We start from the raw sequence: 46,973 nt of genomic DNA, 5'->3' as shown, positions 1-46,973 counted from the left end.
CCCCTGCGGGGACCGGGCCATCGGCGTCGAAGCGTCAGCTCTCGGGCTGGGCGACCGCCGCGCGCGTACGGCGGCGGCGCGGCTTGGCCTCGGCGGCGGGGGCCTCGGCCTCCACCACGTCGGCGGCCTTGGCCGCCTCCGCCTCGACCGGGGCCTTGGCGGCGCGCGTACGACGACGGGGCTTGGTCTCGGTCTTCGTCCCCGCGTCCCCGTCGGTGACCGCGCCGTCGGCGACCACGGCCGGAGCCGCGCTCTCGACGGTGTCCACGGTCTCGACCGCGGGCTTGGCGGTGCGCGTACGACGACGGCGCGGCTTGGTGGCCGGTTCGGCGTCGGCCGCGTCCTCGGGCTGGGCCATCGGCTCGACGAACACGTCACGCGCCGGCTCGGCCACGGTCGTGGCGACCGCCACGGCCGCGTCGGCGGGCACGCTCACGCGCGTACGCCGGCGACGACGCGGGATGCGCGGCTCGTCGGCGCCCTCGGCGGTGTCGACCACGTCGGCCGCCGTCGGCACCGTCTGCTCCTCGCCGGCCTCCAGGGGAGTCCCGCCGCGCGTACGGCGGCGCTGCCGCGGCGTACGCGTACGCGCCGGGCGCTCCTCCTGCACGGTCGTGGCCGTCCGCGCGGGCGGACCGGCGGACTTGCGGCCGCGGCCGCCCGTCTCGCCCAGGTCCTCGACCTGCTCCGCGGACAGACCGGCACGCGTCCGGTCCGTACGCGGCAGGATGCCCTTCGTCCCCGCGGGGATGTCGAGCTCCTCGAAGAGGTGCGGCGAGGTCGAGTACGTCTCCGGCGGGTCCGGGAAGCCCAGGTCCAGCGCCTTGTTGATCAGCTGCCAGCGCGGGATGTCGTCCCAGTCGACCAGCGTCACGGCGATGCCGGACGCGCCCGCGCGGCCGGTGCGGCCGATGCGGTGGAGGTAGGTTTTCTCCTCCTCGGGCGACTGGTAGTTGATGACGTGCGTCACGCCTTCGACGTCGATACCGCGGGCGGCGACGTCGGTGCAGACGAGAACGTCCACCTTGCCGTTGCGGAACGCGCGCAGCGCCTGCTCACGCGCGCCCTGGCCCAGGTCGCCGTGGACGGCGCCCGAGGCGAAGCCGCGCTGGGCCAGCTGGTCGGCGATGTCGGCGGCCGTACGCTTCGTACGGCAGAAGATCATCGCGAGCCCGCGGCCCTCGGCCTGCAGGATGCGCGCGACCAGCTCCGGCTTGTCCATGGAGTGGGCGCGGTAGACCCGCTGGGTGGTGTTGGCGACCGTCGCGCCCGCGTCGTCCGGCGACGTGGCGCTGATGTGCGTCGGCTGCGACATGTAGCGGCGGGCGAGACCGATGACCGCGCCCGGCATGGTCGCCGAGAACAGCATCGTCTGGCGCTTCGCCGGCAGCAGCTGGATGATCCGCTCGACGTCGGGCAGGAAGCCCAGGTCCAGCATCTCGTCGGCCTCGTCCAGGACGAGTCCGCGCACGTGCGACAGGTCGAGCTTGCGCTGGCCCGCCAGGTCCAGGAGCCGGCCCGGTGTGCCGACGATCACGTCGACACCCTTCTTGAGGGCCTCGACCTGCGGCTCGTAGGCACGGCCGCCGTAGATCGCCAGCACGCGCACGTTGCGCACCTTGCCGGCGGTCTGGAGGTCGTTGGTGACCTGCTGGCACAGCTCGCGGGTGGGGACGACCACGAGGGCCTGCGGGGCGTTGGTGAGCTGCTCGGGAACGGCACGGCCCGCCTCGACGTCGGCGGGGACGGTGACGCGCTCCAGGAGCGGCAGGCCGAAGCCGAGCGTCTTGCCGGTGCCGGTCTTGGCCTGGCCGATGACATCCTTGCCGGACAGCGCGACCGGCAGGGTCATCTCTTGGATGGGGAACGGAGACATGATGCCGACGGCTTCAAGCGCTTCGGCTGTCTCGGGCAGGATTCCGAGGTCTCGGAAAGTCGTAGTCAGGGTGCTGCCTCTTCTGTGAGACGCGACGCGAGGCGAACGCTGGGGGTCGTACCGCACCTGGGTACTCGGCCGGCCGTGGATTGGCCGGATGGCGCGGGACCACTGCCGTCGCTCGAGCGCTCGTGCCGCTGAGGGGGCCCCTCATCTGCAGGTCGTACGCAGCTGTGCGCACGGTCCGCGCGGAGGGCGGTCGGGGTCGGAGCCGATCGGGCCACCGACCGGGCATCCTCATGGGGCCTGTCCGGGACAGATCTCCCGGTCAAACACTGCGATGGCCCACCGAATACTCGGCAGGCGCATTACCACTGTACCTCGGAATCGCGCATGTGTGTTGGACGAATTCGTCGGAACAGTGTGAGCGCGCTTACCGGCCGGGCCCTTACGCGGTGTGCGGAGCGGGCTCTGCGCCGTGCGCCGAGCGGGCTATTGTGCGCTCCATGGAGACGTCTGACAACGCCACTGCGCCCGAGTCCACACCGGGGTCCGCGCCCGGAGCCGCAGCCGCGGAACACACGGGGATCGCCGCCCAGGACTGGGCGACCGCGTCCGCCGATCCGAAGTACCGGGCCGCGGTCGTGGATCTGCTGGGAGCACTCGCCTACGGCGAACTGGCGGCCTTCGAGCGGCTCGCCGAGGACGCCAAACTCGCGCCGACGGTGGACGACAAGGCGGAACTCGCGAAGATGGCCTCCGCGGAATTCCACCATTTCGAGAGGCTGCGCGACCGGCTCGGCGAAATCGACGCCGATCCGACCGGCGCGATGGATCCTTTCGCCGCCGCGCTGGACGAGTTCCACCGCCAGACCGCGCCGTCGGACTGGCTGGAGGGCCTGGTCAAGGCGTATGTGGGCGACTCGATCGCCAGTGACTTCTACCGTGAGGTGGCCGCGCGGCTGGACTCCGACACCCGCGGACTGGTGCTCGCTGTGCTCGATGACACAGGGCACGGGAATTTCGCGGTCGAGAAGGTCCGGGCCGCGATCGAGGCGGAACCGCGGGTCGGCGGACGGCTCGCGCTCTGGGCGCGGCGGCTGATGGGTGAGGCGCTGTCGCAGGCGCAGCGCGTGGTGGCCGACCGGGACGCGCTCTCGACGATGCTGGTGGGCGGGGTCGCCGACGGCTTCGACCTGGCCGAGGTGGGCCGGATGTTCTCGCGGATCACCGAGGCGCACACGAAGCGGATGGCGGCGCTGGGACTGGCCGCCTGAACCCGACTGTGCACGAGACCGGCCGCCTGGCCTCGGCTGTCCGAGACCGGCCGGCCGACGGTGGACGGGTCAGGAAGGCATCGGCCGGCGCAGACCGTGGCCCGCGGGGCGGAGCAGCAGCGAGAGCAGGACCGCCCCGACGACCGTCGCGCCGATCAGCGTCGCCACGAAGTGACCGGGGCCGAGCGCCGCGTGCGTGAGCATCGCGCCGAAGAGGGAGCCCAAGGACCCCGCGGCGAGCACGAGGTGACGGGAGGGGAGCCGGTGGGGCAGCCGCTGGAGCGCGGCCCACGAGGCACCCAGTCCGAGCAGGACCGCACCGAGAGCTTCCAAGATCACCGCTGATCACCTCACCGAGCGCGCTGGCCAATTGGGTCGTAGCCCGGTCTACCCGGAGTGCGCGCGGGGCAACCCTCCGCGATCCGAAGACCCAACAAAGGAGTGGCCCGGCGGGATCTTCCGCCCGGCCACTCCTCTGACGCTGTGGTGCTGTTCAGCCGTTTCGAACTAGAGAGCGCCGAAGCCCACCCGTCGAGTCGTCGGCTCGCCGATCTCCACGTACGCGATCCGTTCGGCCGGTACGAGCACCTTCCGCCCCTTTTCGTCCGTGAGGCTGAGCAGCTTCGCCTTGCCGGCGAGTGCGTCGGCCACGGCGCTCTCGACCTCCTCGGCGGACTGCCCGCTCTCCAGAACGATCTCGCGGGGCGTGTGCTGCACGCCGATCTTGACCTCCACCGCTATGTCCCTCCGAACGGTCAGTGCGTTGCGCGGTCAACCGCGCGGTACCCAGCACACATTAGCCCGGAGAGACGGCGCTCAGGACGACGGCGGGGCATGCCCGCAGCGAACACGGACCGCGCCGGGAGCCTGTCAGGCGCCGGGGTGCTGCTCGCTGCCGTGCAGCGGGAATCCGGCGATGCCGCGCCAGGCGAGCGAGGTGAGAAGTTCCACGGCCTTGTCCCGCGGGATGACCGACTCGCTGGAGAGCCAGTAGCGCGCCACCACCTGGGAGACGCCGCCGAGTCCGACGGCGAGCATCATGGACTCCTCCTTGGAGAGGCCCGTGTCCGACGCGATCACGTCGGAGATCGCCTCCGCGCACTGGAGCGCCACCCGGTCGACGCGCTCGCGCACGGCGGGCTCGTTGGTCAGGTCGGACTCGAAGACCAGCCGGAACGCGCCGCCCTCGTCCTCGACGTAGGCGAAGTACGCGTCCATCGTGGCCGCGACCCGGAGCTTGTTGTCGGTCGTCGACGCCAGGGCCGTCCGCACGGCCTGCAGCAGCGCCTCGCAGTGCTGGTCGAGAAGGGCCAGGTAGAGGTCCAGCTTTCCCGGGAAGTGCTGGTAGAGGACGGGCTTGCTGACGCCGGCCCGCTCCGCGATGTCGTCCATCGCCGCGGCGTGGTAACCCTGCGCGACGAAGACTTCCTGAGCCGCACCCAGAAGCTGATTGCGTCGAGCGCGGCGGGGCAGGCGCGTGCCTCGCGGGCGCGCCGCCTCGGTCTGCTCTATGGCTGTCACGCCGCCTCCCAGAATTGTTCCGTGCGCGCTGTGCGCCGCCTTGCCATCGTACTTTTGGGTAACCCGGCTGTGCGTGGTCAGGCCGCAGAATTTCACGGACCGGACAGCCGGGGGAGCCTGATATCCGTCCGGCCGCGAGGGCGGCGGTGGAAAAAAGTATCCAATGCCGACAAAAGGCGAACCCGGTCCTGAGCGGCCGCTCAGCGGTAGTCGTCCTCGTCGAGGGAGACGATACGCGCCTGTTCGGCGGCGTCGGCCTCGTCGGCCTCGGCCGTATCGACAGGGGCCGGCGGATCATCTTCCGACGGCTGCACATCCCTGTGCTGCTCGGCGGCGTCGGCCTCCGGGGTCTCCTCGCCGAGTTCCCCGAGTTCGCCGGAATCCGCCTCCGCGCTCCGGTCTTCCTCGTCGATGCCGTTCGGGAATGTGTCCGGGTCGCTCGGGTCCGCCGACATGGGGCGCCCTTTCTTCTCCGGTCGTCTTCCGTCTACTTCCGCCGTCCATTCGCGAAATGAGGCGAATACGTACGCGTACTTACGAGGGTAGGAGCTCCGCACCCTCGACGCTATGCGTCCTGTGACGGCGAACACGCGAAACGGCGCGTGATCGTCTCGTAACATTGCCCGCATGTCTTCGACCGAGCTGCCGGAAACCCTCGCCGCCGCCGTCCCGCGCGTGAGCACCGTCCGGGTCGCCGACGGTGAGCGGCTGCGTTCGGTGGCCCTGCCGGGGCTGACCCTGAACGTGCGCTCACGGCCCCCGACGCGCCCCGGACTGCCGCGCGCGCTGTATGTGCACGGCCTCGGCGGCTCCTCGCAGAACTGGTCCGACCTGATGCCCCTGCTGGCCGACGCGGTCGACGGCGAGGCGGTCGACCTGCCCGGCTTCGGCGACTCCCCGCCGCCGGCCGACCGGAACTACTCGATCACCGCCCACGCGCGGGCCGTGATCCGGCTGCTCGACGCGGGCGGGCACGGCGCGGTGCATCTCTTCGGCAACTCCCTCGGGGGCGCCGTCGCGACCCGGGTCGCCGCCGCCCGTCCCGACCTGGTGCGCACCCTCACCCTCGTCTCGCCCGCGCTGCCCGAGATCCGCGTGCAGCACAACGCCCTGCCGACCGCGCTGCTGGCCGTGCCCGGTGTCGCCGCGCTGTTCGGACGGATGACCCGCGAGTGGACGGCCGAGCAGCGCACGCGCGGCGTGATGGCCCTCTGTTACGGAGACCCCGGCCGGGTCTCCGAGGAGGGGCTGCGGAACGCGGTGGAGGAGATGGAGCGGCGGCAGCGTCTGCCGTACTTCTGGGAGGCGATGACCCGCTCCGCGCGCGGCATCGTCGACGCGTACACCCTCGGCGGCCAGCAGGGTCTTTGGCGCCAGGCCGAGCGGGTCCTCGCGCCGACACTGCTGGTGTACGGAGGGCGGGATCAGTTGGTTTCGTACCGAATGGCCCGAAAGGCGTCCGCCGCTTTCCGGGATTCCCGACTCCTGACGCTTCCTGACGCCGGGCATGTTGCCATGATGGAGTACCCCAAGGTGGTCGCGGAGGCCGCGCGGAGTCTCATCCAGGAGTCCGACAGGACGACGGATGAGACGAACGGGCGCGCCGGCCGTAATGACGGTGGAGACGCCGGCACCTTCGGCAGCAGTGGCGATGACGGTGACAACGACAGTGGCGGGAGCTGATCCGGGGCGTGGGACGACACAGCCGTAAAGGCCCCGCACCCCAGGGATCCGACAGCAAGAAGCGCGCGCCCGCCGGTGGCCCACCGCCCGACGGGCGGGAGGCGCGGCCCACCCCGCCTCCCGGCGGCGAGCGGGGACGCGCGGCGCCGCCGTACGGCACCCCCGCGCACGGCGTGCCGCAGGTGCGCGGCGGGCACCCCGAACACCGTGAGCCCGGCGGCGGCTGGGGTGACCAGCAGCGGTACGGGGACCGGCAGGACGGGTCGCAGGGGCGCGGCGGGCCGCAGGGGCCTCCACATCCACAGGGGCCGCGCGGACAGACGCGTTCGACGACCGGACAGCGCCGGGTGCCCGGACCGCGCCGCGAGTTCATCGACGCCTTCGACGCGCCGCCCCCTCCGTACGGATCAGGCGTCGGCCCCGGCTTCGGTGCCGACTCCGCGCAGTGGCGGCCCGATCCGTACGCCCCCGTGACCGACTGGGACGACGAGGGCAGCCGCCCCCGCGCCGCCTTCGGCGCCGACTCCGGCCGTGGCTCGGACCGGGACGACCCCGAGGCCGCCCCGGACGCCGAGGGCGGGCGGGAGCGGCCCGCCAAGGGCGGTCTGGGGCGCACCTTCACCGGGATCGCCGCGGCGGCCGTGACCACGGTGCTCGCCGTCGTGGTGGCCGGTCAGGTCACCGACGGCCGTCCCTCCCGGGCCGACGCGCTGCCCTCCGGCGGGCTCGCCCGCGCCGGGGAGGACGCCGCCTCGCGATCGAGCGGCCGGCCGACGCCGAAGGAGCCCGCGGTCGAGGCCCCGGCGAAGCCGCCCACCTACGGTCAGTTGATGGCCAAGCAGTTCCCGCTGGCCGCCGATCTGAAGGGCTCGGGCGAGTTCGAGGCGGTCCCCGGGGTGGCCAAGGCGCCCGGCAGGGGCGAGAAGGTCCGCTACCGGATCGACATCGAGAAGGGCCTCGGTCTCGACCAGAAGCTGTTCGCCGACGCCGTACAGAAAACCCTGAACGACAACCGGAGTTGGGCCCACAACGGGGCCATGACCTTCGAGCGGATCGCCGGTGGCTCGCCCAACTTCGTGATCACCCTGGCGAGTCCCGGGACCACGGCCGAGTGGTGCGCGAAGTCGGGCCTGGACACCACCGTCGACAACGTGTCCTGCGACTCCGCGGCGACCGACCGCGTCATGATCAACGCGTTCCGCTGGGCGCGGGGGGCCGAGACCTACGGCTCCAAGGCGATGCTCACCTACCGGCAGATGCTGATCAACCACGAGATCGGGCACCGGCTCGGCTACGGGCACGTGAGCTGCCAGACCCCTGGCTCGCTCGCCCCCGTGATGCAGCAGCAGACCAAGACGCTCGATCTCGACGGCGTCAAGTGCAAGCCCAACCCCTGGGCATTCCCCGGCAGTTGAGGCATCGGCCGCAGCTTGACGCAGCGTGACCGGATAATCCCTTACCGCGACGGAACGCTACCGCGGTGGGAAAGTTACGTGCATTCACCCCTTCTGGTGGTGCGACGGACAACCGTCCGCCGTTCCACCGTCATGTCCGCTTACGGTCGTCCCGCTGCGAGTCGCCGATCCAACGGCGGCTTCCCACAAGGGAGATCAGGGGTGTGCTCGTGCGGATCGGACTACTCACGGACGGTGGCTACCCGTATGCGACGGGTGAGTCCAGGCTGTGGTGCGACCGGCTCGTACGCGGGCTCGCACAGCACGAGTTCGACATCTACGCGCTCAGCCGCAGCGCCCACCAGGAGGGCAACGGCTGGATCCAGCTGCCGCCCTCCGTACAGCGGGTGCGCACCGCGTCCCTCTGGTCGGCGGAGGGCGACGGGAGGGCGTACGGACGGCGCGAACGACGGCGCTTCGTGGGGCACTTCGGAGATCTGATCGCCGCCGTCTGCGCCCCGGACGAGAGTGCCGCCGAGGGGACGGGCGGCGACGGCGCGCGCGGCGTGAGCGGCCTGAGCGCCTTCGCCGAAGGGCTGTACGGGCTCGCCGAACTGGCGCGCGACCACGGCGGTCTGTCCACGGCCCTCCGGTCGGAGACCGCCGTACGGATCCTCGAATCCGCCTGCCACGTCCCCGGCGCACGCCGGAGCGTGCGCGGTGCCACCGTCTCCGACTACCTCGTCTTCGCCGACCAGTTGGAGCGCGCGCTGCGCCCGCTCTCCCTCGACTGGTACGACGAAGACGGTCTCGGCGCCGTCGATCTGTGCCACGCGACGACCGGCGGATCCGCCGCACTGCCCGGACTGCTGGCCAAACGCTTCTTCGGCGCGCCGTTGCTGGTCACCGAGTACGGCGTCCAGCTCCGCGCCCACTACCTGGCCGCCGGACCCGACGGTGACGCGCCCCTGCGCGCGCCGGTGCGCGCCCTGCTCGCGGCCTTCCAGGGCCGGCTCGCCGCCGAGGTCTACCGGCAGGCCACCGTCATCACCCCCGGCAACACCCACGCCAGACGCTGGCAGGAGCGCTGCGGCGCGGACCGCGCGAAACTGCGCACCGTCTACCCGGGAATGGAGACGGAGCGCTTCTCGGCGCTGGGCGAGCGCAACGAAGGCCGTACCGGGGCCCGTATCGGGAGCCGTGACGAGGGTGACGGCGGCGATCCGAACACCCTTGTCTGGGTCGGCCGGATCGAGCCCGCCAAGGACCTCATCTCCCTGCTGCACGCCTTCGCCGACATCCGTAAGGAGGAGCCCGGGGCGCGGCTGCGGATCATCGGCGCCGCCGCGCAGGGCGCGGAGGCGACGGCGTATCTCGCCCACTGCCGGGCGCTGGCCGCGCAGTTGTTCCCCGACGAGGCGGCCGACGCGCACGCCGTGGGCGACAACTGCGTCTCCTTCGAGGAGGTCGGCGGGCCCGGCGCGCCGGAGCTGGTGGACGCGTACGCGGCGGGCGGCGTGATCGTCCTGTCCAGCATCGTCGAGGGCTTCCCGGTCAGTCTGGTCGAGGCGATGTTCTGCGGGCGCGCGACGGTCTCCACCGATGTCGGCGCGGTCGTCGAAGTCATCGGTGGTACGGGGCTCGTGGTGCCCCCGCGCAATCCGCGGGCGCTCGCCGACGCCTGTGTCGCGCTGTTGCGCGACCCGGAGCGGCGCGAACGGCTGGGCGCCGCCGCGCGGGCCCGCGCCCTCGAACTCTTCACCGTCGAGCAGAACCTGGCGGCGTTCCGCGACATCTATCTGGAGCTGATCTCGCACGCCCCGGTCCGGCGCCCGGCCGAGACCGTGGACGCGCACGGCGAGCCGCTGCCCTTCGCCAACCCGGCGGAGGCGTACGTACCGGGTCACTGGACCGCCGGACAGGCGAGAACCGTACCGATGCCGGCGCCGGTACCGATGGTGCCTCCCGTGTCCATGCCCCGTCCCGTACCCGTACCCCTGGCCATGTCCTTACCGGCGGTGCCACGGGCGCCGCGTCCTACGGAGGCGGTCGGCGTGGGCGCCGGGCAGACCCTGGGGGAGAGAGATGTCTGACGCGGACACCACCCCCATGGGGACGACGAGACTCGCGCGGCGCGCGGGCCCGGCCGACCCCGTCAAGACGCTGATGCACAGCCATCGCGAACTGTGCGAACGCGCCGTCGACCCGCTGGAGATCGCCGCAGGTCTGGAGGCGCACGGCGTCACCGACCGCGCCGCCGCGCGCTTCCGGCACCGCAACGTCTTCTCGCTCGCGGAGGAGCTGTACGCCCGCGTGCCGCGCGCCGCCGACAGCGGCACGGACACCACCGGCGCGACCACGCCGCATCCGGCGCGTGCCAACGGTCCGCGTGCCGGATGGGCGCTCCGCACCCTGCTCCCGGGCGCCGTGTGCGCCGTCGCCCTCGTCGCTCTGGAGTACGCCGGCGGGGCCGACGGCGCCGGTGCGGTCATCCGGCTCGCGGCAGGCGCGGCGGGGGCCGTCGCGCTCACCGTCGCCCTCCGGCGCGGCCCGCTGCGCGTCGAGGGCCACACGGCGCGCGTCTCACGACTGTGGGTGTGCTGGCTGCTGGCCTATGTGCTGTACGGCGACGGGCTGCTGCACGCCGGGACCGGCGGCGGGCCGCACGGGACGGCGGCCCCGGCCGAGGCCGCGCTCGTGGCCCTGGCGTTCGCCGTGGCTCCCGCCGCCTGGTGCGCCCATCTGCTGTCCGTCCAGGCCCGGCGCAGGCTCACCGACAGCCGTGGACTGGCCGAATTCGCCTCCCGGACCCGGCCGGTGCTCCTCGGCCTGGTCGTCCTGTACGCCGTCGCGCTGACGACCCTGGCCGTCGGCGCCGAACTCCTCCTCGGCGGCGGAGGAGGCACGGGCGCCGGTCACCCCGTCGCGACCGTGGCCCTCGGCTGTCTGCTGTTCCTCGCCCGACTGCTCACCGTCCACGGCTTCCCGAGGGCGGCGGCGACCGGCCTCGTCACCGCCTGCGCCGTCGAGGCGTCGGCCCTCGTCCTCGCCACGGTGGGCCGTGTCCCCGGCTTCGAGACCGTCTCCGCCCCCGTCCGGGCCCTGGTCGACGCGGGGGGAGCCGGCGCCGTACCGGCCGTCGCCTGCGGCGCCGCCGCGCTCGGGCTCCTGATCCACGCCGCGGTCTCCCTGTCCCGGGCCTCGGCCCACACCTGACCGGTGGACCGGCGGCCTCCGGCGCACGCCCCCGTCCGGGCCGCCCGTCCGGACCCACAGACCTCCCGCGGAGCCGACGCCGCGGGCGTAACCCGAAGCACACCGCAACACCCTCTAAGGAGACGACAGAACATGACCCCTCAACCCCCAGCACCGGCGCGTCGGAACCAAGGGGCAGCGCGATGAGGGTCCTGCTGCTCGGTGCCAACGGTTTCCTCGGGCGCTTCGTCGCCGACCGGCTGCTCGCCGACCCGGCCGTGCATCTGACCGCACTCGGCCGCGGCGACGACGCCGACGTACGGTTCGACCTCGCCGGCGGCAGTCCCGGAGCACTCACCCGCTTCCTGGACGCCGTCCACCCCGGGGTCGTCATCAACTGCGCCGGCGCCACCCGGGGCGGCGCCCGCGACCTGACCCGGCACAACACCGTCGCCGTCGCGACCGTCTGCGAGGCCCTGCGCCGCAGCGGCTGCGGCGCCCGCCTCGTCCAGCTCGGCTGCTCGTCCGAGTACGGGCCCTCCCAGCCCGGCTCGTCCACCGCCGAGGACGCGGTGCCCCGGCCCGGCGGGCCGTACGGCGTGAGCAAGCTGGCCGCCAGCGAACTGGTGCTCGGCGCGGGGCTCGACGCCGTCGTGCTGCGGGTCTTCTCGCCCGTCGGACCCGGCACGCCCGCGGGCTCCCCGCTCGGCCGGCTCGCCGAGGCGATGCGCCGCGCCATGCAGTCCGGCGACGGCGAGCTGAAGCTCAGCGGCCTCGGCGTACAGCGCGACTTCGTCGACGTACGCGACGTGGCCCGCGCCGTGCACGCCGCCTCGCTCTCCGCCGCCCAGGGCGTCGTCAACATCGGTACGGGGCGCGCGGTCCGGCTCAGGGACGCCGCGGCCATCCTCGCGAGGGTCGCCGGCTACGGCGGCGCCCTGCACGAGCTGGACGCGCCCACCGGCCCCCAGCGCCCCGTCCACGGGCACAGCCACGCCACCCTCGGCCCGCAGCGCGGCGAGCATCCGTCGGAGCAGCTGGGCAGCGGCCCGTTCCCGTACCCCGACGGCTGCGGCGGCTGGCAGCAGGCCGACGTCCGCACCGCGCGCGACCGGCTCGGCTGGCGGCCCCGGATCAACCTGGAGGAGTCGCTCGCCGACATCTGGATGGAGGCGGCATGTCGCATCTGACGAGGACCGGGGACAGCCTGCCGGCCACCGGCGCCACCGGGCTCGGCTTCGGCATCCCCGGATACGCGCATCCGCTGCTCGCCCCGGTCGAGTGGGCCGAACTGACGCGCCCCGGAACGCCGTTGCACTGGGCGGTGCTCAACGTCGCCGACGGGCCGGGCAGCAGGCCCGACCCGCACTGTCTGGAGGCGGCCGGCCGGCTCAGGAACGCGGGCGTACGGGTGCTCGGGCATCTCGATCTCGCGTACGGCGCCCGGAGCTTCGGCGAGATCGTCTCCGAGGCGCACGACTTCCACGACTGGTACCGCGTCGACGGCTTCTATCTGGACCGGTGTCCGGCGGAGGCCGCGTACCTCCCCGACGTCAGGCTCACGGCGGCGACGCTCGACACGATCTCCCCCGGCGGGCATCTGGTCCTCGGCCACGGGACGCATCCGTACCCCGGATACGCCGAGATCGCCGACCAGTTGGTCACCTTCCGCGGCCCGTGGACCGACTACCGCTGGTCACAGGTGGCCGAGTGGACGGCCGACCATCCTCCCGAACGCTTCGTGCATCTCGTCCACGGGGTGCCCCGCAGCCATCTGGACGAGGCGATGCGGATCGCGCGCTGGCAGGGCGCGGGCACGATCTTCTTCACCGACCGGAGCGATCACGACGACCGGATCGGGCAGAACAGCCCATTCGCGGCGCTGCCCGGCTACTGGGACGAAATCGTCTCGCAGATCGGACCGGGTGTCTCGGAATGAGAAGGCGCGTGGCAGTGTTACCGGAGGAACAAACGTACTGACCAATCGACCAATCCCCTGTTGAGGTCCCTGTGTCGCTGCCACCCCTGGTAGAGCCCGCTGCCGAGCTCACCGTCGACGAGGTCCGCAGGTACTCCCGTCACCTGATCATCCCGGACGTCGGGATGGACGGGCAGAAGCGGCTGAAGAACGCGAAGGTGCTCGTCGTCGGCGCCGGCGGGCTCGGCTCGCCCGCGCTGATGTATCTGGCCGCAGCCGGTGTCGGCACGCTCGGCATCGTGGAGTTCGACGAGGTCGACGAGTCGAACCTCCAGCGGCAGATCATCCACAGCCAGGCGGACATCGGCCGCTCGAAGGCCGCTTCCGCACGTGATTCCGTCCTCGGCATCAACCCGCTCGTGGAGGTCGTCCTTCACGAGGAGCGGCTCGAGTCCGAGAACGTGATGGAGATCTTCGCCCAGTACGACCTGATCGTGGACGGCACGGACAACTTCGCCACCCGCTATCTGGTCAACGACGCGTGTGTGCTGCTGGGCAAGCCGTACGTATGGGGCTCGATCTACCGCTTCGACGGTCAGGCGAGCGTCTTCTGGTCCGAGCACGGACCCTGCTACCGCTGCCTCTACCCGGAGCCGCCGCCCCCCGGCATGGTGCCGAGCTGCGCCGAGGGCGGTGTCCTCGGCGTGCTGTGCGCGTCGATCGGATCCATCCAGGTCAACGAGGCGATCAAGCTCCTCGCGGGCATCGGTGAGCCGCTGCTCGGCCGCCTGATGATCTACGACGCGCTGGAGATGCAGTACCGCCAGGTCAAGGTCCGCAAGGACCCCGACTGCGCGGTCTGCGGCGAGAACCCGACCGTCACCGAACTCATCGACTACGAAGCCTTCTGCGGCGTCGTGTCCGAGGAGGCGCAGGTGGCGGCCGCCGGTTCGACGATCACTCCGAAGCAGCTCAAGGAGTGGCTCGACGACGGCGAGAACATCGAGCTCATCGATGTGCGGGAGCCGAACGAGTTCGAGATCGTCTCCATCCCGGGTGCCAAGCTGATCCCGAAGAACGAGTTCCTGATGGGGAACGCGCTCCAGGATCTGCCGCAGGACAAGAAGATCGTCTTGAACTGCAAGACGGGTGTCCGCAGTGCGGAAGTGCTCGCGGTGCTGAAGTCGGCCGGTTTCGCCGACGCCGTGCACGTCGGCGGCGGAGTGGTCGGCTGGGTCAACCAGATCGAGCCGGAGAAGCCGATCTACTGAGCGATCAGTGACACACATACGTAGGAGGCCGGTCCACGAGCTGCGTGGGCCGGCCTCCTACGTAGGTCGCGTAGGTCGCTCAGTGCGTCACTTGCAGACCGTCCCGGCCTTCGGCACCTTGCCGTCGAGCAGATAACCGTCCACGGCCTTCTGCACGCACGCGCTGCCGGCGTTGTACGCGCCGTGCCCCTGGCCCTCGTACGTGAGCTGGACGCCGACGCCCTTGCCGAGCGCCTTCGCCATCGCCTGCGCGCCCTCGAACGGCGTGGCCGGGTCGCCGGTGTTGCCGATGACCAGGATCGGGGCCGCGCCCGGCGCGCTGACGTCGGGCTTGTCCCACTCGCCCGGCACCGGCCACTCGGAGCAGCCCAGCAGGCCCCAGCCGAGGAAGTCGCCGAAGACCGGCGACACCTCGCGGAATTCGGGGAGTTTCGCCTTCGTCTGCGCGAGCGTGTAGCGCTGCTTGGAGTCCACGCAGTTGACCGCCGCGTTGGCCGCCTGGATGTTGCTGTACTGGCCCTTCTCGTTGCGGCCGTTCATCGCGTCCGACAGGACGAGCAGCAGCGCGCCGCTGCCGCCGTCGGCCTCGTCCAGCCCCTGTTCCAGCAGCGGCCAGTACTCCTTCGAATAGAGCGCCTGGGCAATGCCGTTGGTGGCCTGGGTCTCGGTGAGCTTCCGGTCGCCGAGACCGGCGATCGGCTTCTTGTCGAGCCGGTCGAGCAGACCGACGACGAAGTCCTCGATCTCCTGGGGTGTGCTGCCCGGCAGTTGGCACGCGTCGCCGCGGCTCACACAGTCCTTCGCGAAGTTGGTGAGGGCGAGCTGGAAGCCCTCGGCCTGGCCGAGCGAGCCCTGTTCGGAGCTCTCGCTCGGGTCCACGACGGCGTCGAAGACGGTGCGGCCGACGGACTTCGGATACAGATGGGCGTAGACGCCGCCCAGCTCGGTGCCGTACGAGATGCCGAAGTAGTTGAGCTTGTCGTCGCCGAGGACCTGGCGCATCAGCTCCATGTCACGTGCGGCGTTGACGGTGCCGACGTGCGGGAGTGCCTTGCCGGACTTCTGCTCGCAGCCGCCCGCGTACCACTTGAGGCCGTCGACGTACGACTTCTCCTCGGCGCTGTCGTCCGGGGTCATGTCCTTCGCGTAGTACGCGTCGAGCTGCTTGTCGTCCTTGCACTCGACGGGGTCGCTGCGGCCGACGCCGCGCGGGTCGAAGCTGACGAGGTCGTAGCGGGTACGCAGCTTCTCGTAGTCCTTGCCGAAGGAGGGCAGCCCGGTCACACCGGAGCCGCCGGGCCCGCCGAAGTTGAAGACGAGCGAGCCGATGCGCTTGCCCGGGTCGCTCGTCTTCGCCCGGATGAGGGCCAGCTCGATGGTGTCGCCCTTGGGCTTGGCGTAGTCGAGCGGGGCGGCCATGGAGGCGCACTCCCACTTGGTGCCGCCGGGCAGCGGCGACGGAGCCGTACCGCCGCCCTCGGCCGCCGACGGGGTCGGGCACGCCTTCCAGTCCAGCTTCTGGGACGTCAGATTCTGGGGCGCGGCGGTCGTGTCGGTCTTGTTCTGGCCGTCCTGGCCGTCCTGATCGTGCTGGCTGGTCCGCCCGCCCTGGCCGGCGCTGTCCGAGTCGGAGCCGGAGCATCCGGCGGCCAGCAGGGTGACGGCGGTGACGGCGGTGACGGCGACCAGCGCCGGGCGGCGCCGCCCGGCGGGTGCGGTGGACGCGGAGAAGGAGGGCATCGGCATCTCCCCATGGTGCGTCGTGCCGGGGAGCGACGCGCGGCCCGGGGGCCAGCCGGGTGGTGACAGGGCTCGGGGAGACCCGTCAAAGGGCTCCCTTGCGGGTGAGGTGGTTGAAGCAGATCCACCCGGGCAGCACCGGCAGCCACAGGGTCATCATCCGGTACAACAACACCGCCGGGGCCGCGACCTCCTTCGGAACCCCCGTCGCGATCAGACCGATCGTCAGCGCGCCCTCGACGGCGCCCACACCGCCAGGCGTCGGCGCGGCCGACCCCAGCGCGTTGCCCGCGAGGAACACGACGGCGATGCTCGCGTAGCTGAGCTGCTGATGCCCATCGTCGAAGGCCCGGATCGACGCGTCCAGACACATCACGAACAGACCGGTCAGCAGCAGCATCCCGCCGATACCGGTGAGGAGCTTCATGGGCCGCTGGAGCACGTCGAGCATGCGCGGCACCACACCCGCGAACAGCGAACGCAGCCGTGTCACCACGAACTTCCGGAGGAACGGGATCGCGGTGACGACCAGCACCAGCACGGCGACGGTCAGCAGCCCCGCGATCACCGTCCTCGACGGGGTGAGGGAGGTCGTCTTCTCCGTACCGGTGAGATAGCCGAAGGCGAGCAGCAGCAGGATGTGCGCGCCGAGCCCGAACAGCTGCGAGGCGCCGACGCTGGCCACGGCGAGCCCCGGGCGCACGCCCGCGCGTTGCAGGAAGCGGGTGTTGAGCGCCACCCCGCCGACCGCCGCCGGGGCGACGAGCTTGACGAACGACCCGGCGACCTGCGCGACGACCGTACGCAGGAAGCCCACCCGCTCCGGGACGAAGCCGAGCAGGCTCATCGCGGCGGCCACGTAGCTGAGCGCCGAGAACAGGACGGCGGCGGCCACCCAGCCCCAGTGCGTGTTGGCGAAGACGTTGCCGAAGTCGATCCCGGCGAGCTGCGTGAGCAGGAAGTACGCGGCGATCGCGCCGGCGATGAAGCTGACGAGTGTGCGGGGTCTGATGCGCTCCAGACGGACCGGTTCGACCGGCGCCTGCGGTCTGATCAGCAGCACCTGCCCGCGGATCTGGGAGAGCAGATCCTCCTCGCGCACCTCGTCGAGCGCGTCGTCCATGGCCTTCTTCTCGGCCTGCTTCACCGCGCGCAGGGACTTGCGGGCCTCCTTGCGGTCCGCGTCGGTGGTCGCTGCCGCCACCTCCGCCGTACGGGCGTGCTTGGCCGCCTCGGACGCCTGGAGCACCGCGTCGCGCTCACGCTGGGACCGCTCACGGGCGAGCCTGCGCAGTGTCGTGCGGGTGGAACGGCTGAGCGCGATCGGCTGCAGCAGCGGCAGGCAGTCGGCGACGGCGTCGGGGCCGAGGACGTCCACGGCCGCGGCCACCGCCCGTTCGGCGCCGATCCGCAGCCCGACCGTGGTGAGGAGCTGCGCGGTGTCCATCCGCAGCACCACGTCGCCCGCCGCGATCTCACCGCCGCGCAGATCCGTGACGATCACATTGCCGTCCGAGTCGACCAGCAGCGCGTCGCCGGTGAGTCTGCGATGGGCGATCCGGCGCGACTGGAGCGCCTTGACCTGTCGCCAGGCGCCACGCACCAGCTCGTCGGTGATCTCGTCGTCCGGCAGCGAGTCCAGGGAGCGGCCGCCCATGTGCTCGTACACCAGGATGACGGCGTCGGGGCCGAGTTCGGAGGTGGCGATCAGCTTGGGGGCGTTGGCGCCGGCGGCGATGGCGGCGTACGCGAGGAGCGCTTCCTGCTCCAGCGCCTGGCGCAGGGAGGGGATCGAGCGGCGGGTGCTGATCGAGCGCAGGGTGAGGCGGCGCCAGACCCGGTAGAAGAAGCCCTGCGCCTGCTGTTCCCGGTCGACGACGGTGACGTCGAGCGGTGGGCCGTCGTCGAGGGTCACCAGATAGCGGCGGCCCCGTTCGCCCTGCTCGGCCGAGTCGCTGCTCTCGTCGGGCTCGGCGCGCATCGCGCTGACGGGGCGGAAACCCACATGGCGAAGACCCGCCATCAGGGTCTGGCCGGTGGGCCGTACGTTCGGCGAGCCGACCGTGTAGAGCGTGCCGTACGCGACGGTCCAGCCGATCAGCACGGTGAGAATGATCGAGAACGGTGTGGTGTAGCCGGCGACCAGCATCGCGAACGCGTCGAGCAGCAGCACCACCCACAGCACGACGCGCCAGCGGGGTCTGCGGGCCATGCCCACGGCGGTCATATAGGCGATGACGGGCGCGAGATAGCCGTGGACGGGGTCGGTGAGCCCTTCGCCCGGCTGTGCGCGGGTGAGCGCGTCCTGGATGGATCCGGGCGCCGCGCGGGCGACCCACAGATCGGTGGCGAGCGTGACGCCGTGCGCGAGGACGGCGGCGAGTACGCCGTCCGCGATGCGCAGGCCGTCGCGTTTGATCAGCCGCTCGATCGCGAAGGCGACCGGGACGAGCAGCACGGCGATGCTGGAGATCAGACCGGCGACCTTGACGAGCAGGTCGGGGGCCTGGCCGGTGCCCTTGCTGATGTCCTGTTCGAGACCGGACGTGGTGCCGTGGGCGAAGGCGGAGAGACCGATGACGACGGCGATGGCGAGGACGCCGATGAGCAGCCGCAGCAGGTCGGACGGGCGGTGCACGCGGGCGGCGAGCAGCGGCTCGTCCCCGGAGAGCGGGTCGGCGTGGCTGCCGGGAGGGGCGTCGCGGCGGATCACCTCGGCGGGGTCGGGGGCGGCGCCGCTCTCCTGGCCGGTCTCGGCCCCTGCCTCGGCCTTCTTCTTGCCTTCCGTGGTGCCGTCGGTGCCGCTCTCCGCACCGGCGTCGGGGCCTGATTCCGGGCGCGGCTCGGCGTCAGGGGTGCCCGCCACCGTCGGAGGCTGCACGCCCTGCTCCTTCGTCGAATCCGTGTCTTCTTGATCTCGTATCACCAGTCACCGCCCGCATGATGGTGGCACGCCAGGGTGACAGAGGGGGGTATCAGGGTGCATTGAGGAACACCGCGTCGGCTGTGCCGGGACGTGCGGGCAGCTCGTCGGACAGGCTGTCCGGCAGGTCGTCGGACACCTCGTCGGGGTCGTCGGGCCGGGACCGGTGGGCGGGCGGACTGTCGGTGGTGTGCGGCAGGATGGGACGGATGAGGAGCGACGAGCCCGACGAGGTGTCCGGAGATCTGCCCGAGTACGCGGAGCGGGTGCTCGACGTGGCCGATCTGATCCCGCCCGGCCGGGTCATGGCCTACGGCGATGTGGCCGAATGGCTGGGCGAGGGCGGTCCGCGTCAGGTCGGCCGGGCGATGGCGCTGTACGGCGGGGCCGTGCCCTGGTGGCGTGTGGTCCGCTCGGACGGTGTGCTGCTGGCCGGTCATGAGCTGGAGGCCCTGGCCCGCTACCGGGAGGAGGCGACCCCGCTGCGGGAGGCGTCGCGCGGCGCCGAAGGCCATCTGCCGCGCCTCGATATGAAACGGGCGCGATGGGACGGCCGGCCACCGGAAACCGGCACCGGATCGTCGGAACCTGACACCGGGTCGTCGGAGACCGGCATCGGGTCGTCGGAAACCGACACTGATATGGGCGATGCTGCTCACATCTGACAGTTTCTGACATTCCACTGCGCCGCGGGAGGTCCGGCGGGTCTGCTGAGGACCGTACGGATGACCGGACCCCGCGATCAACGGGTCAACCGGGTCCGCCGCACCGTCCGCCCCGCCCGCGAAGGCCGTCGGATCAACAGGCGGACTCCACGCTTCCGAGCCGCACCTCGGCGTAGCCTCGTCAGCTCGCGACCCACACACCTCAGAAACCCCCGTCACCACCAGCATCCCCTCCAGGACCGGCGATCCACGTGAGCTCCTCCTCTTTCACCGGGCGTACCCCGCACCGTCGGGTACGGCAGCGGACCTCCGGTGCGTACCGACTGCTGCGCACGGCGCCGGTCGCGGTGGAGCCCCCTGTGCTGGACGCAGCGCAGCGCCCGGTGGTTGACCATGACCGCGGGCCACTGCTCGTCCTCGCGGGTCCGGGCACGGGGAAGACGACCACGCTGGTCGAGAGCGTCGCCGCGCGGGTCGCGCGGGGCGCCGATCCGGAACGGATGCTCGTCCTCACCTTCAGCCGCAAGGCGGCGGTCGAACTGCGCGACCGGACGGCGGTCAGGCTGGGCGGCGCGCAGGGGCCGCAGGCGACCACATTCCACTCATTCTGTTACGCGCTGATCCGTGCCCACCAGGAGGCCGACCTCTTCACCGAACCGCTGAGGCTGCTCTCGGGACCGGAACAGGACGTCGCCGTACGGGAACTGCTCGCCGGCCAGCTCGACCTGGAGCGCGAGGGGCTGGCGCACATCCGCTGGCCCGACGAGCTGCGGGCCTGCCTCACCACGCGCGGCTTCGCCGACGAGGTACGCGCGGTGCTCGCCCGCAGCCGCGAACTGGGGCTCGGTCCGCACTCCCTGGCCGTCTTCGCACGGCGTACGGGCCGACCCGACTGGACGGCCGCAGCGTCCTTCCTCGCCGAATATCTCGACGTCCTGGACATGCAGGGCGTCCTCGACTACGCCGAGCTGGTCCATCGGGCCGTGCTGCTCGCCGAACGGCCCGAGGTCGCGAAGTGGCTGGCCGACCGGTACGACGCGGTGTTCGTCGACGAGTACCAGGACACCGACCCCGCGCAGGTCAGACTGCTCAGGGCGCTCGCCGGGAACGGCCGCACACTGGTGGCGTTCGGCGACCCGGACCAGTCGATCTACGCGTTCCGGGGCGCCGACGTGAACGGCATCCTCGACTTCCCGGACGCCTTCCCACGCGCGGACGGGCGCCCCGCCCCGGTGGAGGTGCTGACGACCTCCCGGCGCTCCGGCGCGGGGCTGCTCGCCGCGACCCGGCTGCTCACCCGCCGGATGCCGCTCAACCGGCTGCCGGCCGAGAAGGTACGGGCCCACCGCGAGCTGGCGGCGGTCCGCGAGGGCGGCCGGATCGAGACGTACACCTACCCGACCCCCTCGACCGAGCTGGAGAACGTCGCCGACATCCTGCGGCGCGCGCATCTTGAAGAGGGCGTGCCCTGGAGCGAGATGGCGGTGCTGGTACGGGCCGGCGGCCGGACCATCCCGGCCGTGCGGCGGGCCCTCACCTCGGCGGGCGTCCCTCTGGAGATCGACGGCGACGATGTGCCGCTGCGTCATGAACCGGCGGTGTCGCCGCTGCTGACGGCGCTGCGCGCGGTCGCGACGGCGGCGGTCCGGTCGGTGCGGGGGGAGGGGGAGGAGGCAGGAGGGGAGGCGACGGGGACGGACGGTGTGGAGGCCGAGGTGGGCTCGGATGACGCCGACGCCGATGCCGACGCCGACACCACCACCGGCCCCGGCCCCGGCGGTGTGGTCGAGGGCGACTGGCTCGACGTCGAGACCGCGATCACGCTGCTCACCTCGCCCCTCGGCGGCATGGACGCCGCCGACCTCCGCCGCCTCGGCCGGGCGCTGCGCGACGAGGAGCGGGCCGCCGGGAACCGCGTACCGCCGCCCTCCGACGTACTCCTGGCCCGCGCCCTCGCCGAACCGCAGCGGCTCGTCACGCACGACCCCGCCCACGCGCGCGGCGCGCAGCGGCTGGGCGCGCTGCTCGCCAAGGCGCGTGACCTGCTGGCGGGCGGCGGCACCGCCGACGAGGCGCTGTGGGAGCTGTGGGACGGCACTCCCTGGCCGGCCCGGCTGGAGCGGTCGGCCCTGCGCGGCGGCGCCGCGGGCCGTAACGCCGACCGGGACCTGGACGCCGTGTGCGCCCTGTTCGACGCCGCGGCACGGGCCGAGGAACGCACCGGCGGGCGCGGCGCCCTCAACTTCCTTGAGGAGATCGACGCGCAGGACATCGCCGCCGACACGCTCAGCGGCAGATCCGTACGGCCCGACGCCGTCCGTCTGATGACCGCGCACCGCTCCAAGGGCCTGGAGTGGCGACTCGTCGTCGTCGCGGGCGTCCAAGAGGGGCTCTGGCCCGACCTGCGGCGTCGTGGCTCTCTTCTGGAGGCGGACAGGATCGGCCGTGACGGTCTGGCGGAGCCCCTCACTCCCGGCGCCCTCCTTACAGAGGAGCGACGCCTCTTCTACGTGGCGGCCACCCGCGCCCGCGAACGGCTCGTCGTCACGGCGGTCAAGGCCCCCGCCGACGACGGCGACCAGCCGTCCCGCTTCCTCACCGAACTGGGCGTCGACCCCAAGGACGTCACCGGCCGGCCGCGCCGCCCGCTCGCCGTCGCCGCGCTCGTGGCCGAGCTGCGCGCCACGACCGTGGACCCGCAGGCGACACCCGTGCTGCGCGACGCGGCGGCCCGACGGCTCGCCCGGCTCGCCGCGCTCAGCGACGAGGAGGGCCAGCCGCTCGTCCCCGCCGCCCACCCGCACCGCTGGTGGGGCCTGTACGAGCCGACGCACAGCGCCGTCCCCCTGCGCGACAGGGACCAGCCTGTCGCCCTGTCCGGCAGCGCGCTGGACCAGCTCGCCAACACCTGCGCGCTCCAGTGGTTCCTCGGGCGCGAGGTCAAGGCGGACGAACTGTCCACCGCCGCGCAGGGTTTCGGCAACGTCGTCCATGTCCTGGCCGACGAGGTGGCCTCCGGCCGTACCCCCGCCGACCTCGCCGTCCTCATGGAGCGCCTCGACTCGGTCTGGGACGCGCTCGCCTTCGACGCGCCCTGGAAGTCCCAGCAGGAGAAGAGCCACGCGCGCGTGGCGCTGGAGCGCTTCCTGCGCTGGCATGTGATGGACCGCGCCGGCCGCACACCGGCGGCCACTGAGCACGCCTTCGACGTCACCCTGGAGGCGGGCGCCTACGAGGTACGGATCCGCGGCTCCATGGACCGGGTGGAACAGGACGCCCAAGGACGCGCCTACGTCGTCGACTTCAAGACCGGCAAAGCGGCTCCTACCAAAGAGGAGGTCGCCCACCACCCGCAGCTCGCCGTCTACCAGCTCGCGGTGGGGGAGGGCGCGGTGGACGAGGTCTTCGACGGGCGGCGGCCGGAGGCCGGGGGCGCCGAACTCGTACAGCTCAGGCAGGCGGCGGCCAAGAAGGAGGGCGGCGAGGACCTGCCCAAGATCCAGGCGCAGGAGCCGCTCGCGGGGGAGTGGGTCGGCGATCTGCTCGCGACGGCGGCCGGGCGCGTACTGGACGAACGCTTCACGCCGAGCGCCGGCCAGCACTGCGCGCACTGTTCCTTCCGCGCGTCGTGCAGCGCGCGGCCGGAGGGGCAGCAGATCGTGGAGTGAGTGCCTCTCCCGGATGAATCCCCTCGTGCACATGCACCCTTCGCGACTCCTCGCACCGTCGGAAAGGGAACGGCACGGAGGCACGGAGTACGAGACGTGCCAGATGTGCGAGGAGACAGCAGATGACCGCGATCAAGCGGAAGTTCCTGATGCCGGCGCTGGTGGGCGCGATCACGGTGGCCGGTGTGGCGAGTTGTTCCACCGGTGGCGCGGCCCGGGTGGCGGAGAGCACGGCCGAGAAGAAGGCGGCGGCCGCCGCGGAGCAGGTGGCCGCGGCGTCGACCGCGGCCACGTCGGCCGATCCGTTCGCGGGCCTGAGCGGCCCGCAGATCGCCCGCAAGGCCGTGACGGCGACCAAGGGCGCCAAGTCCCTGCGGCTGACGGCGGAGGGCACCGACGACGGCCGGCGCCTCAAGGTCGACTTCTCGCTGGACAAGCGGGGCACCTGCTCGGGAGGGCTGCGCCGGGACGACAGCGAGGCGGAGTTCGCCGTGGTGAAGAAGGTCACCTACATCAAGGGCGACGAACAGTTCTGGAGCTCCGTCGGCCTCACGGAGAACGAGAGGGACGAGAGCGCCGACCCCGACCGCCCCGACGACCTGACCGAGGCGCTCAGAGACAAGTGGCTCAAGATCCCCGCGGGCGCCGGCGCCACCGCACTGGCACTGGGCGGCGCGTGCGACCTGGACGCGATGCTCGAAAACCTCGACACCGCCGGCGGCAAGGGCCTGGCCAGGGGCAGCGCCTCCGAGGTCGACGGCCGCAAGGCGGTGACGCTGGTGAAGCGGGACGCCGGCAAGACGCAGACGACCTATGTGGCGGCCGAGGGAGCGCCCTATCTGCTGAAGGCGGTCAGCGAGGGCGGCCAGACGCCGGGCACGGTCCTCTTCAGGGACTTCGGCGTGCCGGTCGAGGCCACCGTCCCGCCGGCCGACCAGGTCGTCGACCTGCGGGAGATCCAGCGGTCGGAGAGCAGCCCGCCGGCCGACTTCTGAGGCCCTGGGGGCCACCGACAACCCGCCGTGCGGCGACGGCGATGTCTCACGCTGGACAGCCGTGACGTCGGACACCGGGCAATGGTGACGTCTCATACCGGGCGGTCGTGTCGCCGGACACCGGGCAATGGTGACGTCTCATACCGGGCGGTCGTGTCGCCGGACACCGGGCGACGGTGACGTCTCACACCGGAAGGTCGTGACGTCCGGATCTGTCTGAACTGTCCGGCGTCCTCCTGTCAGTGGTCCCCGATAGCCTCTCTGAAGTGTCCGCACGTATCACCGACCCCGCGCAGCTCAACGAACTCCTCGGCATCCCGTTCACCCCGGAGCAGACGGCGTGCATCACCGCACCGCCCGCACCGCAGGTGATCGTCGCCGGGGCGGGCTCGGGCAAGACGACGGTGATGGCGGCCCGCGTGGTGTGGCTGGTGGGCACCGGCCAGGTCGCGCCCGAGCAGGTGCTCGGACTCACCTTCACCAACAAGGCGGCGGGCGAGCTGGCCGAGCGGGTCCGCAAGGCGCTCGTACGGGCCGGGGTGACCGACCCCGATCTGCTCGACCAGGACAACCCGCCGGGCGAGCCCCGCATCTCCACCTACCACGCGTTCGCCGGCCAGCTCCTCACCGACCACGGCCTGCGGATAGGGCTTGAGCCGACGGCCCGGCTGCTGGCCGACGCCACCCGCTACCAGCTCGCCGCGCGGGTGCTGAAGGAGGCCCCCGGCCCGTATCCCTCCCTGACCAGATCGTTCCCCGCGCTGGTGGGCGATCTGCTGGCACTCGACGCCGAGTTGGCCGAGCACCTCGTCCCGACCGGCGAACTCGCCGCGTACGACACCGAACTGCTGCACACCCTCGAAGGCGCCCGGCTCACCAACGCCGACCTGCGGAAGGTGCCCGAGACCGCCACCGCCCGCCGCGAACTGCTCGATCTGGTGGGGCGGTACCGCAAGGCCAAGAGCGCCCGCGATCTGCTCGACTTCGGCGACCAGATCGCCCTCTCGGCGCAGCTGGCCCTCACCAGGCCCGAGGTCGGCCGCATCCTGCGCGACGAGTTCCGCGTGGTGCTGCTGGACGAGTACCAGGACACGTCGGTCGCCCAACGCCTCCTCCTGTCCGGGCTCTTCGGCGCCGGTACCGGCCACGCGGTGACGGCCGTCGGCGACCCCTGCCAGGCGATCTACGGCTGGCGCGGCGCCTCCGTCGCCAACCTGGACGACTTCCCCTCCCACTTCCCCTACGGCGACGGCACCCCGGCCGCCCGCTTCTCACTCAGCGAGAACCGCCGCAGCGGTGGCCGCCTGCTTGACCTCGCCAACGGACTCGCCGGGCCGCTGCGTGCCATGCACGAGGGCGTGGAGGCGCTGCGGCCCGCGCCCGGCGCCGAACGTGACGGCATCGTGCGGTGCGCCCTCCTCCGTACCCATGCCGAGGAGCTGGACTGGCTCGCCGACTCCATCGCGCATCTGGTGCGCACGGGCAAGGAGCCCGGCGAGATCGCCGTACTGTGCCGCACCGCCGGTGACTTCCCCGAGATCCAGAGCGCGCTCGTCGCCCGTGACGTGCCCGTCGAGGTCGTCGGCCTCTCCGGGCTGCTTCACCTTCCGGAGGTCGCCGACCTCGTGGCGATGTGCGAGGTCCTCCAGGACCCGGGCGCCAACGCCTCCTTGGTACGGCTGCTCACCGGCCCGCGCTGGCGTATCGGCCCCCGCGATCTGGCCCTCCTCGGCCGCCGCGCCCGCCTGCTCGTCCACCGCGCGAGCGGCGCCGACGCCGACGATCCCGACGAACGACTGGCCGCGGCGGTCGAGGGCACCGACCCCGCCGAGGTGATATCGCTCGCCGACGCGCTCGACACATTCCTGGAGTCGGCCGGCGGCAAGGACGACGGTCTGCCGTTCTCCGCCGCCGCGCGCGTCCGTTTCGCCCGGCTCGCGGCCGAACTGCGCGATCTGCGCCGCTCGCTGGCCGACCCGCTGATGGACGTCCTGCACCGGGTCCTCGCCACCACCGGCCTGGAGGTCGAACTCTCGGCGTCGCCCCACGCCCTGGCCGCGCGCCGGCGCGAGACCCTGGGCAACTTCCTCGACACGGCCGCCTCCTTCGCCGCCCTCGACGGGGACGCCACGCTCCTCGCCTTCCTCGCCTTCCTCAGGACGGCGGCGCAGTACGAGAAGGGGCTCGACAACGCGCTGCCCGGCGGCGAGAACACGGTCAAGGTCCTCACCGCGCACAAGTCCAAGGGACTGGAGTGGGACGTCGTGGCCGTCCCCGGCCTGGTCACCGGGCAGTTCCCCAACAGCAAGGCGCGCGAAGCCTGGACGTCCCAGTCGAAGGTCCTGCCGCACGCCCTGCGCGGCGACGCCCCGACGCTCCCGGAGGTGCCGGGGTGGGACGCCAAGGGCCTCAAGGCGTTCAAGGACGAGATGCGTACGCACCAGCACACGGAGGAACTGCGCCTCGGCTACGTGACGTTCACCCGCCCGCGCTCGCTGCTGCTTGGCTCGGGCCACTGGTGGGGCCCGACCCAGAAGCGCGCCCGCGGCCCTTCCGACTTCCTGCACGCCCTGCACGACCACTGCGCGGCGGGCTTCGGCGAGATCGAGGTGTGGGCCGACGAGCCGCCGGAGACCGAGGAGAACCCCGCGCTGCTCGCGGCGGCCGAGACGCGGGCGTGGCCGCTCCCGCTGGACCCGGAGTCCCTGGCCCGCCGCCGCACGGCGGCGGACACGGTCCTGGCGCACCTCGACGCGCTGACGGCCTCGCCCTGGACGGGGGAGACGCCGTACGACGAGCCGGCGGTCCAGGAGGGTGCCCCGGCGCCGTACGACGCCTACGACGACCCGCCGGACGAGCCGGAGGAGCCGGACGGCCCCGACGCTCCTGACGAACTCGGCGCCCCCGACGACTGGGAGCACGACGATCTAGCGGACTGGGACACCTGGGAGACGGGCCGCGACCACCCGCGGCACGAGGAGACTCCGGAGCACCTGCCGGCCCCCCGTATCCCGGCCGACGCGTCCCCGCCTTCCGTAGGAGGCGGAGGCGGCGAACGCCTCTCTCCCGAGGAGACCCGCACGCTCGCCTCCTGGGACCGCGACCTCGACGCGCTCTCCGGCGAGCTGCTGCGCGCCCGCGCACGCGTCCGTGACGTGCCCGTGCCGCCGTCGCTCTCCGCCTCCCAACTGCTGCGCCTGGCCGCCGACCCCGACGGCTTCGCGCAGGAGCTGGCCCGCCCCATGCCCCGCCCGCCGCAGCGCGCAGCCCGCCGGGGCACCCGGTTCCACGCCTGGGTGGAGTCGCGCTTCGACGCGCTGCCGCTCCCGATGCTCGGCCCCGACGAGCTGCCCGGCGGCGCCGACGACGAGCCTGAGATCGCCGACGAACGCGATCTGGCGGCCCTCAAGGAGGCTTTCGACCGCACCCCGTACGCCCGGCGCACGCCGTACCGCGTCGAGGTCCCGTTCCAGCTCACCCTCGCCGGCCGGGTGATCCGGGGCCGTATCGACGCGGTGTACCGCGACGTCGACCCACTGACGGACACCGTCTCGTACGAGATCGTCGACTGGAAGACCAGCCGCGGCCGTACGGCCGACCCGCTCCAGCTCGCGGTCTACCGCCTGGCCTGGGCCGAGCAGCACGGCATCCCTCCGGACGCCGTCACGGCCACCTTCCTCTACGTACGGAGCGGCGAGTCCGTACGCCCCGAGGGCCTGCCCGGCCGCGCCGAACTGGAACGCGTCCTCCTGTACGGCACGGACGGCGGCACCGGCAGCGGCCCGGACGACGGCACCGACCGCACCGACCGCACGTCCGCACCCGACCTTGGCGACAACACGTCAGAACCACATCTCGAACGGCGAACGGCAGACGGGAGCACCCCCGGAGCCGGATAGGCTCGATGTATGAGCGAGACCCCGGACAGCGCCGTCCGTACGCACACCCGTGACTACATCCGGTCCCACCGTGCGGCCTTCCTCGACGACCTCGCCGAGTGGCTGCGCATCCCGTCCGTCTCGGCGCAGCCCGACCACGACGCGGACGTACGGCGCAGCGCCGACTGGCTCGCGGCGAAACTTCGCGGGACCGGCTTCCCCGTCGCGGAGATCTGGGACACCCCCGGCGCCCCCGCCGTCTTCGCGGAATGGCCGTCCGACGACCCCGGGGCCCCGGTCGTCCTGGTCTACGGCCACCACGACGTACAGCCCGCGGCGCGCGAGGACGGCTGGCACACCGACCCCTTCGAACCGGTCGTCCAGGACGGCCGGCTGTACGCGCGCGGCGCCGCCGACGACAAGGGACAGGTGTTCTTCCACACACTCGGCGTCCGCGCCCATCTCGCCGCCACCGGCCGCACCACCCCCGCCGTGCATCTGAAACTGCTCGTCGAGGGCGAGGAGGAGTCCGGCTCGCCGCACTTCCGCGCGCTCGTCGAACAGCGGGCGGCCCGCCTCGCCGCCGACGTCGTGATCGTCTCCGACACCGGCATGTGGTCCGAGGACACCCCCACCGTCTGCACCGGGATGCGCGGCCTCGCGGAGTGCGAGATCGAGCTGTACGGCCCCGACCAGGACATCCACTCCGGCTCCTTCGGCGGCGCCGTACCGAACCCGGCCACCGTCGCCGCCCGGCTCGTCGCGGCGCTGCACGACGAGCACGAGCGGGTCACCGTGCCCGGCTTCTACGACGGCGTCACGCCGCTCACCGACACCGAGCGCGCGCTCATCGCCGAGCTGCCCTTCGACGAGGACGCCTGGCTGCGTACGGCCAAGTCGCACGGCACGCTCGGCGAGGCGGGCTACTCCACCCTGGAGCGCGTCTGGGCCCGCCCCACCGCCGAGGTCAACGGCATGGGCGGTGGCTACCAGGGCCCCGGCGGCAAGACGATCATCCCGTCGTCCGCCCGGCTGAAGCTCTCGTTCCGGCTGGTCGCGGGCCAGGACCTGGACCGGATCGAGCGGGCCGTCGGTGACTGGATCGACACCAGGATCCCGGCCGGCATCCGTCACAAGACCACCTTCGCCGCGGGCACCCGCCCCTGTCTGACCCCGCTGGACCATCCCGCGCTCCAGTCGGTCGCACGGGCCATGGGCCGCGCCTTCGACCAGAAGATCCGCTTCACCCGCGAGGGCGGCTCGGGACCGGCCGCCGACCTGCGGGACGTGCTCGGCGCGCCCGTCCTGTTCCTGGGCATCTCCGTACCGTCCGACGGCTGGCACGCGCCCGACGAGAAGGTCGAGATCGACCTTCTGCTGAAGGGCGTGGAAACGACCGCCTACCTCTGGAGCGATCTCGCCGCCGCTCTCCGCTGAACAGACACCCATCCCATCCGGGGGAGTTGGAAGTACCAGTGAGCACCACCACCAGCGACGGAGACTCCGCCGCAGACCGGCCGATCGTCCTCGCCTCCCACAGCGGCATCGACCGGGCCGCCCACCATCGCCTCGACGAGGCGTGGCTGGCCGCGGCCTGGAGCCACCCGACGACGCGGGTCTTCGTCGTCTCCGCCGGTCAGGTGCTGATAGACGACACCCCGGACGGCCGCACCGAACTCGTCATGACCCCGTCCTTCGAGGCGCCTCTCACCGAGACCCACCGCTACTTCCTCGGTACGGACGAGGACGGAGTCAGCTACTTCGCCCTCCAGAAGGACTCGCTGCCGGGCCGCATGGACCAGTCGGCGCGCCCCGCGGGGCTGCGCGAGGCGGGGCTGCTGCTCTCTCCGCGCGACGCGGGCCTGATGGTCCACGCGGTGGCGCTGGAGAACTGGCAGCGGCTGCACCGCTTCTGCTCACGCTGCGGCGAGCGCACGGTGATCGCGGCGGCCGGGCACATCCGCCGCTGCCCGGCGTGCGGCGCCGAGCACTACCCCCGTACCGACCCCGCCGTGATCATGCTCGTCACCGACGAACAGGACCGCGCGCTCCTCGGCCGCCAGGTGCACTGGCCGGAGGGACGGTTCTCGACGCTGGCGGGCTTCGTGGAGCCCGGGGAGTCGATCGAACAGTCCGTGGCACGCGAGGTGTTCGAGGAGGCGGGCATCACGGTCGGCGACGTCGAGTACGTCGCGAGCCAGCCCTGGCCGTTCCCCTCCAGCCTGATGCTGGGCTTCATGGCGCGCGCCACGTCCTACGAGATCACCGTGGACGGCGACGAGATCCAGGAGGCGCGTTGGTTCTCCCGCGACGACCTGCGGGTGGCCATCGAGTCGGGCGAGGTCCTGCCGCCGTCGGGGATCTCGATCGCGGCGCGCCTGACGGAGCTCTGGTACGGAAAGCCGCTGCCGAAGCCGCTCAACTGACCGAACCGACCGGGTCTGACCGGGACTGGCCGGAACACGCAGGAGCCCCCGCCGACCGGCGGGGGCTCCTGCGGTGTCGTGCCGGGCCCGTGGGCTCAGGCGCCGACCTTCTGCTTGACCTGCGCGAGGGACGGGTTCGTCAGTGTCGAACCGTCCGCGAAGAGCAAGGTCGGCACCGTCTGATTGCCGCCGTTCGCCTTCTCGACGAAAGTCGCCGAATCCGGGTCGTGCTCGATGTTGATCTCGGTGTACGCGATGCCTTCGCGGTCCATCTGGCCCTTGAGCCGACGGCAGTATCCGCACCATGTGGTGCTGTACATCGTCACGGTCCCCGGCATGTCTCTCGCGCTCCTCTGGCAGGCTCGAAATGTCTTCGCTGACAGGTGAACGTACGTGACCTGGTCACCATTCCCGTACTTGTACGACCAACGTGACTCCCCTGTGGACAAGTGCAGCACCAGCCTCACGGGACCTGGCAGCATGGCGGGGTGACAGCAGCAACGCACTCCTCACTCTTCCCGCAGGATTCCGACGGCAGCCAGTTCGTGGCCCCGCCTCGCGACGCCGACGCGGTGCTCGACGGGCTCGACCCCGAGCAGCGCGAGGTCGCGACGGCGCTGCACGGTCCGGTGTGCGTGCTGGCCGGTGCCGGCACGGGCAAGACGCGCGCGATCACCCACCGGATCGCGTACGGCGTGCGGGCCGGGATCCTCCAGCCCGCCAGCGTCCTCGCCGTCACCTTCACCAACCGGGCGGCGGGGGAGATGCGCGGACGGCTGCGCCAGCTCGGCTCCGGCGGTGTCCAGGCGCGTACGTTCCACTCGGCGGCGCTGCGCCAGCTCCAGTACTTCTGGCCCAAGGTGGTCGGCGGCGAGCTGCCCCGGCTCCTGGAGCGCAAGGTCCAGCTGGTCGCGGAGTCGGCGGCCCGCTGCCGGATCCGGCTCGACCGCAACGAGTTGAGGGATGTCACCGGCGAGATCGAGTGGGCCAAGGTCACCCAGACCGTCCCCGCCGACTACCCGGCCGCCGTCGCCAAGTCCCTCCGCGACGCCCCGCGCGACCCGGCGGAGATCGGCCAGATCTACGCGATGTACGAACAGCTGAAACGAGACAGGTCGGTGATCGACTTCGAGGACGTCCTGCTCCTCACGGTCGGCATCCTCCAGGACCGGCACGACATCGCCGACCAGATCCGCAGCCAGTACCAGCACTTCGTGGTGGACGAGTACCAGGACGTCAGCCCGCTCCAGCAGCGGCTCCTCGAACTCTGGATGGGCGACCGGGAGAATCTCTGCGTCGTCGGCGACGCCAGCCAGACGATCTACTCGTTCACCGGCGCCACCCCGGACCATCTGCTGAACTTCCGCACGCGTCACCCGAGCGCGACGATGGTGAAGCTGGTCCGTGACTACCGCTCCACCCCCCAGGTGGTGCACCTGGCCAACGGCCTGCTGAATCAGGCCAGGGGCCGCGCGGCCGAGCACCGGCTGGAACTGATCTCGCAGCGCGACGCCGGCCCCGAGCCCGTCTACACGGAGTACGCGGACGAGCCGGCCGAGGCCGAGGGCACCGCGCGCCGTATCCGCGACCTCGTCGCGGCGGGCGTCCCGGCCGGCGAGATCGCCGTGCTGTACCGGATCAACGCCCAGTCGGAGGTCTACGAGCAGGCGCTCGCCGACGCCGGGGTGCCCTACCAACTCCGTGGCGCCGAGCGGTTCTTCGAGCGCCAGGAGGTACGGGAGGCGGGCGCGGCCCTGCGCGGCGCGGCCCGCTTCGGCGGCAACGACTCGCTGCTCGACGATGTCGTCGATCTGCCGTCGCAGGTGCGGGCCGTGCTCTCCACCAAGGGCTGGACCACCGAACCTCCCACCGGCTCCGGCGCCGTGCGTGACCGCTGGGAGTCGCTGGCCGCCCTCGTGCGCCTCGCCGAGGACTTCGTCCGGGCCAAGCCGACCGCGACCCTCGGCGATCTGGTCGCCGAGCTGGACGAGCGCGCCGCGGCCCAGCACGCCCCGACCGTCCAGGGAGTCACCCTCGCCTCGCTCCACGCGGCCAAGGGCCTGGAGTGGGACGCCGTGTTCCTGGTCGGCCTGACCGAGGGCATGATGCCGATCACCTACGCCAAGACCGACGAGCAGGTCGAGGAGGAGCGCAGGCTCCTCTATGTGGGGGTCACCCGCGCCCGGCTGCACATCTCCCTTTCGTGGGCGCTCTCCAGGGCCCCCGGCGGCCGGGCCTCCCGGCGGCCCACCCGCTTCCTGAGCGGTCTGCGGCCGGGTTCCGCCGCCCCGGGAGCACGGGGCGCCGGCGCGGCGGCGGGCGGCGCGGCCGAGCGTGGCGGCCGGCGCAAGCGGCGCGGCCCGGTGCTGTGCCGCGTGTGCGGCACGACGCTGACGGACGCGGGCGAGATGAAGCTGATGCGCTGCGAGGGCTGCCCCTCGGACATGGACGAGGGGCTGTACGAGCGGCTGCGGGAGTGGCGCTCCGACCAGGCGAAACAGCTGGGCCAGCCCGCGTACTGCGTGTTCACCGACAAGACACTGATGGCGATCGCGGAGTCCGTGCCGGGCGACGACGGTGAGCTGTCCAGGATCTCCGGCGTCGGTGGCCGCAAGCTGGAGCGGTTCGGAGCCGATGTCCTCGCCATCTGCGCAGGTGAGGAGCCTGTTGGGGAGGACGAGGAGAGCTGATACAAACTCGTCGAGAAAATAGTTTGCGCCCGCCCCGCGAATCACCATAGGTTCTTAACCACGGGAACGGCGGGCTTCTCCGAAGCCCTGTCCCCGTGCTCTACTTGTCCGAAGTGGTATCCGGATTTCGATACGCCGAGAGGAGGCGATTCCAGTGATCAGCATCACCAGCAAGTTCGTCAGCACCGCCAAAATGACCGATCTCTCGGTCGTCTCCGGCTGCTCTCTCGACGTTCTGCGTCCCGGCTTGCTCGCCACTGATGGATCTTCGTTCATCGCCACCGCTCTGTCCGGCGCCCGCGCCGGCCGGATCAACCCTGTGACTCTCCCTGTCGCGAGCGTTGTCACAGGCGGCAATGAGCGACCGAGTAAGGCACTGGCAGCAGAAGTAGCAGCAGCACAGGCCAAGGCCTATGAGTTTGCGGCAGCCGGTGCCGAATCGAAGAAGCAGACGAAGCAGCACCACACGATGTGGGCCATCCGTGGGCCTGAACCCTGGAGTGATCCAGCCTGATTCATGATCAGGCCGGCGCCTTCAGGGCCGCGGAACCCCACCCGGGATCCGCGGCCCTTCTGTTTGTCCCGAACGGGACGGACGGAGCGAAGGGGCCTCGGGAGAAGACACCACCCGGTACCAGCCGACACCTGGCCAACAGGCCGGACCGACCAGACGAGGAAGACACCACCGTGCAACTCGAAGCGCACGCCCCGTCAGTACCGCCTTCCGAAACGATCACCCCGCCCCGCGCCACGGAGGACTCCACCTTGACCCCGCTCACCGCGCTCACCGCGCTCGACGACGCCATCGAGAACCTCGGCGTACCCGTTCCCTGCCGTGCCTACGACCCGGAGGTCTTCTTCGCGGAGTCCCCGGCCGACGTCGAGTACGCCAAGTCGCTCTGCCGCACCTGCCCGCTGATGGAGGCTTGCCTCGCCGGCGCCAAGGAGCGGCGTGAGCCGTGGGGTGTCTGGGGCGGCGAGCTCTTCATCCAGGGTGTGGTCGTGGCCCGCAAGCGGCCGCGTGGCCGTCCGCGCAAGAACCCGGTCGCGGCATGAACGCCACCGGCACCATCGACCGCCCTTTCACGCACGATCCCAAGAAGCAGGCCCCGATGACCTCTTCCCTGCGAGAGCCCTCCGGCTCCGCCGTTTCAGCTGTCAGTACCACCGGCGCGAGCGACTCGCGTCAGAACAGGACCCGCGAGATGCAACTCATTCCAGAAGCCATGGCACGTGCGCATATGGCCGAGCGCCTGCGTGAAGCCGATGCGGAACGCCAGGCCGTGCGCCTGGTCGCCGCTCGGCGGATGCAGCGCCGCGCCGAGCGCGTGTCGATGCGCGCCCGCCGCGCGCTGGCCATGGCGGTCATGAACTGACCCCATCGGCCGGGCGCGACAACGCCACGAGCTATAGATGCCTCAGACGCGGGGGGCCGGTCCTCAAGGACCGGCCCCCCGCGGTGCGTTGTCGGGACAAGACCTACGCGCCCGCCTCCGCCTCCGCCTCGGCCTCGGTCTCCTCCTCGTACCCGAACTCCTCCTCCGGCAGGAAGCCCGGCAGCCACTCCTCCAGCTCCTCGCGGAGCCGCACCGTGGCGTTCAGCTGGCACAGCACCCCGATCGTGCTCAGCGTGACGCGATGTATCAGCAGATAGGCGGGCGGCAGATTCAACTGCTTCCCCAACTGGTGTGCCGGAGACCGCGGATCGGCGATCCGGGCCGCCTGGGTACGCATCCAGCCCCGGCTGAAGGTGAACTCCTCCGCCTCCGCCGGCTCGATGATCGGCACCAGATACTCCAGCACCGCGTCCGGGTCGAGATCGATCGACTCCTTGACGAACCCCTCCGTACGCAGGAGTTCGTACACCGTCTCGGCGTCACCCTCCAGCGTCAGCCGCAACGACTCACCGATCGTCTCGGGCAGCCCGCCCGGCAGCCGGTCCACGGTGCCGAAGTCCAGCACACCGAGCCGCAGTTCGCCCTCGGCCTCCATGCCGTCCTCCCCGGCGCCGGCGGGCGGCAGCAGCCGGAAGTTGCCCGGATGCGGATCCGCGTGCAGCAGTCCCGTACGGGCCGGACCGGAGAAGAGGAAGCGCGCCAGCAGCTGACCCGCGCGGTCGCGCTGCTCCTCGGTGCCGTCGGCGATCACGTCCGCCATCGGCATGCCGTCCATCCACTCCGTGACCAGCACCTGGTCGCACTGGTGCACCACGTCGGGCACGACCACATCGGGATCATCCGCGAACTCCGCCGCGTGCTCCCGCTGGGCCTGCGCCTCCAACTCGTAGTCCAGCTCCTCCGACACCCGGTCGCGCAACTCGTTGATCAAGGGCTTGACGTCCATGCCCGGGATCAGCGGACCGAGCAGCCGGGCGAACCGGCTCAGCTGCGTCAGGTCCGACAGCAGCGCCTCCCCGGCGCCCGGGTACTGGACCTTGACGGCCACATTCCGCCCGTCGTGCCACACCGCCCGGTGCACCTGGCCGATCGACGCGGCGGCCGACGGCTTCTCCTCGAACTCCAGGAACAGCTCACGCCACTCCTCGCCGAGCCGCTCCGCCAGCACTTTGTGCACCGTGCCGGTCGGCATCGGAGGGGCCGCCTCCTGAAGCTTGGTGAGCGCCGCCCGATAGGGCCCCGCCACCTCCTCGGGCAGCGCCGACTCGAAGACGGACAGCGCCTGCCCGAACTTCATGGCACCGCCCTTGAGCTCGCCGAGCACCTTGAAGAGCTGGTCCGCCGTGCGCTGCTGCAGCTCCCGGCCCACGATCTCCGCGGACTTGCCGCCGATCCGCTTGCCCAGACCCCACGTGGCACGACCGGCGAAGCCCAGTGGCAGCGCGGCCAACTTGGCAGTTCGGGTGACCGCCTTCCGGGGAAGATCAGACATGCGCCCCTCCAAATCCCAGACAGCCGAGCCGCGTACGGCGGTTACCCCACCATTGTGTCGTGCGGCGTGCCGGTCACCGCCATGCCCTCTCCCTCCAGTTCTCCGGCGGCCCCGCACGGGCAGACGGGATGCGGCGCGATCCGCTCCGAACGCCAGTCGAGCAACGGCAGGGTGATCTCCCAGCGCGCACCGGTGCTCGCCGGCAGCTCCCCGTCCAGGAAGGACAGCGCGTGGGCGGCGGCGAGACCCGCCACGCTGGTGGCGAGCCCCAGGTCACAGGCCGGAGTGACCGACGCCCTGCGTCCCGACCGCCACTGCGCCAGCATCAGCGGCCACCCAGGATCCCGGCCGGTGCGCTCCTCGGTGAGGCAGCCCGCGCACGCCGTGCCGCCCGGCAGCACCAGCGGGCCCACCACACCCGTCGCCTCCACAACCCCCGCGTAAAGATGCGGAGTCCCGGTGGCGATCCAGCGCTCGGCGGACGCCGGATCCGGGGCGTACGCCGCGAGCCCGTCCCGCGGGGCGACGATCACCAGCGACAGCCCCGCCCCGCCACCGCTCGCCAGGGCCGCCCGCGCGTCGGCCCGCTCGGCCTTCTCGGCCACTCGCCCACCCGGCGCGTCATCGACGGCGCCTGCCTCCGCCCCATCCGGATCGGCCCCTGATGCCCGGCCGGATCTGCCCGGCGCCGAGCGCCGGACCAGCAGCCGGGCCGCCACATCCCTGCGCTCACCCACCGACTCCGCGGGCACCCCGCCCGGCGCCACGTCCCAGGGCTGGGTGAGCCCACCGTCCAGCACATCCACCCGGCCCACCCCGGAAGCCGAGAGCATGGCGGCGACGGCGGCACCGACACGGCCCGCCCCGCGCACCTGCACACGCATGGTGCGCCGCGCCGCCAGCCGCTCCATCGCCGCGCCCGGCTCCCGGTGAGTGACGGACAGCGACGCCAGATCCGCCCGCAACCGGTCGACCTCGACCTTTCGATTCCGTAACGCTTCGGCGGCTCGACCTCCCGCCGTGCTGTCGTCCAGCAATCCCGCCGCCGCGAGCCGGTCCACGAGCGCGTCCGCCTTGCCGTCCGGCAACCCCAGGCTCCGCGCCTCGTCCCGCAGCAGCGGAAGCCCCCGTGTGCCGTCGAGCAGGTCGAGAAAGCTGCCCGTGGCCGTATCGACCGGGCCCACCACCACCGCGTGTGCGGGTGTGATTCCGAACTGCACCGTCTGCCGCTCCCGCCAAGCCCTGCGCAGCGCGGGCTTCACCATTGGATGCATATTCGTCTCCCCCGTGTGCCTGTCGTGCGATCCGATTCCAGAATGCAGGGAACCGGTGAGAGTTGCGGAGAGTTATCCACAGGCGTGGGGAATTAGCCGTTCAAATGACGGGTGTATGGAGTGGATCAAGATCGAATGGTCCCCGCGACGGGACGTTCCACACTGACAGCGGGTAACGTCGAGGCGTGTCCGCCGACCCTTCCCCTCGCGTTGCGGGGGAATCCCCATCGCACAGCGCCGGAAGCGAAGAGCGCGGCGTGACCGGCCGCCCGCAGCGCGGCCCGGCCACCAGCGCCGTCGAGGTCCGCAGGAGCGCCCGGCGCAACAGGACGGTCTCGGCCTACCGCGAGGGCGACCGCACCATCGTGCTCATCCCGGCCCGTATGTCGGAGGCCGAGGAGCGACGCTGGGTGACCGTGATGCTCGACAAACTCGCGGCCCAGGAGAGCAAGCGCATCCTCGGCGACAGCGATCTCACCGAGCGCGCCAAGCGGCTGTCCGAGCAGTATTTCGAGAGCCGGGCCCGGCCCGCGTCCGTCCGCTGGGTCACCAACCAGAACACCCGCTGGGGCTCCTGCACCCCGGCCGAGGGCAGCATCCGCCTGTCGCACCGTCTGCAGGGCATGCCCGAGTACGTCGTCGACTACGTACTCGTCCACGAACTCGCGCACCTGCTCGTGCCGGGCCACGGCCCGCGCTTCTGGGAGCTGCTGGAGGCGTACCCCCGTACCGAACGGGCCCGCGGCTACCTCGAAGGTGTCGTCGCCGCCGAGCGGCTGCCGCATCTGCCCACCCCTCCCGGAGAGTGATCGCGGCCCTTCGGTGATCGTGTACCGAATGTGTACCGGCTTGGCTCAATGTCGGACTTAGCCGTTAGCCTGACGCGACGTGTTCAGCTCGGGATGGGGGACGGTCGTTACGCATGGCCAGGGAATTCCAACGCGGCCACAAGGCCAAGATCAGTGACCTCACGCCGGGGACGGATCTGTACGTAGGTGTGCAGATCGCGGCGCCCGGCTTGACGTTCGACATCAGCTGTTTCGGCCTCGACGCCAATGAACAGCTCTCGGACGACCGGTATTTCATCTTCTTCAATCAGCCGAAGTCTCCCGAGGAATCCGTCCAGTTGCTGGGCGCGCAGTCGGGGGACACTGAATCCTTCCGCGTCACGCTCGACCGCATTCCGGCGAACATCCACCGGCTCTCCTTCACCGCCACCGTCGACGGCGCCGGACAGATGTCCCAGGTCGGTCCCGGATACATACGGATAGTCGCGGGCGGCGAAGAAGTCGTCCGATACGCGTTCAACGGCTCCGAGTTCAGCACCGAACGCGCGGTGATGCTCGGCGACTTCTACCTGAAGGACGTCTGGCGGTTCGCCGCCGTCGGCCAGGGCTTCGACGGCGGACTCGACGCACTGCTCAAGAACTTCGGCGGTGAGGTCGCCGAGGAGGAACCGGCCGCGGCCCAGCCGCCCGTCGGCGGAGCCGTACCGTCGTTCGCCCCGCCGCCCGGCGGCCCCGCGCCCGCTCCGTCCTTCGGAGCGCCGCCCGCCCCGCAGGCGCCGGTGCCCCCGCCGTCGTTCGGCGCCCCGCCGGGGGCCCCGGCCCCCGCGCCCCACCCCATGCACGGCGCGCCGACCGTCGCCGCGCCGATGGCACCGGCGCCCGCGCCGTCGCCCTACGCGCAGCCGCCCGGTCCGCCGCAGGCACCGCAGCAGCCGCAGTTCGGCCAGCTCCCCGGTCAGCCTCCGGGCCCGGTCCCCGGCCAGTTCCCCGGTCAGGGGCAGCCGCCCGGCGTGCCCTCGCCGTACGGACAGCCGACGCCGCCTCCGTACGGAGGCCAGCCCCAGGGCGCACCGCCCCCGGGCATGCCGCAAGCGGGCCAGCAGGCCGGTCCCGGTCTCCAGGCCGCGCTCCAGCCGTACCGCGAGGCGGCCACCGGCCAGCGCTGGACCCCGCAGAACCAGCAGCTGATGCGGGTCGACCTCGCCATGGGCGGCACACCCGTCCTGGCCCGCCAGGGCAGCATGGTCATGTACCAGGGCAAGGTCGAATTCGGCTACAAGAGCGCCGGCTTCGCGGGCCGCATCGTCGGGAACGCGACCGGGCAGGAGATGCAGCTCATGCGCTGCTCCGGCCGCGGCCAGGTGTTCCTCGCCGAGGAGGGCTCGCATCTGCACCCGATCGAGCTCCAGGGCGACGCCGTCTGCGTCTCCGCGGAGAACGTGCTCGCCTTCGACGAGACCCTGCAGTACGAGGTCCGCCGTATCGAGGGCCACGGCATCCCCGGTGGCGCCCTGTTCACCATGCAGTTCCAGGGCACCGGCACCGTCGTCGTGAAGACCCACGGTGTCCCGGTGGTCCTGCCGGTCACGCCCACGACCTTCGCCGACTGCAACGCCGTCGTGGCCTGGTCGGCCGCCTCCCAGGTGATCCTCTCCAGCCAGGTCCGGCTGCGCCGCAACGCGTATCCGGGGCACAGCGGAGAGACCGTGAATCTGCAGTTCCGGGGAGCACCCGGCAACTTCATCGTCGTCCAGCCGTACGAGGTCTGAGGGAGTCCGGCACATGAACCAGCAACTCGCGGGCTTCGCCCCGACCCCCGTCACGGCCCGGATGGAGAATCACGGCCGCACCATGCTCAAGGTCGCCATGGCCAGTGGGCAGGACCTCTACGCCCGTACCGGCTCGATGGTCGCGTACGAGGGCTTCGTGCAGTACGAGCCGAACCCGCCCGCCGTACGTCAGATCGCCAGTCAGTGGGTGACGGGCGAAGGCGCGCCGATCATGAAGTGCGCCGGTGACGGCCTGCTCTACCTGGCCGACTACGGCGCCGACGTCGTCGTCATCAATCTCAACAACGACTCGCTCTCGGTCAACGGCACCAACCTGCTGGCCTTCGACGCGCACCTCCAGTGGGGCGTCGAGAAGGTCAAGGGACTGGCGAAGTTCGCCGGTCAGGGCCTGTGGAACGTCACGATCGCCGGGACCGGCTGGGTCGCGCTGACCTCGCGCGGCACGCCGATCGTCGTGGACTGCGGCCGTGGCGAGGACGAGACGTACGTCGACCCCGACGCCCTCGTGGCCTGGTCACCCGGGCTCAAGGTGAAGGGCAAGCGGAGCTTCAAAGCCTCGTCGCTGATCGGGCGGGGCAGCGGGGAAGCCTTCCAGATGGCCTTCTCGGGCCAGGGCATCGTCGTCGTACAACCGAGCGAGGACAGCACCGACCGCCTGCGGATCCGGGGCTGAGGGGGAGGAGAACATCATGCAGAGCCCGCTTTTCGGACTCGCGGAAACGCAGTCCCAGGACCGCTATGTCGTACAGAACCCGCAGCTGCTGCGGGTCGCGCTCACCGGCCAGGACGACGTCCTCGCCCGCAAGGGCGCGATGGTCGCCTACCAGGGACTCGTCGACTTCGACGGTGAGTACCAGTCCCAGGGCCAGCGCCGTGCCAGGGCGAACACCGGCGAGGGCCTCGACCTGATGCGCTGCTCGGGTCAGGGGACGATCTACTTCGCCAATCTCGCGCAGTACGTGCACGTCGTGGACGTCGACCAGGACGGCATGACGGTCGACAGCGCCTATGTCCTGGCGCTCGACTCCACGCTGCACACCGAGGTCATCGCGGTGGACAGCCAGTACGGCATCTCCGGCTCCGGCAAGTTCCAGCTCAACATCTCGGGCCGGGGCAAGGTCGCCCTGATGACGTCCGGGCAGCCCCTGATGATGCACGTGACGCCGGACAAGTACGTCAACGTCGACGCCGACGCGATCGTGGCGTGGTCCTCCGCGCTGCGGGTACAGATGCAGGCGCAGACGCACTCCTCGGGCGTACGGCGCCGGCGCGGCAACACGGGTGAGGGCTGGGAGCTCAGCTTCCTCGGCCAGGGCTTCGCGCTCGTGCAGCCCAGTGAGGTCATGCCGCCGCAGAACGCGGACATCGGGCAGGGCGCGCGTGCGCAGTTCGGCGTCGGCCAGCAGGGCGCCCACGCGCAGAACCAGAACAACGTATGGAACAACCGGGGCTGAGTCCGGTCGTCCGGTTCGGTTCGGTCCTTCAGGGACAGGGGCGGTCTCTTCGGAGGCCGCCCCCGCTCGCTCCTGTCAGCCCCGCACCCGCCCGGACAGCGCCGCGCGCGTGCGCTCCAGGAGCCGTACGACCGACCCGTCGGCCACCGCCGCCACCTCGTCGTACGCGAACCAGCGCAGATCCAGCGACTCCTCGCTGATCTCCTCGACCGCCCCGACCGGTGCCAGAGCCGTGTACTGGACATCCAGATGCCAGTGGCAGGGCGCCGGGATCCGGTGCCGGTCGAGCTGTACGGGCCCGCCCGGCAGCAGCGTCAGTCCCGGGATCCCGGACTCCTCCGTGGCCTCGCGCAGTGCCGCCGCCGCGAGCGAACCGTCCTGCGGTTCGCAGTGGCCGCCCATCTGCAGCCACATGCCGAGCTTCTTGTGGAGGGTGAGCAGAACCCGCCCCCGCTCCGCGTCGACCACCAGGGCGCTCGCCGTGACATGCCCGGCCTCACAGGACTTCCACATCCCGTCCGGTCGGGCCGCCAGGTGCTCCAGATAGATCCCGCGCAGCTCCTCCTGGCCGTCGTACGTCTCCAGTACGCGGACGGCGTCGTCGTGCAGGCTCACTTGGCGCTGTCGTCCTTGCCCTCGTCGTCGCCCTCGCCCTTGTTCCCGGGCTTGTTCCCGGGCTTGTCCTCGGGCTGGTCGCTGTCCTTGCCGGAGCTCTCCGCCGGGCCCTTCTCCGCGCCCTTCTCGGGGTCCTTCTCCAGCTTCGGCCCGCCGCCCGCCGCCTCACCGAGCATCTTGTCCAGCTCGGAGAAGTCCGCGTGCTCGTGATGGACGAAGCCGTCAGGGTCGTCCAGGTCCGAGGCCGTCGGCAGATTGTCCGGGTGCTCCCAGAGCCCGTCGCGGCCGTCCACGCCCCGCGCGTCCGTCAGCGAGGCCCAGAGCCGGGAGGCGTCCCGCAGGCGCCTGGGGCGCAGCTGAAGGCCGATGAGGGTGGCGAACGTCTGCTCGGCCGGACCACCCGACGCGCGGCGCCTGCGCAGCGTCTCGCGCAGCGCGTCGGCCGACGTCAGCCTGGTCCTGGCCGCCTCGTGCACCACCGCGTCCACCCAGCCCTCGACCAGCGCGAGCGCCGTCTCCAGGCGGGCCAGGGCGGCTTTCTGCTCGACGGTGTCCTCCGGCTGGAACATGCCCTGCTGGAGCGCTTCCTGAAGCTGCTCGGGATTCGACGGGTCGAGCTGGCTGACGGCGTCCTCCAGCTTGGAGGCGTCGACCTTGATGCCCCGCGCGTAACCCTCGACGGCGCCGAACAGATGCGACCGCAGCCACGGCACATGGGCGAAGAGCCGCTGGTGGGCGGCCTCGCGCAGGGCCAGATACAGCCGCACCTCGTCCTGCGGGATGCCGAGGTCCTTACCGAAGGCCGCGATGTTCAGCGGGAGCAGCGCGGCCTTGCCGGCCGGGCCCAGGGGCAGCCCGATGTCGGTCGAACCGACCACCTCGCCCGCCAGCACGCCCACGGCCTGCCCGATCTGCTGGCCGAACATGGCGCCGCCCATGGAGCGCATCATGCCGATCAGCGGCCCGGCCATGGCCTGCATCTCCTCGGGCAGCACGTCACCCATGGCGGCGCCCACGCGCTCGGCCACCGGATCCACGAGCTGCTGCCACGCGGGGAGGGTCGCCTCGACCCACTCGGCGCGGCTCCACGCCACGGTCGATCCCGCACCGGAGGGCAGCGACGTCACGGCGTCCAGCCAGATGTCCGCCAGCCGCACGGCCTCCTCGACGGCGATCCGCTCGCCGGGGCTCACGCTGGCGTCCTTCGTCCCGTCGGACGTGCCCTGCGCGACCGTCTGGCGGGCGATCTGCTTGGCCATGTCCCAGTTCACGGGACCGCCCTCGTAGCTGAGCATCTGGCCGAGCTGCTGGAAGGCGGCGCCCAGGTCGTTGGGGTTCATCGATCCGAACATCGCGGCGAACGGGTTGTCCCCGCCCGCGCCACCGCCCGGACCGCCCGGCAGGCCGAACCCCGAGAAGGGGTTGCCCCCGCCGCTTCCGCCGCCGGCACCCTGACCACCTCCGGCGGGGTCGTTCTTCTTGCCGTCGCCGTCCTCTGGCTCCTCCGGCGGAAGGCCGAATCCGAATGGGGTGTCACTCACGGGTTTCCTCGGCTCGTTGGGCCGCCGGCTTTTCCGCCGACGGCGACTGCCCGACACCACCCAGCGTAGACATCCGAGGCCGCATCCGGGCTCGGTGCTCCGCCAACGCTCGGCCTGCGGCAGGATGGACGCCACCTGGTACGCACGTTTCATACACGTCCGTACTGAAGACAACCGCTGGAGACGCCCGGTGAGTTCCCCAGATCCGCAGGTTCGCGCAGCGCGAAACCGCTCAACCCCGACCCCGCCACGCGGCCCCGTCGTCGCGGTCACCGGAGCCGCCTCGGGCGTCGGCGACCTGCTCACCCGGCGCCTCGCGGCGTCCGAGGAGATCAAGCAGGTCGTCGCCATCGACGAGCGCCGCGGCGAGGTGACCGAGGCGCAGTGGCACATCCTCGACGTACGGGACCCGGCCATCGCCGAGAAACTGCGCGGCGCGGACGTCGTGGTGCACCTGGCGCTCGACCTGGACCTGGAGCGGGACGCGGCGGCCCGTACGGCCTACAACGTCCGCGGCACCCAGACCGTGCTCACCGCCGCGGCTGCCGCGGGGGTCCACCGGGTCGTCCTGTGCACGTCGGCCATGGTCTACGGGGCGCTGCCCGACAACGACATCCCGCTGTCGGAGGACGCCGAGCTGCGCGCCACTGCGGAGGCCACGGGCGTCGGCGACCTGCTGGAGATCGAGCGGCTCGGCCGCCGGGCACCCCGCGCGCACCCCGGTCTGAACGTCACCGTCGTACGGCCCGCCGTCCTCGTCGGCGGCACGGACACCGCCCTGACCCGCTACTTCGAGTCGCCCCGGCTGCTGGTCGTCGCGGGCTCCCGGCCCACCTGGCAGTTCTGCCACGTGGACGACCTGGTCAGCGCCCTGGAGTACGCGGCGCTGGAGAAGGTCGACGGCGAGTTCGCGGTCGGCTGCGACGGCTGGCTCGAACAGGAGGAGATCGAGGAGCTGAGCGGCATCCGCCGCATGGAGCTGCCCTCCGCCGTCGCCCTGGGCGCCGCCGCCCGGCTGCACCGCATCGGCCTCACACCGTCCCCGGCCGGCGACCTCGCCTACACGATGCATCCCTGGGTGGTCAGCGTCAGCCGTCTCCACGACGCCGGCTGGCGGCCCCGGTGGACCAACGAGGAAGTCCTCGGCGCGCTTCTCGAAGAGGTCGAGGGACGCCACACCGTCGCGGGCCGCCGCCTCGGCCGCAAGGACGCCACGGCCGCCGGAGCCGCCGGAGCGACGGTCGCCCTGCTCGGCGCGGCAGCGGTGGTACGCCGCGCCCGCAAGGCACGCCGGCGCTGAGAGCTGAGAACTGAGATACGAGAAGCGCGCCGGGCGCCTGACGCCCGCTGCCTGTCGTCCTCTGTAGAAGGCTCCAAGCGGGCGGCACGACAGCCGGTCGAACGCGCCATTACGTGATGCCGGTGCCGTACGGCACGATGGGCCGCATGGCACGCATCGAGGCGCACCCGGGTGAGCAGGCGGCACAGGATCCCATCCGTCTGCTGGCGATCCGCGAGAGCCCGCTGTCCGTCGACGAGATCTTCCGGGCCGTCGGCGACGACGCGGCGGGAGGCACCGCCCTGTTCGTCGGGACCGTCCGGAACCACGACGGGGGCGCCGATGTCGACACCCTCGGCTACTCCTGTCACCCGTCCGCCGAGGCCGAACTACGCCGGGTGGCCGAGAAGGTCGTCGCCGACCACCCCGTCCGCGCACTGGCGGCCGTCCACCGTGTGGGTGACCTCGCCGTCGGAGATCTGGCGGTCGTCGTCGCCGTCTCCTGCCCGCACCGCGCGGAGGCGTTCGAGGCGTGCCGGAAGCTGATCGACGACCTCAAGCACGAAGTGCCGATATGGAAGCACCAGACATTCTCCGACGGTACGGAGGAATGGGTCGGGGCCTGCTGACGCCCTTCCCGTACCGCCGGGTCGCTCTCCGTTCCCGTGTGGCCCGATTTGCGTAACCGCACCCCTGCGCGGAGCGTTGAAGCAGCAGATGACTAATCTGCTGATCAGTCGGTTCGCACACACACATGGGTAAGGAGGTCGGGATGGCCGCGCTTGCCTGGTTGCTGATTCCGCTCTTCGCCGCGGTAGGCGCGGCGATATGGGGAAGCTGGGTCTCGAGGAACCGAACCACCGGAGACATAGCCGAACTCGCCGGCTACGCGCGCTTCCGCGACGCGATGGCGAAATCCCACCCGGCCACGACGGACGCCACCTAGCCACCCGCGCCCGCACCCCCTCGCCGGCCCGCGCCCCCTGTCCGCCGCCCGCCCGCCGGGCCACGCACCGGGCCAAGTCGCCCCGTACGGACCGGCCCCGGGGGTGCACTGACAGACCCTTCCCGTACTGTCGTTCCATGCCACGCCGCACCGCGACGATGCTCGCCTCCACCCTCGTCCTCATCGCGCTGCTCTGTGCGGGAGTGTTCATTCCCGTTCCGTACGCGGAGATGAGTCCCGGTCCGACGGTGAACACACTGGGCGACGCGAATGGCGAGCCGGTCCTCCACATCGCCGGTCGCAAGACCTATCCGACGACGGGTCATCTCAATATGACGACCGTCAGGGTCACCGGCGCGGATTACAAGATGAATGTGGTCGAGGCGGTCTACGGCTGGCTGTCGCACGACAACATCGTGGTGCCGCACAACACCCTCTATCCGGACGGCAAGACGGAAGAGCAGTCCACGCAGGAGAATGCCGAGGAGTTCAGCCAGTCCCAGGAGAGCGCGAAGGTCGCGGCCCTGAAGGAGGAGAACATCCCCGTCACGTCGAGGGTGATCGTCTCCGCCGTCGTCAAGGACAGCCCCTCCGACGGCACCCTGCACGCCGGTGACGTCATCAGGGCGGTGGACGGCAAGACCGTCGAGGCGCCGCCGGACGTCGCCGAGATCGTCACCAAGCACAAGCCGGGCGAGGACGTCGTCTTCACGATCGTCCCGGCCAAGGTCGCCCAGGCGGCCGAGAAGGCCGGCAAGGAGCCCGAGGGCACCGAGAAGGTCACGATCAGGACCGTGAAGTCGGACGAGGGCGACGACCGCGCCATCGTCGGCATCCAGGCCGGGACGGACCACACGTTCCCGTTCGAGATCGACATCAAGCTGGCCGACGTGGGCGGACCGAGCGCCGGTCTGATGTTCGCGCTCGGGATCGTCGACAAGATCACGCCCGGCGATCTGACGGGCGGCAAGTTCGTCGCCGGCACCGGCACGATCGACGACAACGGCAAGGTCGGCCCGATCGGCGGCATCGGGATGAAGCTCGTCGGCGCGCGGCAGGCGGGCGCCCGGTACTTCCTGACGCCGGACGAGAACTGCGCCTCGGCCGCTTCCGACATCCCCGACGGCCTGACCCTGGTGCGGGTGAAGAACATCAAGGACGCGACGGCGTCCCTGAAGAAGATCAAGAGCGGCGACACGGCCGGTCTGCCGAGCTGTTCGACCGGCTAGACCTGTCCGGGCGGCAGCACCTGACTCCGTCCGTCGGACCGCCGGAGG

Annotated in this window: 38 protein-coding genes; 26 read left to right on the top strand and 12 right to left on the bottom strand. The window is 71.6% G+C overall.

Going from position 1 to position 46,973, the window contains the following annotated elements:
* Positions 1-34: 34 nt before the first annotated feature.
* Entirely contained in the window at positions 35-1,852 is a 1,818-nt protein-coding gene (locus ACFUN8_RS19335; RefSeq protein WP_383638722.1) for a DEAD/DEAH box helicase, read from the bottom strand.
* A 530-nt stretch (positions 1,853-2,382) separates the two neighbouring features.
* On the opposite strand from ACFUN8_RS19335, the gene ACFUN8_RS19330 reads away from it, so the two are divergent.
* Positions 2,383-3,153, top strand: coding sequence for a ferritin-like fold-containing protein (locus ACFUN8_RS19330; protein WP_383638719.1), 771 nt, complete (start codon positions 2,383-2,385; stop codon positions 3,151-3,153).
* A gap of 69 nt (positions 3,154-3,222) precedes the next feature.
* On the opposite strand, the gene ACFUN8_RS19325 is transcribed toward ACFUN8_RS19330, so the two are convergent.
* The 4 genes from ACFUN8_RS19325 to ACFUN8_RS19310 all read right to left on the bottom strand — a co-directional run bounded on the left by ACFUN8_RS19325 (position 3,223) and on the right by ACFUN8_RS19310 (position 5,129).
* Positions 3,223-3,492, bottom strand: coding sequence for a hypothetical protein (locus ACFUN8_RS19325; RefSeq protein WP_383638716.1), 270 nt, complete (start codon positions 3,490-3,492; stop codon positions 3,223-3,225).
* Positions 3,493-3,660: 168 nt separating this feature from the next.
* Positions 3,661-3,888 carry a DUF3107 domain-containing protein gene (locus ACFUN8_RS19320; protein WP_023538836.1) on the bottom strand — a complete coding sequence of 76 codons (228 nt, stop codon included), beginning with the start codon at positions 3,886-3,888 and terminating at the stop codon, positions 3,661-3,663.
* 135 nt (positions 3,889-4,023) lie between these two features.
* Complete coding sequence (locus tag ACFUN8_RS19315) at positions 4,024-4,674, bottom strand: TetR/AcrR family transcriptional regulator (RefSeq protein ID WP_189111548.1); 651 nt, start codon at positions 4,672-4,674, stop codon at positions 4,024-4,026.
* Positions 4,675-4,874: 200 nt separating this feature from the next.
* Positions 4,875-5,129 (bottom strand): hypothetical protein, encoded by a 255-nt coding sequence (locus tag ACFUN8_RS19310; RefSeq protein ID WP_383638713.1) that lies wholly within the window; start codon positions 5,127-5,129, stop codon positions 4,875-4,877.
* A 172-nt stretch (positions 5,130-5,301) separates the two neighbouring features.
* On the opposite strand from ACFUN8_RS19310, the gene ACFUN8_RS19305 reads away from it, so the two are divergent.
* The 7 genes from ACFUN8_RS19305 (at position 5,302) to moeZ (ending at position 14,135) form a co-directional block, all read left to right on the top strand.
* Positions 5,302-6,357: an alpha/beta fold hydrolase gene (locus ACFUN8_RS19305; RefSeq protein ID WP_383638710.1), complete on the top strand. Its 1,056-nt coding sequence runs from the start codon at positions 5,302-5,304 to the stop codon at positions 6,355-6,357.
* A gap of 8 nt (positions 6,358-6,365) precedes the next feature.
* Positions 6,366-7,772: a DUF3152 domain-containing protein gene (locus ACFUN8_RS19300; RefSeq protein ID WP_383638707.1), complete on the top strand. Its 1,407-nt coding sequence runs from the start codon at positions 6,366-6,368 to the stop codon at positions 7,770-7,772.
* A gap of 209 nt (positions 7,773-7,981) precedes the next feature.
* Positions 7,982-9,844, top strand: coding sequence for a DUF3492 domain-containing protein (locus ACFUN8_RS19295; protein WP_383638704.1), 1,863 nt, complete (start codon positions 7,982-7,984; stop codon positions 9,842-9,844).
* Positions 9,837-10,967, top strand: coding sequence for a hypothetical protein (locus tag ACFUN8_RS19290; RefSeq protein ID WP_383638701.1), 1,131 nt, complete (start codon positions 9,837-9,839; stop codon positions 10,965-10,967). The genes ACFUN8_RS19295 and ACFUN8_RS19290 overlap by 8 nt, the downstream gene beginning before the upstream one ends.
* A 182-nt stretch (positions 10,968-11,149) precedes the next feature.
* On the top strand, positions 11,150-12,136 hold the full coding sequence (locus ACFUN8_RS19285) for an NAD-dependent epimerase/dehydratase family protein (RefSeq protein ID WP_383638698.1): 987 nt from the start codon (positions 11,150-11,152) through the stop codon (positions 12,134-12,136).
* Positions 12,124-12,885 carry a spherulation-specific family 4 protein gene (locus ACFUN8_RS19280; protein ID WP_383638695.1) on the top strand — a complete coding sequence of 254 codons (762 nt, stop codon included), beginning with the start codon at positions 12,124-12,126 and terminating at the stop codon, positions 12,883-12,885. Before ACFUN8_RS19285 ends, ACFUN8_RS19280 begins: the two co-directional genes overlap by 13 nt.
* 71 nt (positions 12,886-12,956) lie before the next feature.
* Positions 12,957-14,135, top strand: a complete 1,179-nt coding sequence (moeZ, locus tag ACFUN8_RS19275; RefSeq protein WP_383638692.1) for an adenylyltransferase/sulfurtransferase MoeZ — start codon at positions 12,957-12,959, stop codon at positions 14,133-14,135.
* Between the two features lie 87 nt (positions 14,136-14,222).
* On the opposite strand, the gene ACFUN8_RS19270 is transcribed toward moeZ, so the two are convergent.
* Positions 14,223-15,881: an alpha/beta hydrolase gene (locus ACFUN8_RS19270; RefSeq protein ID WP_383638689.1), complete on the bottom strand. Its 1,659-nt coding sequence runs from the start codon at positions 15,879-15,881 to the stop codon at positions 14,223-14,225.
* Positions 15,882-15,960: 79 nt separating this feature from the next.
* Entirely contained in the window at positions 15,961-18,756 is a 2,796-nt protein-coding gene (locus ACFUN8_RS19265; RefSeq protein ID WP_383638686.1) for a lysylphosphatidylglycerol synthase domain-containing protein, read from the bottom strand.
* Positions 18,757-18,998: 242 nt separating this feature from the next.
* Here ACFUN8_RS19265 and ACFUN8_RS19260 point away from each other — a divergent pair, with 242 nt between their 5' ends.
* From ACFUN8_RS19260 to nudC, 6 genes are all read left to right on the top strand, one after another.
* On the top strand, positions 18,999-19,463 hold the full coding sequence (locus ACFUN8_RS19260) for an MGMT family protein (RefSeq protein WP_383638725.1): 465 nt from the start codon (positions 18,999-19,001) through the stop codon (positions 19,461-19,463).
* A gap of 251 nt (positions 19,464-19,714) precedes the next feature.
* Positions 19,715-23,131 (top strand): ATP-dependent helicase, encoded by a 3,417-nt coding sequence (locus ACFUN8_RS19255; protein WP_383638683.1) that lies wholly within the window; start codon positions 19,715-19,717, stop codon positions 23,129-23,131.
* A 122-nt stretch (positions 23,132-23,253) separates the two neighbouring features.
* Entirely contained in the window at positions 23,254-24,126 is an 873-nt protein-coding gene (locus ACFUN8_RS19250) for a hypothetical protein (protein WP_383638680.1), read from the top strand.
* Positions 24,127-24,392: 266 nt separating this feature from the next.
* Positions 24,393-28,025: a UvrD-helicase domain-containing protein gene (locus ACFUN8_RS19245; protein WP_383638677.1), complete on the top strand. Its 3,633-nt coding sequence runs from the start codon at positions 24,393-24,395 to the stop codon at positions 28,023-28,025.
* Positions 28,026-28,034: 9 nt separating this feature from the next.
* Positions 28,035-29,441, top strand: a complete 1,407-nt coding sequence (locus ACFUN8_RS19240; protein WP_383638674.1) for a dipeptidase — start codon at positions 28,035-28,037, stop codon at positions 29,439-29,441.
* A gap of 38 nt (positions 29,442-29,479) precedes the next feature.
* Positions 29,480-30,430, top strand: a complete 951-nt coding sequence (nudC, locus tag ACFUN8_RS19235; RefSeq protein WP_383638671.1) for an NAD(+) diphosphatase — start codon at positions 29,480-29,482, stop codon at positions 30,428-30,430.
* Positions 30,431-30,525: 95 nt separating this feature from the next.
* Here the strand turns inward: nudC and ACFUN8_RS19230 are convergent, their stop codons facing one another.
* Positions 30,526-30,768, bottom strand: a complete 243-nt coding sequence (locus ACFUN8_RS19230) for a mycoredoxin (RefSeq protein WP_383638668.1) — start codon at positions 30,766-30,768, stop codon at positions 30,526-30,528.
* 150 nt (positions 30,769-30,918) lie between these two features.
* On the opposite strand from ACFUN8_RS19230, the gene ACFUN8_RS19225 reads away from it, so the two are divergent.
* The 4 genes from ACFUN8_RS19225 (at position 30,919) to ACFUN8_RS19210 (ending at position 34,496) form a co-directional block, all read left to right on the top strand.
* A complete protein-coding gene (locus ACFUN8_RS19225; protein WP_383638665.1) occupies positions 30,919-33,120 on the top strand; it encodes an ATP-dependent DNA helicase UvrD2 in 2,202 nt (733 codons plus the stop codon).
* Positions 33,121-33,274: 154 nt separating this feature from the next.
* A complete protein-coding gene (locus ACFUN8_RS19220) occupies positions 33,275-33,634 on the top strand; it encodes a hypothetical protein (RefSeq protein WP_383638662.1) in 360 nt (119 codons plus the stop codon).
* Between the two features lie 173 nt (positions 33,635-33,807).
* On the top strand, positions 33,808-34,176 hold the full coding sequence (locus tag ACFUN8_RS19215; protein ID WP_363245589.1) for a WhiB family transcriptional regulator: 369 nt from the start codon (positions 33,808-33,810) through the stop codon (positions 34,174-34,176).
* A complete protein-coding gene (locus tag ACFUN8_RS19210) occupies positions 34,173-34,496 on the top strand; it encodes a hypothetical protein (RefSeq protein WP_383638659.1) in 324 nt (107 codons plus the stop codon). The genes ACFUN8_RS19215 and ACFUN8_RS19210 overlap by 4 nt, the downstream gene beginning before the upstream one ends.
* A gap of 103 nt (positions 34,497-34,599) precedes the next feature.
* Here the strand turns inward: ACFUN8_RS19210 and ACFUN8_RS19205 are convergent, their stop codons facing one another.
* Together ACFUN8_RS19205 and ACFUN8_RS19200 are read right to left on the bottom strand one after the other, a co-directional pair.
* Positions 34,600-36,009, bottom strand: coding sequence for an ABC1 kinase family protein (locus ACFUN8_RS19205; protein WP_383638656.1), 1,410 nt, complete (start codon positions 36,007-36,009; stop codon positions 34,600-34,602).
* Positions 36,010-36,050: 41 nt separating this feature from the next.
* Positions 36,051-37,283, bottom strand: a complete 1,233-nt coding sequence (locus ACFUN8_RS19200) for a ThiF family adenylyltransferase (protein WP_383638653.1) — start codon at positions 37,281-37,283, stop codon at positions 36,051-36,053.
* 185 nt (positions 37,284-37,468) lie between these two features.
* On the opposite strand from ACFUN8_RS19200, the gene ACFUN8_RS19195 reads away from it, so the two are divergent.
* From ACFUN8_RS19195 to ACFUN8_RS19180, 4 genes are all read left to right on the top strand, one after another.
* Positions 37,469-38,092, top strand: a complete 624-nt coding sequence (locus ACFUN8_RS19195; RefSeq protein WP_382569606.1) for a M48 family metallopeptidase — start codon at positions 37,469-37,471, stop codon at positions 38,090-38,092.
* A gap of 113 nt (positions 38,093-38,205) precedes the next feature.
* Positions 38,206-39,840, top strand: a complete 1,635-nt coding sequence (locus tag ACFUN8_RS19190; RefSeq protein WP_383638650.1) for a TerD family protein — start codon at positions 38,206-38,208, stop codon at positions 39,838-39,840.
* Between the two features lie 13 nt (positions 39,841-39,853).
* Complete coding sequence (locus ACFUN8_RS19185) at positions 39,854-40,534, top strand: AIM24 family protein (RefSeq protein ID WP_382569602.1); 681 nt, start codon at positions 39,854-39,856, stop codon at positions 40,532-40,534.
* A gap of 16 nt (positions 40,535-40,550) precedes the next feature.
* Entirely contained in the window at positions 40,551-41,315 is a 765-nt protein-coding gene (locus ACFUN8_RS19180) for an AIM24 family protein (RefSeq protein WP_383638647.1), read from the top strand.
* 75 nt (positions 41,316-41,390) lie between these two features.
* Here the strand turns inward: ACFUN8_RS19180 and ACFUN8_RS19175 are convergent, their stop codons facing one another.
* Positions 41,391-41,930: an NUDIX hydrolase gene (locus tag ACFUN8_RS19175; RefSeq protein ID WP_383638644.1), complete on the bottom strand. Its 540-nt coding sequence runs from the start codon at positions 41,928-41,930 to the stop codon at positions 41,391-41,393.
* The gene (locus ACFUN8_RS19170) at positions 41,927-43,471 is read right to left on the bottom strand and encodes a zinc-dependent metalloprotease (protein WP_383638641.1); all 1,545 of its coding nucleotides are present in this window, start codon (positions 43,469-43,471) and stop codon (positions 41,927-41,929) included. Before ACFUN8_RS19170 ends, ACFUN8_RS19175 begins: the two co-directional genes overlap by 4 nt.
* 190 nt (positions 43,472-43,661) lie before the next feature.
* Here ACFUN8_RS19170 and ACFUN8_RS19165 point away from each other — a divergent pair, with 190 nt between their 5' ends.
* From ACFUN8_RS19165 to ACFUN8_RS19150, 4 genes are all read left to right on the top strand, one after another.
* Entirely contained in the window at positions 43,662-44,771 is a 1,110-nt protein-coding gene (locus tag ACFUN8_RS19165) for an SDR family oxidoreductase (protein ID WP_383638638.1), read from the top strand.
* Between the two features lie 146 nt (positions 44,772-44,917).
* On the top strand, positions 44,918-45,379 hold the full coding sequence (locus tag ACFUN8_RS19160; protein WP_383638635.1) for a molybdenum cofactor biosynthesis protein MoaE: 462 nt from the start codon (positions 44,918-44,920) through the stop codon (positions 45,377-45,379).
* A gap of 143 nt (positions 45,380-45,522) precedes the next feature.
* The gene (locus tag ACFUN8_RS19155; protein ID WP_354604858.1) at positions 45,523-45,696 is read left to right on the top strand and encodes a hypothetical protein; all 174 of its coding nucleotides are present in this window, start codon (positions 45,523-45,525) and stop codon (positions 45,694-45,696) included.
* Positions 45,697-45,833: 137 nt separating this feature from the next.
* Entirely contained in the window at positions 45,834-46,925 is a 1,092-nt protein-coding gene (locus ACFUN8_RS19150) for a PDZ domain-containing protein (RefSeq protein WP_383638630.1), read from the top strand.
* Positions 46,926-46,973 lie beyond the last annotated feature (48 nt).

This window comes from Streptomyces sp. NPDC057307 (assembly GCF_042667665.1).
GTDB lineage: Bacteria > Actinomycetota > Actinomycetes > Streptomycetales > Streptomycetaceae > Streptomyces.
The sequence above is the reverse complement of the archived record's forward strand: the minus strand, read 5'-3'. Positions and strand labels throughout refer to the sequence as shown.

Bases quoted from the DNA above. Each gene is read 5' to 3' on its own strand.
- ACFUN8_RS19335 (WP_383638722.1), bottom strand. From the start codon at position 1,852: ATGACCCTGCCGGTCGCGCTGTCCGGCAAGGATGTCATCGGCCAGGCC.
- ACFUN8_RS19330 (WP_383638719.1), top strand. From the start codon at position 2,383: ATGGAGACGTCTGACAACGCCACTGCGCCCGAGTCCACACCGGGGTCC.
- ACFUN8_RS19310 (WP_383638713.1), bottom strand. From the start codon at position 5,129: ATGTCGGCGGACCCGAGCGACCCGGACACATTCCCGAACGGCATCGAC.
- ACFUN8_RS19305 (WP_383638710.1), top strand. From the start codon at position 5,302: ATGTCTTCGACCGAGCTGCCGGAAACCCTCGCCGCCGCCGTCCCGCGC.
- ACFUN8_RS19290 (WP_383638701.1), top strand. From the start codon at position 9,837: ATGTCTGACGCGGACACCACCCCCATGGGGACGACGAGACTCGCGCGG.
- ACFUN8_RS19285 (WP_383638698.1), top strand. From the start codon at position 11,150: ATGAGGGTCCTGCTGCTCGGTGCCAACGGTTTCCTCGGGCGCTTCGTC.
- ACFUN8_RS19280 (WP_383638695.1), top strand. From the start codon at position 12,124: ATGTCGCATCTGACGAGGACCGGGGACAGCCTGCCGGCCACCGGCGCC.
- ACFUN8_RS19270 (WP_383638689.1), bottom strand. From the start codon at position 15,881: ATGCCGATGCCCTCCTTCTCCGCGTCCACCGCACCCGCCGGGCGGCGC.
- ACFUN8_RS19260 (WP_383638725.1), top strand. From the start codon at position 18,999: ATGGGACGGATGAGGAGCGACGAGCCCGACGAGGTGTCCGGAGATCTG.
- ACFUN8_RS19250 (WP_383638680.1), top strand. From the start codon at position 23,254: ATGACCGCGATCAAGCGGAAGTTCCTGATGCCGGCGCTGGTGGGCGCG.
- ACFUN8_RS19240 (WP_383638674.1), top strand. From the start codon at position 28,035: ATGAGCGAGACCCCGGACAGCGCCGTCCGTACGCACACCCGTGACTAC.
- ACFUN8_RS19230 (WP_383638668.1), bottom strand. From the start codon at position 30,768: ATGCCGGGGACCGTGACGATGTACAGCACCACATGGTGCGGATACTGC.
- ACFUN8_RS19210 (WP_383638659.1), top strand. From the start codon at position 34,173: ATGAACGCCACCGGCACCATCGACCGCCCTTTCACGCACGATCCCAAG.
- ACFUN8_RS19205 (WP_383638656.1), bottom strand. From the start codon at position 36,009: ATGTCTGATCTTCCCCGGAAGGCGGTCACCCGAACTGCCAAGTTGGCC.
- ACFUN8_RS19200 (WP_383638653.1), bottom strand. From the start codon at position 37,283: ATGCATCCAATGGTGAAGCCCGCGCTGCGCAGGGCTTGGCGGGAGCGG.
- ACFUN8_RS19190 (WP_383638650.1), top strand. From the start codon at position 38,206: ATGGCCAGGGAATTCCAACGCGGCCACAAGGCCAAGATCAGTGACCTC.
- ACFUN8_RS19185 (WP_382569602.1), top strand. From the start codon at position 39,854: ATGAACCAGCAACTCGCGGGCTTCGCCCCGACCCCCGTCACGGCCCGG.
- ACFUN8_RS19180 (WP_383638647.1), top strand. From the start codon at position 40,551: ATGCAGAGCCCGCTTTTCGGACTCGCGGAAACGCAGTCCCAGGACCGC.
- ACFUN8_RS19160 (WP_383638635.1), top strand. From the start codon at position 44,918: ATGGCACGCATCGAGGCGCACCCGGGTGAGCAGGCGGCACAGGATCCC.
- ACFUN8_RS19155 (WP_354604858.1), top strand. From the start codon at position 45,523: ATGGCCGCGCTTGCCTGGTTGCTGATTCCGCTCTTCGCCGCGGTAGGC.
- ACFUN8_RS19150 (WP_383638630.1), top strand. From the start codon at position 45,834: ATGCCACGCCGCACCGCGACGATGCTCGCCTCCACCCTCGTCCTCATC.